Origin of the sequence: Pseudoalteromonas sp. SWXJZ10B, assembly GCF_015864475.1 — a bacterium.
Taxonomy (GTDB): domain Bacteria; phylum Pseudomonadota; class Gammaproteobacteria; order Enterobacterales; family Alteromonadaceae; genus Pseudoalteromonas; species Pseudoalteromonas arctica.
In genome coordinates this window covers 114727-172397 of the sequence record NZ_JADYXD010000003.1, presented here as the reverse complement: position 1 = coordinate 172397, position 57671 = coordinate 114727, and the positions used below count along the sequence as shown (strand labels likewise).

The 57671-nt window shown below is 38.6% G+C and carries 54 protein-coding genes, 1 tRNA gene and 1 pseudogene (2 of these 56 only partly in view); 24 read left to right on the top strand and 32 right to left on the bottom strand.

The window, feature by feature from the left end; translation table 11 throughout:
* Positions 1 to 1038, bottom strand: the 5' portion of a protein-coding gene (locus tag I6F54_RS04355; protein ID WP_197112398.1) for a M17 family metallopeptidase. The gene continues 483 nt to the left of window position 1, outside the view; only the first 1038 of its 1521 coding nucleotides appear in the window; the start codon lies at positions 1036 to 1038; its stop codon lies off the left edge, out of view.
* A 129-nt stretch (positions 1039 to 1167) separates the two neighbouring features.
* Positions 1168 to 2220, bottom strand: a complete 1053-nt coding sequence (gene dinB / locus I6F54_RS04350; protein ID WP_024590076.1) for a DNA polymerase IV — start codon at positions 2218 to 2220, stop codon at positions 1168 to 1170.
* Positions 2221 to 2947: 727 nt separating this feature from the next.
* Here dinB and I6F54_RS04345 point away from each other — a divergent pair.
* The 3 genes from I6F54_RS04345 (at position 2948) to I6F54_RS04335 (ending at position 5484) form a co-directional block, all read left to right on the top strand.
* On the top strand, positions 2948 to 3382 hold the full coding sequence (locus tag I6F54_RS04345) for an acyl-CoA thioesterase (RefSeq protein ID WP_010553137.1): 435 nt from the start codon (positions 2948 to 2950) through the stop codon (positions 3380 to 3382).
* 9 nt (positions 3383 to 3391) lie between these two features.
* Positions 3392 to 4444 (top strand): aldo/keto reductase, encoded by a 1053-nt coding sequence (locus I6F54_RS04340; RefSeq protein ID WP_197101184.1) that lies wholly within the window; start codon positions 3392 to 3394, stop codon positions 4442 to 4444.
* A 116-nt stretch (positions 4445 to 4560) separates the two neighbouring features.
* Positions 4561 to 5484, top strand: coding sequence for an ABC transporter substrate-binding protein (locus tag I6F54_RS04335; protein ID WP_197139917.1), 924 nt, complete (start codon positions 4561 to 4563; stop codon positions 5482 to 5484).
* On the opposite strand, the gene I6F54_RS04330 is transcribed toward I6F54_RS04335, so the two are convergent.
* From I6F54_RS04330 to I6F54_RS04305, 6 genes are all read right to left on the bottom strand, one after another.
* On the bottom strand, positions 5435 to 6055 hold the full coding sequence (locus I6F54_RS04330; protein WP_197139915.1) for a fumarylacetoacetate hydrolase family protein: 621 nt from the start codon (positions 6053 to 6055) through the stop codon (positions 5435 to 5437). The genes I6F54_RS04335 and I6F54_RS04330 overlap by 50 nt on opposite strands.
* A gap of 379 nt (positions 6056 to 6434) precedes the next feature.
* Complete coding sequence (locus tag I6F54_RS04325) at positions 6435 to 8402, bottom strand: ATP-binding response regulator (protein ID WP_197139913.1); 1968 nt, start codon at positions 8400 to 8402, stop codon at positions 6435 to 6437.
* 10 nt (positions 8403 to 8412) lie between these two features.
* A complete protein-coding gene (locus I6F54_RS04320) occupies positions 8413 to 8874 on the bottom strand; it encodes a response regulator (protein ID WP_197139911.1) in 462 nt (153 codons plus the stop codon).
* The gene (locus tag I6F54_RS04315; protein ID WP_165739604.1) at positions 8875 to 10359 is read right to left on the bottom strand and encodes a sensor histidine kinase; all 1485 of its coding nucleotides are present in this window, start codon (positions 10357 to 10359) and stop codon (positions 8875 to 8877) included.
* A gap of 35 nt (positions 10360 to 10394) precedes the next feature.
* A complete protein-coding gene (locus tag I6F54_RS04310; RefSeq protein WP_166420498.1) occupies positions 10395 to 10604 on the bottom strand; it encodes a histidine kinase dimerization/phospho-acceptor domain-containing protein in 210 nt (69 codons plus the stop codon).
* 14 nt (positions 10605 to 10618) lie between these two features.
* Complete coding sequence (locus I6F54_RS04305) at positions 10619 to 11959, bottom strand: sigma-54-dependent transcriptional regulator (protein WP_165727625.1); 1341 nt, start codon at positions 11957 to 11959, stop codon at positions 10619 to 10621.
* A gap of 225 nt (positions 11960 to 12184) precedes the next feature.
* Here I6F54_RS04305 and I6F54_RS04300 point away from each other — a divergent pair, with 225 nt between their 5' ends.
* A complete protein-coding gene (locus I6F54_RS04300; RefSeq protein WP_197139909.1) occupies positions 12185 to 12700 on the top strand; it encodes an NUDIX hydrolase in 516 nt (171 codons plus the stop codon).
* A 117-nt stretch (positions 12701 to 12817) separates the two neighbouring features.
* On the opposite strand, the pseudogene I6F54_RS20245 reads toward I6F54_RS04300, so the two are convergent.
* Both I6F54_RS20245 and I6F54_RS04280 read right to left on the bottom strand, forming a co-directional pair.
* Positions 12818 to 13232, bottom strand: a pseudogene (locus I6F54_RS20245) (YgjV family protein); the annotation flags it as partial.
* 49 nt (positions 13233 to 13281) lie between these two features.
* Complete coding sequence (locus I6F54_RS04280) at positions 13282 to 13848, bottom strand: Crp/Fnr family transcriptional regulator (RefSeq protein ID WP_197139900.1); 567 nt, start codon at positions 13846 to 13848, stop codon at positions 13282 to 13284.
* 358 nt (positions 13849 to 14206) lie between these two features.
* Here I6F54_RS04280 and I6F54_RS04275 point away from each other — a divergent pair, with 358 nt between their 5' ends.
* Positions 14207 to 15583 (top strand): NAD-dependent succinate-semialdehyde dehydrogenase, encoded by a 1377-nt coding sequence (locus I6F54_RS04275; RefSeq protein ID WP_165742193.1) that lies wholly within the window; start codon positions 14207 to 14209, stop codon positions 15581 to 15583.
* 636 nt (positions 15584 to 16219) lie between these two features.
* Here the strand turns inward: I6F54_RS04275 and I6F54_RS04270 are convergent.
* The 4 genes from I6F54_RS04270 to I6F54_RS04255 form a co-directional block, all read right to left on the bottom strand.
* Positions 16220 to 16534, bottom strand: coding sequence for a hypothetical protein (locus I6F54_RS04270; protein WP_197118647.1), 315 nt, complete (start codon positions 16532 to 16534; stop codon positions 16220 to 16222).
* 254 nt (positions 16535 to 16788) lie between these two features.
* Complete coding sequence (locus I6F54_RS04265) at positions 16789 to 17865, bottom strand: endonuclease/exonuclease/phosphatase family protein (RefSeq protein WP_197139898.1); 1077 nt, start codon at positions 17863 to 17865, stop codon at positions 16789 to 16791.
* A 23-nt stretch (positions 17866 to 17888) separates the two neighbouring features.
* The gene (locus I6F54_RS04260; RefSeq protein WP_197139890.1) at positions 17889 to 18251 is read right to left on the bottom strand and encodes a hypothetical protein; all 363 of its coding nucleotides are present in this window, start codon (positions 18249 to 18251) and stop codon (positions 17889 to 17891) included.
* Positions 18252 to 18327: 76 nt separating this feature from the next.
* Entirely contained in the window at positions 18328 to 18576 is a 249-nt protein-coding gene (locus I6F54_RS04255; RefSeq protein WP_166378022.1) for a TIGR03643 family protein, read from the bottom strand.
* Positions 18577 to 18699: 123 nt separating this feature from the next.
* Here I6F54_RS04255 and I6F54_RS04250 point away from each other — a divergent pair, with 123 nt between their 5' ends.
* The 3 genes from I6F54_RS04250 to I6F54_RS04240 all read left to right on the top strand — a co-directional run bounded on the left by I6F54_RS04250 (position 18700) and on the right by I6F54_RS04240 (position 22210).
* Positions 18700 to 19389 (top strand): substrate-binding periplasmic protein, encoded by a 690-nt coding sequence (locus I6F54_RS04250; protein WP_165740948.1) that lies wholly within the window; start codon positions 18700 to 18702, stop codon positions 19387 to 19389.
* A gap of 29 nt (positions 19390 to 19418) precedes the next feature.
* Positions 19419 to 20075: a YoaK family protein gene (locus I6F54_RS04245; protein WP_165727634.1), complete on the top strand. Its 657-nt coding sequence runs from the start codon at positions 19419 to 19421 to the stop codon at positions 20073 to 20075.
* A 74-nt stretch (positions 20076 to 20149) separates the two neighbouring features.
* Complete coding sequence (locus I6F54_RS04240) at positions 20150 to 22210, top strand: TonB-dependent receptor (protein ID WP_197139888.1); 2061 nt, start codon at positions 20150 to 20152, stop codon at positions 22208 to 22210.
* Positions 22211 to 22246: 36 nt separating this feature from the next.
* Here I6F54_RS04240 and I6F54_RS04235 read toward each other — a convergent pair whose 3' ends face one another.
* A complete protein-coding gene (locus I6F54_RS04235) occupies positions 22247 to 23038 on the bottom strand; it encodes an AraC family transcriptional regulator (RefSeq protein ID WP_197139886.1) in 792 nt (263 codons plus the stop codon).
* Positions 23039 to 23144: 106 nt separating this feature from the next.
* Here I6F54_RS04235 and I6F54_RS04230 point away from each other — a divergent pair, with 106 nt between their 5' ends.
* Positions 23145 to 24341 carry an MFS transporter gene (locus tag I6F54_RS04230; protein WP_165740952.1) on the top strand — a complete coding sequence of 399 codons (1197 nt, stop codon included), beginning with the start codon at positions 23145 to 23147 and terminating at the stop codon, positions 24339 to 24341.
* Here the strand turns inward: I6F54_RS04230 and I6F54_RS04225 are convergent.
* The 3 genes from I6F54_RS04225 to I6F54_RS04215 all read right to left on the bottom strand — a co-directional run bounded on the left by I6F54_RS04225 (position 24330) and on the right by I6F54_RS04215 (position 26371).
* A complete protein-coding gene (locus I6F54_RS04225; protein ID WP_165727638.1) occupies positions 24330 to 24551 on the bottom strand; it encodes a hypothetical protein in 222 nt (73 codons plus the stop codon). The genes I6F54_RS04230 and I6F54_RS04225 overlap by 12 nt on opposite strands.
* Positions 24552 to 24662: 111 nt before the next feature.
* Positions 24663 to 25076, bottom strand: coding sequence for a GFA family protein (locus tag I6F54_RS04220; RefSeq protein ID WP_007377055.1), 414 nt, complete (start codon positions 25074 to 25076; stop codon positions 24663 to 24665).
* A 305-nt stretch (positions 25077 to 25381) separates the two neighbouring features.
* A complete protein-coding gene (locus I6F54_RS04215) occupies positions 25382 to 26371 on the bottom strand; it encodes a fatty acid desaturase (RefSeq protein WP_165727639.1) in 990 nt (329 codons plus the stop codon).
* 390 nt (positions 26372 to 26761) lie between these two features.
* On the opposite strand from I6F54_RS04215, the gene I6F54_RS04210 reads away from it, so the two are divergent.
* Positions 26762 to 26846: transfer RNA gene (locus I6F54_RS04210), tRNA-Leu, on the top strand.
* Positions 26847 to 27063: 217 nt separating this feature from the next.
* Here I6F54_RS04210 and I6F54_RS04205 read toward each other — a convergent pair.
* The 4 genes from I6F54_RS04205 to I6F54_RS04190 all read right to left on the bottom strand — a co-directional run bounded on the left by I6F54_RS04205 (position 27064) and on the right by I6F54_RS04190 (position 31362).
* The gene (locus I6F54_RS04205; protein ID WP_197139884.1) at positions 27064 to 27537 is read right to left on the bottom strand and encodes a VOC family protein; all 474 of its coding nucleotides are present in this window, start codon (positions 27535 to 27537) and stop codon (positions 27064 to 27066) included.
* A 100-nt stretch (positions 27538 to 27637) separates the two neighbouring features.
* The gene (locus tag I6F54_RS04200; RefSeq protein WP_058154198.1) at positions 27638 to 28108 is read right to left on the bottom strand and encodes a GFA family protein; all 471 of its coding nucleotides are present in this window, start codon (positions 28106 to 28108) and stop codon (positions 27638 to 27640) included.
* Positions 28109 to 28213: 105 nt separating this feature from the next.
* Positions 28214 to 30286, bottom strand: a complete 2073-nt coding sequence (locus I6F54_RS04195; RefSeq protein ID WP_197139881.1) for a catalase — start codon at positions 30284 to 30286, stop codon at positions 28214 to 28216.
* Between the two features lie 242 nt (positions 30287 to 30528).
* Positions 30529 to 31362 carry a mechanosensitive ion channel family protein gene (locus I6F54_RS04190; protein ID WP_010553100.1) on the bottom strand — a complete coding sequence of 278 codons (834 nt, stop codon included), beginning with the start codon at positions 31360 to 31362 and terminating at the stop codon, positions 30529 to 30531.
* A 370-nt stretch (positions 31363 to 31732) separates the two neighbouring features.
* Here I6F54_RS04190 and I6F54_RS04185 point away from each other — a divergent pair, with 370 nt between their 5' ends.
* The 6 genes from I6F54_RS04185 to I6F54_RS04160 all read left to right on the top strand — a co-directional run bounded on the left by I6F54_RS04185 (position 31733) and on the right by I6F54_RS04160 (position 41132).
* Complete coding sequence (locus I6F54_RS04185; RefSeq protein ID WP_197139879.1) at positions 31733 to 32119, top strand: hypothetical protein; 387 nt, start codon at positions 31733 to 31735, stop codon at positions 32117 to 32119.
* A 330-nt stretch (positions 32120 to 32449) separates the two neighbouring features.
* Positions 32450 to 34318, top strand: a complete 1869-nt coding sequence (gss, locus tag I6F54_RS04180) for a bifunctional glutathionylspermidine amidase/synthase (RefSeq protein ID WP_197139877.1) — start codon at positions 32450 to 32452, stop codon at positions 34316 to 34318.
* A 136-nt stretch (positions 34319 to 34454) separates the two neighbouring features.
* Complete coding sequence (locus I6F54_RS04175; RefSeq protein WP_165727644.1) at positions 34455 to 34823, top strand: DUF2237 family protein; 369 nt, start codon at positions 34455 to 34457, stop codon at positions 34821 to 34823.
* A gap of 236 nt (positions 34824 to 35059) precedes the next feature.
* On the top strand, positions 35060 to 35584 hold the full coding sequence (gene dps, locus I6F54_RS04170; protein ID WP_010553097.1) for a DNA starvation/stationary phase protection protein Dps: 525 nt from the start codon (positions 35060 to 35062) through the stop codon (positions 35582 to 35584).
* A 625-nt stretch (positions 35585 to 36209) separates the two neighbouring features.
* On the top strand, positions 36210 to 39149 hold the full coding sequence (locus tag I6F54_RS04165; protein WP_165727645.1) for a TonB-dependent receptor: 2940 nt from the start codon (positions 36210 to 36212) through the stop codon (positions 39147 to 39149).
* Positions 39150 to 39392: 243 nt separating this feature from the next.
* A complete protein-coding gene (locus I6F54_RS04160) occupies positions 39393 to 41132 on the top strand; it encodes a SulP family inorganic anion transporter (RefSeq protein WP_197140065.1) in 1740 nt (579 codons plus the stop codon).
* Between the two features lie 52 nt (positions 41133 to 41184).
* Here I6F54_RS04160 and I6F54_RS04155 read toward each other — a convergent pair whose 3' ends face one another.
* On the bottom strand, positions 41185 to 41862 hold the full coding sequence (locus I6F54_RS04155; protein ID WP_197139869.1) for a glutathione S-transferase family protein: 678 nt from the start codon (positions 41860 to 41862) through the stop codon (positions 41185 to 41187).
* Positions 41863 to 42039: 177 nt separating this feature from the next.
* On the opposite strand from I6F54_RS04155, the gene I6F54_RS04150 reads away from it, so the two are divergent.
* Positions 42040 to 42810 (top strand): DUF1223 domain-containing protein, encoded by a 771-nt coding sequence (locus I6F54_RS04150; RefSeq protein WP_165740882.1) that lies wholly within the window; start codon positions 42040 to 42042, stop codon positions 42808 to 42810.
* A gap of 25 nt (positions 42811 to 42835) precedes the next feature.
* On the opposite strand, the gene I6F54_RS04145 is transcribed toward I6F54_RS04150, so the two are convergent.
* On the bottom strand, positions 42836 to 43489 hold the full coding sequence (locus I6F54_RS04145) for a hypothetical protein (RefSeq protein ID WP_165740883.1): 654 nt from the start codon (positions 43487 to 43489) through the stop codon (positions 42836 to 42838).
* 184 nt (positions 43490 to 43673) lie between these two features.
* Between I6F54_RS04145 and I6F54_RS04140 the strand changes: the two genes are divergently transcribed.
* On the top strand, positions 43674 to 45032 hold the full coding sequence (locus I6F54_RS04140; protein ID WP_197139866.1) for a serine hydrolase domain-containing protein: 1359 nt from the start codon (positions 43674 to 43676) through the stop codon (positions 45030 to 45032).
* Between the two features lie 165 nt (positions 45033 to 45197).
* Here the strand turns inward: I6F54_RS04140 and I6F54_RS04135 are convergent, their stop codons facing one another.
* Positions 45198 to 46019, bottom strand: coding sequence for an AraC family transcriptional regulator (locus I6F54_RS04135; protein ID WP_197139864.1), 822 nt, complete (start codon positions 46017 to 46019; stop codon positions 45198 to 45200).
* Between the two features lie 126 nt (positions 46020 to 46145).
* Here I6F54_RS04135 and I6F54_RS04130 point away from each other — a divergent pair, with 126 nt between their 5' ends.
* Positions 46146 to 46616 (top strand): YHS domain-containing (seleno)protein, encoded by a 471-nt coding sequence (locus tag I6F54_RS04130; protein WP_197118635.1) that lies wholly within the window; start codon positions 46146 to 46148, stop codon positions 46614 to 46616.
* 111 nt (positions 46617 to 46727) lie between these two features.
* On the opposite strand, the gene I6F54_RS04125 is transcribed toward I6F54_RS04130, so the two are convergent.
* Positions 46728 to 47069, bottom strand: a complete 342-nt coding sequence (locus I6F54_RS04125) for a YajD family HNH nuclease (protein ID WP_007581433.1) — start codon at positions 47067 to 47069, stop codon at positions 46728 to 46730.
* A 144-nt stretch (positions 47070 to 47213) separates the two neighbouring features.
* On the opposite strand from I6F54_RS04125, the gene I6F54_RS04120 reads away from it, so the two are divergent.
* Positions 47214 to 47690 (top strand): YqhA family protein, encoded by a 477-nt coding sequence (locus tag I6F54_RS04120; RefSeq protein ID WP_007581432.1) that lies wholly within the window; start codon positions 47214 to 47216, stop codon positions 47688 to 47690.
* A 95-nt stretch (positions 47691 to 47785) separates the two neighbouring features.
* Here I6F54_RS04120 and I6F54_RS04115 read toward each other — a convergent pair whose 3' ends face one another.
* The 3 genes from I6F54_RS04115 to I6F54_RS04105 all read right to left on the bottom strand — a co-directional run bounded on the left by I6F54_RS04115 (position 47786) and on the right by I6F54_RS04105 (position 50067).
* Positions 47786 to 48718 carry a hypothetical protein gene (locus I6F54_RS04115; RefSeq protein ID WP_197139862.1) on the bottom strand — a complete coding sequence of 311 codons (933 nt, stop codon included), beginning with the start codon at positions 48716 to 48718 and terminating at the stop codon, positions 47786 to 47788.
* Between the two features lie 85 nt (positions 48719 to 48803).
* Positions 48804 to 49418, bottom strand: coding sequence for an acyl carrier protein phosphodiesterase (locus tag I6F54_RS04110; RefSeq protein ID WP_197139860.1), 615 nt, complete (start codon positions 49416 to 49418; stop codon positions 48804 to 48806).
* 154 nt (positions 49419 to 49572) lie between these two features.
* A complete protein-coding gene (locus I6F54_RS04105; RefSeq protein ID WP_169044172.1) occupies positions 49573 to 50067 on the bottom strand; it encodes a hypothetical protein in 495 nt (164 codons plus the stop codon).
* Positions 50068 to 50536: 469 nt separating this feature from the next.
* On the opposite strand from I6F54_RS04105, the gene I6F54_RS04100 reads away from it, so the two are divergent.
* Positions 50537 to 50920 carry a hypothetical protein gene (locus tag I6F54_RS04100; protein ID WP_197139858.1) on the top strand — a complete coding sequence of 128 codons (384 nt, stop codon included), beginning with the start codon at positions 50537 to 50539 and terminating at the stop codon, positions 50918 to 50920.
* Positions 50921 to 51114: 194 nt separating this feature from the next.
* Here I6F54_RS04100 and I6F54_RS04095 read toward each other — a convergent pair whose 3' ends face one another.
* The 3 genes from I6F54_RS04095 to I6F54_RS04085 form a co-directional block, all read right to left on the bottom strand.
* Complete coding sequence (locus I6F54_RS04095; protein ID WP_231615164.1) at positions 51115 to 53403, bottom strand: hypothetical protein; 2289 nt, start codon at positions 53401 to 53403, stop codon at positions 51115 to 51117.
* Positions 53404 to 53809: 406 nt separating this feature from the next.
* Entirely contained in the window at positions 53810 to 54529 is a 720-nt protein-coding gene (locus tag I6F54_RS04090) for a PP2C family serine/threonine-protein phosphatase (protein ID WP_197118631.1), read from the bottom strand.
* Positions 54529 to 55203 (bottom strand): vWA domain-containing protein, encoded by a 675-nt coding sequence (locus I6F54_RS04085; RefSeq protein WP_197139856.1) that lies wholly within the window; start codon positions 55201 to 55203, stop codon positions 54529 to 54531. Before I6F54_RS04085 ends, I6F54_RS04090 begins: the two co-directional genes overlap by 1 nt.
* 481 nt (positions 55204 to 55684) lie before the next feature.
* Between I6F54_RS04085 and I6F54_RS04080 the strand changes: the two genes are divergently transcribed.
* The 3 genes from I6F54_RS04080 to I6F54_RS04070 form a co-directional block, all read left to right on the top strand.
* On the top strand, positions 55685 to 55930 hold the full coding sequence (locus I6F54_RS04080) for a DUF4235 domain-containing protein (protein WP_024593336.1): 246 nt from the start codon (positions 55685 to 55687) through the stop codon (positions 55928 to 55930).
* Positions 55931 to 56320: 390 nt separating this feature from the next.
* Positions 56321 to 56629: a hypothetical protein gene (locus I6F54_RS04075; protein WP_197118629.1), complete on the top strand. Its 309-nt coding sequence runs from the start codon at positions 56321 to 56323 to the stop codon at positions 56627 to 56629.
* 305 nt (positions 56630 to 56934) lie between these two features.
* Positions 56935 to 57671, top strand: the 5' portion of a protein-coding gene (locus I6F54_RS04070; RefSeq protein ID WP_197139854.1) for a hypothetical protein. Its footprint extends 412 nt past the window's final position; only the first 737 of its 1149 coding nucleotides appear in the window; its start codon is at positions 56935 to 56937; its stop codon lies beyond the right edge, outside the window.

The following is a 57671-nucleotide window of genomic DNA, read 5'->3' as shown; positions in this document are numbered from 1 at the left end:
GTCGCCCATTGCTAAGCGCCCTTCTGCATCGGTATTACCAATGCGTACACGGATACCTTCGCGGCTAGTAATAATTTCATCTGGCACAAAACAATCCGAGCCAATAGAGTTACGAACAACAGCCAAGTACGATACTACTTTAACGCCTTTAGGCTGATAATCCGCAACGGCTTTCATAAAGCCCGCAACAGAAGCTGCGCCACCTTTATCGCGACTCATGCCTGCCATATGGCCACCTACTTTTAAATCTGCACCCCCTGTATCGTATACAAGACCCTTACCTACAAACATAAGTGTACGAGTAATTTCGCCCTCTGGTACATATTCAAGCTTAACAACACGTGGGTGATGGCGCTCAACTGCATACGATGCACGAGCAACAGTGCTTAGCATTGGGTAGTTTTTATCAATAGCTGCAATATCATCAATTACGTCAACTGCAATGCTTGAGCCTTTAAATAAATCAACGCAGTAATCAGCAAAACGTGGTGGAGCCATACGCTCAGGTTCGGTGCCACACAAGTCACGCGCGGCATATTGGCCTGCAGCAATTGCATTAACAGCTTTGATTGTTTGCTCGCTTGCGCCAACTAAACCAATTTGAGTAATAGGTTCAATACTTTCACCGTGATATTCACGCGCTTCTAATGGCTGCCATAAGGCTTGGCAAGCGCCTAAATAAGCAACTTCTAAAGCATGCTGATAACGGCTATCGCCATTTAAATTTGGTAAAAATAATGCAGGATTAACACTACCCGACGCTTTTGCTTCGTTAATTGCTAATTTAGCAGCATCAAAATAACGGCGAACATCGTCGTAATCTCTATTTAACGGACCCGTTGGCGCAAGTACAACGCGTTTGTTTTCAATCACTAATAAAGTAACTTGTTTACCAATACGAGAATCAACTTTTGCTTGGTCTAAAATAGCATCACGTAATGAGTTATTTGGTAATAGAGAAAAGTCATCACTAATAATAATAAGCGCATCATGAGATGTGCATTCAAGGCTTGCACTAACCGCTTGAGGGTATGCCATAAATAAAGTCCTGTTAGAAAACATAAGCCCCTATTATCGTCGATTTAAATATTGAAGACCAGCAAGGTGCGATGAGCTAATTATACAACTTGCCAATAAATGGCAACTTGGGGTTACAGGCTTTACAGCTTAATCGAGAATACTCAGTTGGAAGTTTTGTTCTGGCTCGCTTTTAATGCCAACGCCTATGCCAAGTAATCTTACAGGTTGTTGTAGCCCTCGTTGATAGGCCTTAGTAAGGAGTTGAATAAATATTTCTGTGTTTAGCTCGTGGTATGCCTGATCGGCTGAGGTCACTACAAAATTTGCAAACTTCACTTTAACACTCAGCTTATTAATACGGTTTTGTAATTGCTGTTTATTAAGTCTTAAAACTAATTCGTCTAACAATTTTGGCAGCTCATCTAAGCACTCTTGCAAACTTGTTTTATTGTATTCGTAGGTATGCTCAACACTCAGCGACTTTCTGATGCGATCTGTTGATACTTTACCAACATATTCACCTGCACATTTTTGATAAAGCGACACACCAAAATTACCCACATGTTGCTGCATCCAGTTAACGCCTTTTTCACGTACATCCTTGCCGGTATATAAGCCTTTTAAATTTAGCTTTTCGAGCGTTACTTTACCCACCCCCGGAATTTTCCCCAGCGGTAATTGCGCTAAAAAGTCATCGACCTCATGAGGCAAAACGACAAATTGACCATTCGGTTTTTTTTCGTCGCTGGCTATTTTGGCAATAAATTTAATCGGTGCAATACCAGCTGATGCAGTGAGCCCTGTGGCATTGTAAATATCGGCTCTTATTTGCTGTGCAATAAGTGTGGCACTGCCTTTACAAGCGGTGCTGTCTGTTACATCTAGGTAGGCTTCGTCTAAAGAAAGAGGTTCAACTAAATCTGTGTAGCGGCTAAATACTTCACGTATTTGATTTGAAGCTTCTTTGTATACAGCCATGCGCCCAGGAACAATAACTAAATCGGGGCATAATTGTTTAGCATGATAGTTCGACATAGCCGATCGCACGCCATATTCTCTCGCTATATAGTTAGCGGTTGAGAGCACGCCTCGTCGGCTATTGCCTCCAATAGCAAGCGGTACACATGCAAGTTTTGGATTATCTCGCATTTCTACTGCTGCATAAAAGCAATCCATGTCTATGTGAATAAACTTCTTCATCACCACAACAACAACTGGTTATTTATACAGTCATTATTATAGAATCAAATGTGATAAGCAAGCCTAGGGCCTGTTTATCTTTCGAGGTTAAATTTGCAGCAGTATGTTTGGTATTTAGGCAAGGCAGAGCCTATGTAGTGTGGTTATTCCCCATAAATAGGCGATAACGTAGCACAAATGCCAAACATACGCTGCCCGAAGGGTTCTGCCTAGGGGCAATTTACTCTTTGTTGCTCGGTTTTTACTTATTCTTACATGGATGTAAGTCAGTAGAATAACGCAGGAGCAGTTATCGAGCCCACTAGGTCACAAACCTCGCGCCGCGATTAAATAGCCCCTAGATTGAACAAATTTTAATCCTGAAAGGTCAACAGGCCCTAGTTAGCGATTAAAAAAAGCGCTTATTACCTTCTTGCTCTTTATAACCGCGCAACCAAAACATAACCTCGAAAAAAAACCCTGCTAACATCAAAATAATAGCGCCTGATTCGTTACCCATTGCGTAACAGGTAAAAGAGGCTATAAAAACCAAACAAGCTAAGGACCAATTAATTATGTTCTGCATATTTCTACCTCTGTGTGTTTTTGTGTTTGTCTGTGTAATTTAACTGTAGACCTAAAATTAAATAGGTACAATCATCTTATAAAAAAACATGCCATTAATTACCTTGAGCTCGTAACCCCATGTTGATAATCTAAGCACTTTAAAATTAAGGGCCAATAAATAATGCAAACGTTTAAAGATCAGCACCCTATCCATACCGACATCACCGTAGCGTGGGCTGATATGGATGCACTACAACACGTAAATAATGTAGTGTATTTACGTTACTTTGAAATAGCCCGAATCGACTTCTTAAATAAAATAAATCTGTTCGATACAATAAGCCCTAATGGCGTGGGCCCGGTAATAAGCGAAAATAACATTCGTTATAAACGCCCAGTTACATTCCCAGATACGCTTACAGTCGGTGTTACTATTTCTGATATAAAAACAGACCGGTTTGTTATGAATTACACCGTATTTAGTCACGCACAAAACGCTATAACAACCACAGGCACTTCAAAAGTGGTTATGTTTGATTTTGAAACAGGCCAAAAAGCCCTCATTGCAGAGCCTCTTTTATCGGCGTTAGTTAGCTACTCTCAAGACGAGCAATAAGGAATTCTCATGCAATACAGCCCACTTGGCAGCAGTGGTATTAACGTTTCAAGAGTATGTTTAGGCAGTATGACTTGGGGTAAACAAAATACTCAAAGCGATGCTGATGAACAAATAGCCTATGCGCTAGAGCAAGGCGTAAACTTTATTGATACAGCCGAAATGTATGCAGTACCGCCCTCTCCAGAGACCTATGGTAAAACTGAGGAAATTATTGGCGATTGGCTATCGCGTAATCAGCAAAAGCGCAGCGATGTGGTACTTGCTACAAAAATTGCAGGCAATGGATTATCGTGGGTACGTGATGGTGGCAATATTACGCGCCAAACGGTAATAGAAGCCGTAGACGATTCACTTAAGCGCCTTAAAACCGACTACATTGATTTATATCAGCTGCATTGGCCAAACCGCTCTACCCCGCACTTTGGCAGACAATGGCCCGGCACTCTTAAATTTACCGACGTAAATACACAAGAGCAGCAAGCTAGTATGCTTGATATTCTAGAGGGCCTTAATGAATGTGTTAAAGCAGGTAAAATTAAGCACTGCGGTTTATCTGACGATACGCCATGGGGTATAAGCCAGTTTTTAAGTTTGGCCAAAGAGCATAACTTACCGCGTATGGTATCTATTCAAAATGAGTTTAGCTTAGCGCACGCTAAAGACTGGCCGTATTTAATAGAACAATGTGTACACGAAGATATTGCCTACTTACCGTGGTCGCCCTTAGCAGCCGGTTTATTAACGGGTAAATACCTAAACGGTGCTCGTCCTGAAGGATCTCGTTGGACCTTCATGCAGCGCAACGGTATTTTTAGAGATACACCCAATGCAGAGCAAGCCACTAAGCAGTATGTTGAGCTGGCTCATGCAAACAATATTACTCCAGCACAACTAGCACTCGCATGGTGTAACCAAGTAGATGGCGTAACCTCTTCAATTATTGGTGCAACAAGCATAGCCCAATTAAAAGAAGATATTGATGCATTTAACATCACGTTAAACGACGAAATTCTTAGTGAGATTAACACTATATTTAAAAACTATCCTATGCCTTACTAAGCATATACCAGTTAAAAGCAGCCTTGAACAAGGCTGCTTTTAACTAAAATATTTGACCCTACTACAACCAACACTATACTTTAATTAAGTTTTCTTAATTCAACGAACACTTATCAATGCTGAAAAACGGATACTATGCATTTTGTCTATTAATTGTATTTAACGCGCATGCTGTTGAACAAAAATTACAGCCTCTAGAAGAAATTATTTGGCTGCAAAGTTACACGCCCCCTTTTCATATAGCTAAAAGCGAAAGTGCACCACAAGGCGGTATTTGCGACAACCTAACCGAGCAACTCATTAGAACCATAACAGATGTAAAACATACCCGCTTAATTGTCCCTCAGCAGCGTATAAATAAATATTTAAGTGAAGGAAAAAACGTATGCTTCCCGTGTGTTATTTATAAAAAACATAATAACCAACTACTTAACTACTCAAATCCAACAACGGTATATCCCCCATTTTCAATTATCACGACTAAAGAGCTAAAGCCCAAATTAGAAGAAAAGCACGGCTCGCCTATTCACCTTATTAATTTATTAACCGACCCGCAATACGTATACGGGCAAGCTGCTGCACGTAAATTTACAACTAAAATTAATACAATTATTGAAAATACAAAACGAGATAAAGAGTCGTCGTTAAGTTGGAGTAGCGAAAATGAAAGTCAGGCTGTTATAGCACGCTTGAGTCACGGCTTTTTAGACTACTCAATTGATTACCCGTTTATGGCCGATTACTTTAATAAACAAGGAGAATATACGAATATAGAGAGTGTACCAATTGCAGAAAATGACATTCAATTTATACGAGGAGCAATAGGTTGTGCGGCTAACGCACCTAATAATTTTGCACAGCAAGCGCTTAAAAAAATTAACCGCGCACTAAAAAACAATGTACTACAATCGCCTGAGTATCAACAAAGTCAGCATAATTGGCTTAAAACTACCTTTGCCGACTTTGATCAACACTACCAACAGCAAGTTATTAATTTTTACTTACTTGCCACTGATGCTCAAGCAAGCACTGATCATTAGCATAAAGTGCCACAGCAAAAATACTTTTAGCTGTTACCTCGCCTACGCCCGACGGTGTGCCTGTCATTACTACATCACCATCTTCTAAGCTCATAAATTCACTAATTTCTTGTAAAATTGAGTCCGGATTATGCAGCATAAAATGAGTATCGCCTTGCTGAACTACTTTATTATTAATTTTAAGTTCAAAGGTAAAGTGCTTCATTGCATCAGTTAGCGCTACAAAATCAGTTAAAATTACAGAGCCGTCGAACGCTTTAGCGCGCTCCCATGGAAGCCCTTTATTTTTTAATTTACTTTGCACAGTACGCTTAGTTAAATCAAGGCCGAGTCCAACACCTACAAATTTTTTATTTTTAACGACAAAACATAACTCGGTTTCATAATGTAGCGTATCACCGTTATGAGTTGCATATAATGTATTTGTAATTGCACTGTTTGGCTTATTAAATAGCACCATTTGATCTGGTGTTTCATTATTTAGCTCTGCAATGTGTGCGGTATAGTTACGACCAACACACACTACTTTTGATGGTGTTAATTCTTCAGATACTAACTTTATTGAATGCATATAAATAATGTCTCAGTTATTGGACCTGTTGACCTTTCAGGATTAAAGTTTGTTCAATCTAGGGGCTATTTAATCGCGGCGCGAGGTTTGTAACCTAGTTGGCTCGATAACTGCTCCTGCGTTATTCTACTGACTTACATCCATGTAAGAATAAGTAAAAACCGAGCAAAGCTTCCGCGTCCTGCTCACGCCCCTTACCTAAATCCATGTAGGCAACAAAGAGTAAATAGCCCCTAGGAAGAACCCTTTGGCAGCGCCTGTTTGGCATTAATGCTACGTTATCGCCTATTTATGGGGAATAGACCACACTGTATAGGCTCTGCCTTGCCTAAATACCAAACAGACTGCTGCAAATTTAACCTCGAAAGATAAACAGGCCCTAACTAATAAGCGTTTCAAGCAAGCTCAAATTAATAGGTTTAAGTAAAACTCGATCAATATTTAAATCTTTTATTTCTTTAGGATCTGGCTCTGCCCCACTTACAATTACTAAACGTAGCTCTGGATATCGCTCATTAACTTGCTGGCCTAAATCAATGCCACGCCCATCGGGTAAATGCATGTCTAACAATACCTTATTAAATTGCTGGTCGTGATTAAGTATTTGCAAACATTGTGCGCAGCTAGACGCAATGACGGTTTCAACGCCTAGACTTTCTAAAAGTAGCTGCGTAATTTGCGCTGCATCGTGATCGTCTTCAACAAGTAAAAAGCGCTGCTTTTTCTCGGTTAAGCCCTTACTACAATTTATATCTTTAGCTTGTGGTGCATGCTCTGGCGCTACCAAATAATCTTGCAAACATTGATATAATGCCGCGCTATCAACAGGTTTTGGTATTACATCGTTAAAGCCTAGTGCAGCAAGCTCCTCATGTATGCCTTTCATAGTAGCGGCAGTGAGCGCGATTATTGGGCCTTTGTAACCCATTTTTCTAAGCTCTATGGTAGCTTCCTTGCCGCCCATTACAGGCATATGAATATCAATAAAAATAATGTCGTAAGGCGCTTTATACGCATCTGCAATACGCACTTTTTCAAGCGCTTGTTGGCCATGTTCGGCATAATCGACGCGCGCACCACAGGTACTGATCATATGACCAACTAGCATGCGTAAATCACGTAAATCATCAACTACTAATACTCGCCCATGCACTTTGCATGGAGCCGATTTACTTTGTAGTTGCGGCGCACTGCTAAAGTTAAGTACTTGGCGCTCTACTTCACTAATATCACCTGGGTAAACCGAAATAGTAAACGTAGAGCCTTTACCAACTTCAGAGTGCAAACTAATATCACCGTGCATACGCGCTAACAGCTCAGCACATATTGCTAAGCCAAGACCTGCACCACCTACAGAACGTGACTCTACATCAGCTATTTGCTCAAACGGTTTAAATATCAGTTCTTGTTTTTCAGGGGCTATACCCATTCCTGAATCTTTAATACTAAAAAACAGCATTTCGCTGTCATCAACCCACTGCGTCCACGCATTAACAACAATTTCGCCTTTATCGGTAAACTTAACCGCATTATTTATTAAATTTATTAAAATTTGGCGAACTCTTGTTGCATCAAGTCGTGCAACTAAAGGCAATGGCTGATGTGATTCAAATCGCAGCGTAAGCCCCTTATCAAGCACCGATACGCGCATTAACGTGTATACATCGGCAAGCATGCTATCAAGGTTAACTTCGCTTAGAGTCAGCTCTAGTTTATCGGCGGCTATTTTAGATAAGTCGAGCACATCGTTTAATAGGCTCAATAAGTGTTTACCGTTTCGATAAATTACACCTAACTCATTTTCTGCTTGCTGACTAAAGTCGCTCTGCATTAATAGCTCGGTATAACCTAAAATAGACGATAGAGGAGTTCGTAATTCGTGGCTTAAATGCGCTAAAAATCGGTCTTTAGAACGGTTTTCTGCTTCGGCTTTTAAACGCTCTACTCGCTCACCTTCAACATCTTTACGCGCCAAAGCATAGCGAATAGCACGCGCAAAGCGGCTAGAGCTCATTTCTGTTTTTATTAAATAATCTACCGCGCCAGCATCAAGTGCCGCCGAATCTAGTTCGTCGTTTGACTGCCCGGTAAGCATAATAATAGGGCCGCTAAAACCATTAGCAATGGCTTCTTTTAATACATCTAAACCATTAGATGCACCCAAGCGGTAATCAAGCAGGCAAATGTCATGCTCGTTTTTACTAAGCGTTTCAATTGCCTGCTCTGGGGAGCTTATCCATTGAATGTTAAACGTGTGTGAATCCAATTGGTCCAGATAGTCGCAGGTGAGTATGTAATCATCTTCATCATCTTCTACAAGCAGCAACTGAGTCACTTTATCTAACATACAATCTCCATTAATCGTTAAATGTTGTTGGTAGCTCTACAAATTCTACCCAGTATTTTCCAAGTGTTTTCATTAAATCAACTAGGCCATCAAACGTTACTGGTTTTGTAATGTAAGATGCAGCGCCTAGGTTATAGCCTTTAACCATGTCTTCTTCTTGCTTAGACGTAGTTAAAATTACAACCGGAATACCCTTTAAATTAGGGTTTGCTTTAATTGCTTCAAGCGCTTCGCGACCATCCATTCTAGGCATGTTTAAATCAAGTAATATAAGCCCAGGGCGAGGCGATGTTGTCTTGTCTTCAAACTTACCTCTACGCTCTAAGTATTCAAGTAACTCAACGCCATCTTCAACAAAGTGAAGTTCGTTAAGAACACGGCTTTCGGCAAGGGCATCTTGTGTTAACAAACGATCATCTTCATCATCATCTGCCATTAAAATAGTAATCGGTTTTACTTTTGTATAGGGCATTTAAGCCTCTCCTTGCAATGTGAAAAGCGCAGCTTCCACAGGTAGTTTTATGGTGAAAGTTGCACCTTCACCGTCTTTACTTTGGGCTGTAATTGTTCCGCCATGACGCTCCACAATACGCCTACATACAGAAAGGCCAATACCCGTGCCTTTATACTCTGAGCGGCCATGTAAACGCTGAAACGGTACAAATATTTTATCGGCGTAGTCTTGTGAAAAACCAATGCCATTGTCTTCTATTGTAATAACTTGAAAACTTAATTCGGTATTATGATCAGCACTAAATATATTTTCATGCTGGTAACTAATTTTAATATGTGGACTTACATCTGGGCGTCTAAATTTCACCGCATTCGACAACAAATTTAAAAACAATTGCTGCATTTGGCTTTTATCAGCCTGAATAACCGGTAAGTCTTCTACATCTACTTGTGTATTAGACTCATCTATCGCAATTTCTAAATCACTTAATATATCAGTTAGCACTTCGTTTAAATTTGTATCGTCAAAGTCTTTACCACGCGTTGCTATACGCGAAAACTCTAATAAATCGTTTATTAAGTTAGACATACGTTGAGCTGCATTTTTCATACGGCCAATGTAATCAATCCCTTTTTCACCAAGTTCATCTTTAAACATTGTTTCAAGGCGATCGCTAAAGGCTTGAATTTTTCTAAGTGGTTCTTGTAAATCATGGCTCGCCACAAAAGCAAACTCTTCAAGCTCTCGGTTACTTCGGCTCAACTCGTCAGAATACAACGTTAACTCTTGCGTACGTTCAGACACTTTCGTTGCTAGTGTTTCGTTTTGTTTTTCAAGCTCAAAACGATACTGTGCTGAATTTCTTAAATTAAGGCGCGTCATAATAAACATACCAATAATAAGTAGTGCACTTGTTATTGCCGTTATAGCAAACGTAATTTTAGCCTCATTTTTTATCTTTGCTAACTTAGAAAAATGACTCACTTTGAAAAGTAATTCGCGGTCTTGTATTTCATTTACGTGTTCACGGATTTGCCTATAAAGATCTCGTCCTTTATGTGTATTTAGCACATACAATGCACGTCTTTCTCTATCATCAAGTGCAAGGTTAACGGTTTTTTTAAGCTCGTTAATTTTACTATCTACAAGCACTAGTAACTGAGCAATACGATCTGCTTGGCCATCAATTTCAGAGTGGAGCGATTTAACATGATCCGTTTGTGCCTGTATTTGCCCAATCGCATCATAGTAAGGCGTTAAATAATCAGCCTCTTCAGTTAATAAATAACCACGTTGACCCGACTCAGCCTGCACTATAGATAAATGCAATTGCTCAATTGCCGTTGTCAGCATACTTGTGTTGTCTAAACTCTTTTGGGTTTGTGTTAAACCTTGAATAGTGTTCAATGCTAAAAATGCGTTACCTACAATAATACTCAACACAACAACTATAAAAGCTGCCCAAGTAATATTCGCTTTGCTTTGATGTTTTTGCTTGTTCATTAGCTTCCCGAGTTAGTGTTTAAAAAACACTGTATTTATTGAGAGTCTGATATTTTTTGTAAACTTTCGCTGCACTGTTGGCAATTATTGATAATTTTATCAAGTGCATCTAACGCTTTTTCTTTTGGCATATCGTTTTCAAGTACCAATTTAATAAGCTCGGCATTCATCGAAATACGATTTAGCGGCCCTCTTGCATCGTGTACTAATTTATTAAGCTGCTCTGTTTTATTGTCTGATGTCATACCCTTCCTCAGATCTATTTATATTCGCCAATACCGCCATACGCATTAAGACGGTTATAAAGTGTTTTTGTACTAATACCTAACATTTGCGCAGCAAGTGTTTTATTACCTTGCACTTTATCAAGCGTTGCATGAATAAGTTCTTTTTCAACTTCTTCAATTGTTTGCCCTGCCGATACTGGCTTTTCTGCAGTTTGATTATTAACACGCGAAAAAGGTGATTCTAAATTGTCAGGCAAAATAATATCGCTGGTTTGCGGATCGCTCATAATAAATGCACGGTGTATCGCATGGCGAATTTCACGCACGTTACCCGGCCATTCATAGCTTTGCAACTCTTTAAGCTGCGCTGGCGTCCAACTAAAGGCAGTGCCATTTTCGTCATTAAGTTGATCTAAAAACGCTTTAGCTAATAAAGGAATATCTTCTTTTCTATCGCGAAGTGGCGGTATATCAATAGGAAAAACCGCTAGCCTAAAGTAAATATCTTCACGAATAATATTATTTTGTGCTAAATCGGTAAGCGAGCGGTTAGTGGCTGAAATAACACGGCAATTTGTTGGTATTTCTCTGTTACCACCGACGCGCGTTACTTTTTTAGTTTCAAGCACTCGCAGTAAATTTGGCTGCATATCAATTGGCATTTCGGTTACTTCATCTAAAAACAAAGTACCGTTATTTGATTGTTCAAACACCCCTTCTTTACGGGCTATAGCGCCTGTAAAGGCGCCTTTTTCATGGCCAAATAATTCACTACCAATTAACTCTTTTGAAAGCGCACCACAGTTACTCGCCACTAACGGGCCTTCACACTGGCTAGCGTTATGGATAGCTTGAGCAACTACTTCTTTACCTGCACCACTTTCACCCATCAACATCACGTTAGCATTTGTTTTAGCAACGCGTTCAATCATATTGTAAAGCTTGTGCATGACCTCTGATTCGCCAATTAAGCCACCAAAGTGACGCGTTATACCGCTCGACTTTGCTTTTTTAACTGCTTTTTTAGGGCCATTTAAAACCAGTTCTAAATCTTCGCGTTGTAATGGCTTTAATAAATGCCCTACATTTGGCTCACACATTTCAGCTAAAATACCCTTCACTGAAGGATGGCCCGAAATAAGTGTAATTTTTGGAGATTGCCCAATCATTTTTAAATGATCGAGTAAATGCAGACCGCTGCCATCTGGCAACATAAAATCTAACAGCACATGATCAAAGGTATTATTTTCAAACCATTGATGCGCTTCTTTTAAACTGGTTGCGGTGCTTATATTGTGGCCGAGGAATTCGACTATGTGACATACAACGTCACTAAATTCGACGTCATCGTCTACTAAAAGTATGTTTAACATGATAAATCCCTATGCTTTTTTCTTATTCTACGCATCATAAATACTAATTTAAAGGCGCGCTTAAAATCTAATGACTTAAATAATTAAGTGATTCAATACTATTTATGTTACCAACTTAATATTTACGTATGCTTAAAAAAATCGATCACAAAAAAATAATTTAAATCGTTCCTATTCACACAATGATAGCAACTGATAATATAAACATCCCACAAAGGAGATGAAATGCAGCAATTAAAAACCCTGATTCATGCAGGTATTAATATCGACCAAGGCACTCAATTTACTCGCATAACAGGGCGTGCCATTGTAATTAAAAATAGTAAAATACTTTTAATGTACACAAACCGCTATGAAGATTACAGCTTGCCTGGTGGTGGCGTGGATGAAGGCGAAAGCATTGAGCAAGGCTTAATACGCGAACTAAATGAGGAAACAGGTGCACAGCAAATAAGTGTAGTAAAAGCCTTTGGACTCTACGAAGAGTATCGCCCTTGGTATAAAGACGATTTTGACATTATCCATATAAAATCGTATTGCTACGTATGTAATATTGCCGACGAACTTGGCAAAGCACAGTTAGAGCATTATGAGCAGCAAAATGGCATGACTGCTAAATGGGTTGATATCAACGATGCAATTGCTCATAACGAGCGCACACTTGCTAACAGTGAAAAACAAGGACTCTCCATTTTACGAGAAACCTACCTATTAAAGCGCATTGCTAAACAGCTTTTTTAACGTCTACTTACCTGTTTAAAAAACGAAATATACCGACCCCTAAGCTAATTTTTTAGGAGTATAAAACCGATATAGTCCTACTAAATTACTGGCCATAAATAGGCTTTCCATTAATACAGCTATCGGCGAGCCTACTAACATATTATGACTTATCCAAAGCGATGTACCCACCACCATAATTAAGCGTAAATACAGATCATTTTTTGAAACGAGGCAAAAGTCTGAATAAGTGTTGCAGCAAGTGCCAAACCACTTAGCCAGCTATACCAAGTAAAATGAACTGCTAAGCAACTAAGTAACATAAACGCCAACATTACCCATGTTTTTCGAGCAAATACACAATATAAATAACGTATTGCAGCAATTAACATTAGGCTACCCGCACTGGCATGGCCAAGCATAAAAAATGAACTGACGTAAGTAAAACAGAACTAAATAAACACATTAAAATAAGCGAACGAGACTTAAACTGAAAAGAAGCTAAATCTAATACAGTAGCGATGGCTACCAAGCACTGAGCAAATAAAAACATAGTGACTCCTGAAAAAACAGCAGTCTAACCAGCTTTACTATTTTTCCCCTTAACTTAAGTTAAGTCGTTTACGAATTCGTGATAACGAAATAGCCGATATACCAATATACATAGCCACTTCGGTTAAGCTTAGCTGTGCAAGCCAGTGCGGCTTTTTTAGTAACAAATAACGATAACGCTGCTCAGGGCTATTAAGTAGTAAAAAAGCCTCCTTTGCCTCTTTAAATATAAGCTGCTGAGCAACAAGCTGGTTTTTAATGTCGACCCATTCACTGCTATCAAATATATGTAATGGGACAACGATAACTGTGGCAGCCTTTATAACCTTTAACTGATAAAAAGCCTCTGTGTTTGTAAGCCAATTAGCAAACAATAGTGCAAATTCATCTTTAAAATAAAACTCCTTACACCTTTGCCCTCCATCAATTGTAGAGTGCAAAGCGCCAAGTACACCGTCAATAATTAAATAACCATAACGCTGCGTTTCGCCTTGTTGTAATAGCACTGTATCTCGGGAGAATTGCTTAACTGAGTATTGCCCCGCCAGCTTTTGTTTTAAAACGTGTGTAAGCTCGGCATAACTATCGCCCAGTTCAAATACATATGTTTGACTCATTTATTTGCCATTTTAATCATTTGCGAATTTTAGCTGCACTCGTATTAGCATATTGAGTAAACAACCTTATATTATCAGCGCTGCACTAAGCTTTATACGTGCGCAGTAACCATCAGTAATCAATAAGTAGCAAGTGAAGATTAGAAGAAACGTATCATTTTTATCTCTATGTAACTTTTTCTGCTAATTGCATTATTTACAGAACATATCAGAAAGCATTTTAAATAAAAATTATACTTTTATAAAAGTTAAAATAAAAACTCAAATATTACATATAGTTATAAATAATTTATTGATAACTACTAATCTGGCTTTTGTTTTGCACCCTTATAGATAATTAATTTGTAAGGAGATAGAAATGAGTAACACAGTTAAAACGATTAATCCGGCAACTGAGCAAACCATTAATACCTACACACTACTTTCTCAAAAGGAAGCTGAGCAGGTAATCGAAAAATCTCACGAAACATATTTAAAATGGCGCTTAACGTCGTTCACTGAACGTGCGAGATATCTTAATAAGTTAGCCTCACTTTTCGAAGAGCAAAAAGAAGCTATTGCAAAACTTATGACTGAAGAAATGGGCAAAGTTTACGAGCAAGGCTTTCAAGAGGTTGAGCTGTGTGCAGCTATTTGTCGTTACACCGCCGAAAACGGCCCACAAGTACTTGCCGACGAAGAACGTGATATGGAAGGTGGCCGCGCAATTATTAGCTACCAACCAACGGGCGTATTATTGGGTATTCAACCGTGGAACTTCCCGCTTTATCAGGTAATTCGCTACAGTGCTGCCAACATCATGGCGGGTAACACAACAGTATTAAAACATGCTGGTAACGTATTTGGCATGGCTGAAAAAATCGACACCTTATTTAAACAAGCAGGCTTCCCTGAACATTGCTTTAGCAACTTACTTATCGATGGTAAAACAGCAAGTTCATTAATCGCACACAAAGCAATTAGCGGCGTAACCTTTACAGGTAGTGATGCTACAGGTAAAAAAGTAGCTGAAGAAGCTGGCAAGCATGCTAAAAAGACGGTACTTGAGCTTGGTAGTAACGATGCCTACTTAGTACTTGATGACGCAGACTTAGAGTTAGCAGTTAAAACCTGTGTAACAGGCCGTATGATTAACAACGGCGAAACCTGTGTTTCAGCTAAACGTTATGTAGTGGTTGAGTCTCTTTATGATGACTTTAAAGCGCAAATAAAAGAGCAATTTGAAGCCATGAAAATGGGCGACCCAATGGCAGATGATACCGACTTAGGTCCAATGGCACGTGAAGACTTGCGTGACGGCATTCATGACCAAGTTATGCAATCGGTTAAAGCCGGTGCAAACATAGTAACGGGTGGCGAAATTCCATCGCAAACAGGTTACTACTACCCTCCAACGCTATTAGATAACTTATCGCCTGGCATGCCAGCTTACGATGATGAGTTATTTGGCCCAGTAGCTTCGCTAATAAAAGCGAAAGACAACGACGATGCAATGCGCATCGCCAACGACTCTCGCTACGGTTTAGGCGGTGGTATTTTCTCTAAAGATGAGAAAAAAGCTATTGAGCTTGCTAAAAAGCACTTTGACACCGGCATGATCAACATTAACGGTTACGGTTTAGCACAGCCTAACTTACCGTTTGGTGGTGTTAAAGGCAGTGGCTATGGCCGAGAGCACGGCGGCTTTGGTATGCGTGAATTTGTGAATGTTAAAAGCATCATGATCGCCAGCTAATTTAGCTAAAGCAGTTAAGTTGCGTATTGAATAAATATTTTTAATACACCTTTTAAAATCAAAAAATTATTAAGCCTAAAAGTGGGTAACCGCTTTTAGGCTTTTTTATGACTTTTAGAAAGTAATTTTCAGGAGAGAGTACTTAGTTTTTAGTAAGAGATAGTACCGAGTTTTGGATATATTCGTAGGTGCGATTTTATATCGTGCTTTTAATATAAATATGAGGAGTTAAAAACTAAAAAACAGCCTTTAATGTGAAATAAATACCGTGGTCTAATTTTATATTTAATCGTAAACTCTCATACCCAACAAGTGCTCAGTCGTTTTCTAATATCCTTGCTAAATAATTTACTACGGCCTGAACAACAAGCTAATCAATTAGCATCCTTCGCTTATCGCTTTAATCATAGCGAGTCCTAGCATTAACTCTTGCTCATGGTTATTTAATTTCTAATGATTGCTACTTTGAGTTTTCACCAGATAATTTAATGACGAATGGAAAATGATCAGTGCTATATTTAGCTAGGCACTCAAAGCGTTTTTTTCAAAGCCCTACTATTAGAAATAGTTATCGAACGCTCGGTGTATAAATATCTGAAATTATATTTTTAGTTTTAATAAATTTGATGTCTTTTTTCACGTTTCGTACTTTGCTGGAGCATCCATAAAGTGAAAACTGCCCCAGAGTAATAGTAAAAAAAACATGGGCAGAGAAGCCAATATAAGGTCATATTCTTTAAAATTATCGCTAAACCAATCGCATCCAAAAAATACAAAGGGATATATTAAAACGCCCCATAAAAAGAATTTATTCATGATTCTATTAAACAAAGGAATATCAATATGAGGCTTACTTCCTAAACCCATAAGGCTAGGGATAATCGCAAATGGGTATACAACCAAAGGTATAGCGCCTAAAACCAGCAAAGTAAGCCTGAAATACTCAAACATATAATTAAAAACCTAAAGTTTTAAAAAGTTAACGCTTATTGTAAATAACTTAAAATACAAACAAGGAGAGTTAACTGCCAGTCTTTATTTCGAGAGTTTTAGCATTGTCTACTTCTAATAAAGCAAATATGTATTTTAAAAATAAAGTCTAAACCAAAGAGCACAGTAATAATTCAGCACTCCGCAATTCAACACAAGTCGGCCTCAACTATTAGTAATTTAGTACTTTATATAAATACCGCTACATCTGATGTTTACTCGTCAAATTTTGGCACTTTTCGCTTATCTGCCTTGCTCATAGCCAGCTCTTGGATTTCTTCATGCTTTAGATCTTCGGGTTTATCTTCTAGTGACTCCTGATTGGCATTCTCATAAGAAAGCTCAGTAAGTAGTGCAAAGTGATCAGATCCATATTTAGCAAGACGCTTAATACGCTTTACTTTAAAGCCTTCGCTGTGAAATAAGTGATCAAGCGGCCAGCGCATAAAGAAGTAACTTGCATGAAATGTGTTATAAAAACCACGGCCTTTTCGAGGGTCTAAAAAGCCACTTATTTGCATAAACAAACGCGTGCTGCGCGACCATGCTACGTCGTTTAAATCACCGGCAACTATGGTAGGCCGTGTAGGGCTTTTAAGTGCTTTAGCCACCATTATTAGCTCTGAGTCGCGCGGGCGCGATGAGTCTTCCTCTGTCGGGCTTGGTGGTGCTGGGTGAATAAAGTGCCCTTGCATTTGCAGGCCTTCATCGTTTTCAAACAAAATATGAATAGAAGGAATATCGTCCTCTATAAGCTCACATATTTGCGCGTCGAGTATTTTAAATTTGCTGTACAGGTGCATGCCGTAGCGGTTGTCTTTAGGGCATTCAATAAAGTATGGGTAGTCTTTTTTAAGTACTGATAATTTATTTTCCCACCAGCTATCGCTTTCAAGCGTGATAAGTAGGTCGGGTTGATGCTCATCAACAAGACTAATTAACTGCTCACTTTTATGATTCGACATAAGTACATTTGCCGACATAATTCGGACGCTATGGTCTATGTGCTTTGGTGCGCTTTGCACTTCTTTTTTAGCAAGCCACGTGTACGGGTAAATCCACTTACCTTGTAAAATCATTATAAGTAATGAGGTTAAGGCTATAAACACGTAACCTATTGCGCTACTTTGCCATAATAAAAACAGCGAAGTAACAGCTACAAAACTGGCAATATAAAATACCTGTAAGCGCACAAAGTCGCAGCTACGCACTAAGTAATGCTGGCTGTACGACATAGGTAATAGGGTAACCAGTAAAAAAAAGCCAATAATTATAGCCAGCGCAATGAGCATTTTAATATCCTTATAAAGTTAATTTAGCGACTTAAAATTGAAAGTATTTCTCGGGTGTCGTGCACCATGTGAATAACTGTACGGTCTATCTCAATGCTTACTGTACCATTATCTCTAGAGCGTTCAATAACTCTACCTCGTTTATATAAATCGCGCTCTAAAAAGTCGCCTCGGTGGTAGCTTTTACTTAGCCCTGGTGGCGTCCAACCTGCGCGAATTAACTGCTTTGCCTCTTTTTTAGAAAGGTAGTCATTGTCGTTATGTTTATGCGAATTATGCTTTTTATGGCCGTGTTTATGACCATGTTTATCTTTATGCGGTTTTGCGTCTGCGCTTATTGAACATAAACCCAATGCTATTAGTGCTGTGTATATTACTGCTCTCATAAATAATCTCTAGCGTAGTTAATAGCTAAAGATTAACAAACATGGATGAACATCGTATGAAACACCCACCCCTCGTTTAACGTTGTTTATATTGAGTTTTACAATGGCTGCGCATAATAGCGGGATCGCGTAATTTTAAGTGTTTTGTTTTACGCCCTGCATGGCGTTTACGCCACACTTTAAAACTGCCTTTTGAAATATGTTCGCGCATAAATACCACCAGCTGCGGGTATTTTAATCCGTATAGCTGCTCTATTGCCTCATAAGGGGTTCTATCTTCCCACGCCATTTCAATAATGCGTGACTGTTGCTCTGGGTTAAACATGATGTTTCTCACAAAATTTAACTTATACGCTAGGTAAAAATACTTAGATCAATGCAATTAAGCTCAGTAACTGTATAATTGGCGTTCAATTTATGTACTTTAAAAGATATCGAATTTATATTTATGCGCGCAATATTCCTGTTTTTAGCTTTAACTTTACCTTCGTTATTACTTGCAGCGCCAAGTAAAACCCTGCGCTGCGTAACAACCCACTACCCGCCTTTTACTATTTACGATGAAAAAGCCGATACATTTACAGGTTTAGATATTGATTACATTAAGTTTATTGAAAAAAACTTAAACCTCAAAATTGACGTTGTTCATTTACCTTGGGCGCGTGTTAAAAAAGAGATGGAGCTGGGCTATTACGACTGCTATTTCTCATTGGCCAACTATAAAGAGCGTACAGAATATTTAGACTTTACTAGCGAGCCTTTGCATACCACTAAGTTTGGTTTATTCACGTTAAATGAAGATAATCTGCTTATTGATGATTTATCAAAAGCCGCTATAGCTATGTTACGCGGTGTTATTCTTCCCAAAATTATCGCTAAAAAGTACAGCCTTGATGAGAATAATCTGCTTCGTTCACTTTCAACTAAAGACACTTTTGAGCTACTTGAAAAAAAACGTGTTGAATACGCAATAACTAACTATCAAGCGGGTTTATGGTACTCAAAAGAATATAAAAACATTTATGCTCGGCAATTAAATGAGTTTACATTTCCTACTTATATTGCTTTTAAGCGTGGCGTAATTGATACAAAATTAGTTGATGAACAAATAAAGCGTTTTAAAGCACAAGCTCAATAATTAACTCTGCACATATTAAGAGATAACCAATGTTTACAAAACTACCAAAGTGGGTTGAATATGGCGCGTTTACACTGGCATTTATAGCGGGCATAGTTAACGCTGTTGGCTTATTAGGATTTGAACATCAGGCTATTTCGCACTTATCAGGCTCTGTCACTTTGTTGGGTATTAAACTAATGAGCAGTACTTCAGCCGCTTTACTGTTATTGAGCATACTAATAAGCTTTATGCTGGGCTCTGCGCTTTCTGGTTTTTTACTTGCAGGGCGTTCATTAAAACTTGGCCGGCATTACGACACGCTCTTATTTATTGAAGGCGCTTTACTGTTAGCAAGTGCCTACCTACTTGATCAATCTTATGTTTATGCAATTACGCTCGCATCAGCAGCATGTGGTTTACAAAACGCGTTAGCGACTAATTACAGTGGCGCAGTTGTTCGTACTACACACCTAACGGGTATTTTTACTGACCTTGGTTTAATGATGGGAAAAGCACTTAAAGGTGAGCAATTTGATACGCGTAAAGGCGTTATGTTTTTACTTATTATTGCGGGCTTTTTATTAGGTGGTATAACCGGTTTTGTTTTATTTGAGCATTACTTAGTGCTGGCTTTGGTGTTTCCTGCTGTGGCTTGTTTTGTTTTATCAATTACGTATCGGGTTTATAGGTTACGTACGCTTTAACGCAACAACTTTAAAAACATATAAAAACCACATACCATAAAAGCAATGCACTGCTATTTACTATAAAGGAATGTATGAAACCTTATTTTTTACCGCTGCTATTACCACTTAGCTACACTGCGCTTGCCAATAATCAAAATAACGATTCAATAGAAACCATAACAACCACTGCATCGCGCGTTGAAGCGCTATCTATCCCACTGCCTCTTTCAATAAGTACACTAAGTGAAGCGCAGCTAAAAAGCATAGCGCCTACCCATATTGAAGAAGCACTACAACGAGTAGCAGGCGCTAATATTCAACGCGGAAACGGCCAAGAATATTTACCCGCCCTTCGCTCACAAGTGCTTTCGGGCGCAGGCGCTTGTGGTGGCATATTGACTTTGGAGGATGGCATACCACTGAGAGCTGCTGGGTTTTGTAACATAAACGAGCTATTTGAAGCGCACAGCGAAATGGCGCAGCGCATTGAAGTGCTAAAAGGCCCTGGCTCTGCACTTTATGGCTCAAACGCTGTGCACGGTGTTATTAATGTAATAACGCCCGACACCACACAAGGCGGCGGCTTAGTTGGCATTGATTACGGTTCATACGGTTATGCTCGTTATAAATTACGCGCAGGGCAAGATTACGGCAACAGTGGTATAGGCATTAACGCAAGCATTACCGACGACAGCGGTTACCGTGATGATGAAAGCGTAGAGCAACAAAAAGTAAATATTCGCCACCGCTATTCAAATGATAATTTACTACTAACTTCAGGGCTTACTTACACAAACCTCGATCAGCAAACAGCTGGATTTATTACAGGCTTTGAAAGTTATAAAAACGAAGATCTCGCGCAAAAAAACTTTGACCCAGATGCATTTAGAAAAGCACGCGCGTTTAGAGCGTGGAGCAACGCAACATGGCAATTAAATAACAATGATGTGCTCTCTACTACGGTTTATTTTCGTGACCAAAGTATGGACTTTTTTAAGCACTTTTTACCCGGCACACCGCTTGAAAAAAACAGTCAAACCGGCTTTGGTGTGCAATCGCTTTATCAACATAATTTACAAAGTAATGTAAAAGTAAACCTAGGGCTTGATGGAGAATACACGCAAGCCGACTTTACTCAAAGCCAAAATGAGCCCACTCAAGGTTCTGCATTTTTAGTTGCTACAGTGCCACAAGGTAAGCATTACGATTACGATGTAAACGCCACGCTTTATGCCCCTTTTGCATCTATTGATTGGCAATTAAATAAGTGGTTACTTACCGCAGGTGTGCGCTACGAGCATATGCAGTACGACTACACCAATAATATGCTAGCAGGCAGAACAAAAGACGATGGAACAGAATGCGGCTTTGGTGGCTGCCGATACAGCCGCCCTGAAAGTGGAAAAAATAGTTTTAGTAATCTATCGCCAAAGCTTGGGGTTAGTTATCAGTACAATACAAATAACACGCTTTATGCTAACTTTTCTCGCGGTTACAGAGCGCCACAAGCGGCTGAGCTCTACCAATTACAACGCGAGCAAACCACTGCAAATTTAAGCGCCGAAATAGCCAATAACGCAGAGCTGGGTATTAAAGGGATTTACGAAAAACTACGTTATGGCGTGTCACTTTACGCTATGAGTAAACACAATACGATTTACCGCGATAGTGACTTTTTTACGGTAAATAATGGCAGCTCTCGCCATCGTGGTATTGAGCTTGAACTTGACTACCAGCTAACGCAGTCGCTTGCGCTTAACTTTGCAGGCACTCACGCAAAGCATACTTATACTAACAACCAAATACTTAACGGTTTAAATATAAACGGCAACGACATAGATACCGCGCCGCGTAATATTGCTAATCTCGATTTAACATGGCAGGCATTAAACAACGCGCAATTTGCTTTGCAGTGGCATCGCGTTGGTAACTACTACACCGACCCAGAAAACTTAAATAAATACCAAGGGCATGATGTTTTAAGCCTGCGCGCTCAGTGGCAAGTTACTAATAACCTTGAAGTGCTTGCCCGCATTATTAATTTAACTAATGAGGCTTATGCAGAGCGCGCCGATTACACCAGTTTTACCGGCGACAGATACTTCCCGGGTAGACCTCGTAACGCGATGCTTTCGGCAACTTATACGTGGTAATGCTTATTTAAGAGCTAAACTGATTTAAAGGCTAAGCTAATTTAATTGATTTAAGTCGCTCATGTATTTCATGGGCGACTTTTTCATCACTTTTTTAAACATAGTAATAAATGCACTCACCGACTCATACCCTAGTAACTCCGACACCTGCTGCACACTTTGCTTATCAGAAAGCGCTTTTAGGGCTGTAATTATATGTAATTGCGTACGCCACTTTCCAAATGTCATACCGGTTTCTTTTTTAATTAACCGCGCTAATGTGCGCTCAGTTAATGCAAACTGCTTAGCCCATTGTGGTAGTGTTTTTCGATTGTTTGGCTTGTTTATAAGCTGATCGCTCATAGTTTGAATTACCTCGTTTTTAGATAATACAAAATCGAGTGGCTGTACGGGCATTTCAATAAGTTGATCAAACAACACCTGCGCTAAACGCGATGTTTTACTATTTAAAGTATAGTGCTGATTATGCCCAGCCAACTCACACATTAGCTCTTTAACCAGTGGCGTAATGGCTAACGTACAGGTATTTAGCGGCATACCGTTTTTACTACTATCTATAAATAAATGACAAAGCTTTGCGTTATCAGACGCCCTATTACTATGCACCTTTTGTCCTGGGATCCAAATTGCACTGTGCGTAGGCACCATCCACATTTTGGCTGACACTTCACACGTTACATAACCATGTAGCGCTAAAATTAACTGCCCTTTAGGATGGGTATGTAGTGGTATTTCGTGACTTGCATGGGCGTGCTCTATTTTGGCTATTATGGGCTGCGCCATAGTTTCAAAATTTTTAATGTCGTCCCAGCCAATTGCATCAAACATAGTTTTGTCTGTTTTTAGTTATTTAATGTCATTATCTCTAAATTATAGTTTTTGCTAAGCCTTTATACTAGCGCCCATTAAGTATTAGCTTTAATGGTCTTCCCTTTTGTTAAATAACACACCTAAATCACGCTTTGCTGGCATATTACTTGTGCTTGGCATATTACTTATTGCCGCAAATTTACGCGCCACATTTACAGGTATTGCACCTGTGCTTGAACAAATTATTAATCACTTTGGGCTTAGCGCATCGCAAGCTGGGTTTTTAACAACATTGCCACTCATTGCCTTTGCGGTTGTATCGCCAATGGCCGCAACTCTTGCTAAAAAGCAGGGGCTAGAGCGCACCTTGTTTGTGGCTTTGTTATTTATACTTGCAGGGGTTGCAGCGCGGGTAATAAATACCTCAGCCATGCTTTTTGTAGGCACCGCTATTATTGGTGTAGGTATTGCCATCGCAAACGTATTATTACCAAGTTTAATTAAGCGCGACTTTCCTGCAAAGGTTGCGTTAATGACCTCAGCCTACGTGCTTACTATGGGCGTGGTATCGGGTGGGTTTTCCACTTTGGTATTTCCGCTTAGTCAGTTAAACGGATTAGGATGGCAACTTGCGCTGGGCTCATCAGCTCTTATTACTCTGGCGAGTATTATTGTATGGATCTCGCAATTAAGTAAGCACACAAAACCCGCGAGTATTGCTCAACACACTGACACGTCAAAAAGTGTATGGCGCTATTTACTAGCATGGCAAATTACCTTGTTACTGGGTTTAAACTCTTTTTTAAATTATATAATTATTACGTGGTTGCCCAGCATATTAACCGAAGCAGGCCAAAGTGCTACGCAAGCGGGTGCTTATCATGGGGCTTTTCAAATTGCGACTGCATTGCCTGGTTTAATATTAATTCCGTTACTTGCCAAATTAAAAGATCAAAGCGCGCTTAGCTTTATTTTAGCTATGCTCAGTGCATTTAGTGCATTGGGGCTGCTTTACATGCCTAACTATGCCTTTGTGTGGACCTTAATGCTGGGTTTTTGCTCTGGAGCATGTTTTATATTGGGGTTGTCGTTTATTAGTTTACGAACCGATGATTCGCAACAAGCAGCGTCGCTTTCAGGTATGTCGCAAAGCGTAGGTTATTTACTCGCGGCTATTGGTCCTATGCTAGCTGGTGCATTACACACGACTACAGGAAGTTGGGCTGCGCCATTATGGCTGTGCGCTATTGCAGGCGTATTATGCGCGCTATGTGGCTTAGGTAGTGGTAAAAACACCACGTTAGCTAAATCAGTTAACTAGCTGTTGTAACCACGAAAAAAAACCAGATGCAGGCTTACCGCTAGTATGCTTTTGCTCGTAGCGTTTATTAGTTGCTTCACGCTGTTCACGGCGCTCTTGCGCTAAATTAGCCTTTGCAGCAAAACGCAAGCGCTGCTCTTGAGTAAGCTCATCATTAAAACTAATGGCTGTTTTTTTAACTGCTCGGCTGCTTTTAGGTGAACTACACATGTTATTCTCCAAATGACTGACTTATAAGTAGACAGTCATTTGGTAAAATAAATTTCAAACCGCTTACTAAAAAAGTGATTTTTGATCAGTATTACTAATAACTCCAACTAACTAGTTTTGTGGGGTTGTATCAAACGCAGGTACTTCGTGTAAGCCGCTCAACCAGCTCAATGTTGATTTAGCCCAAATTTGTGCTGTTGGCGTAAACTGATCACGCTGATCAACCGCACCAATACGCAAACCATATACACGGTCAGCTTTAGCTTCGTTAGTTGCATAAAGTGTTGTACCACATGTGCCGCAAAAACCTTGCGCACGCTTGTTACCACTTTGCGCTGTTTTAACAAACTCTTTTGGCTCACCTTGGGTAAATACTACCGAATTTGGCTCTGCAATTATAACGGCTCTAAATGGGCCGCTCGACATACGTTGGCAATCGCTACAATGGCAAACAAGTGCATTATTATTTTGAGACTTTGCTTGGTATTTAATTTCACCACAGTAACAGCTTCCAGTAATTTCCATTATTTAAATCCTTAATGCTTATGAAGATTGAATCGAGATATAAGACCGGCAGTATCGATTCATTATTTTTAAAATATAAAAAATTGCTCACCGGTTCATTTGTATGCTCGGCTAGATGTTTAATTCTTTAGAGTGATTTTTTCAAAGTTGAGCAAGTGCTACAAACATGATCCGATGTTTTAAATAAAACAGCAATACCACGTTAAGTTAATAGCGTAACGTGGTGCGTCTAAATTATTTTTTATATGTGTTTAGATCATAAAATAAGAATAGCAATGTAGAACCTCCCCTTATGTTGGGAGTAATTATTTAAATGCATTAGCATTTTTAATGCTGTCAAAATCGTTAAAGCGCACGTTGTGTTGCGCCATTACTTTAAGTATTTTTTCACTTAGCATTTGGCGTAAATAAAACGGCTGATTTGGCACAAAATGATGGATGGTATGCGTTTTACCAAAGTTAAAACAAAACAAGTGAAACGGCATAAATAAACGACTCGTTAGTACGTGTGTTTGTTCAAGCATATTATTAACGCCGCCATAGTAATGCATGCTTGAGGTAACAAAATTAAGCGAGCTTGAGCGAATAATATTAGGAACAATGAGCACAACCATTAAAAATTCGAACACATTCATTGTACTTAACAACCAGCTAGGCGAATTTAGCGAAAGTGGTATAAATAAATCAACAATATGAAATACAATAACGCTGTATAAAACAGCAAAATACGCAGTCGCTATCGGAAATCCCGCATTAAAAACACTCGAAAAACTAAAGCCATTAATTTCTTTTCTAAAACGTTTAGTAGAAATAACTAACCCTAATAACCCATCCATAATAACTAACGCACGTAAGAATGGGTTTTTAATACCGTTGCCCACCAAGCGCTCTTCTAAGTCTTGTTGTGTGCCTGAGGTTTTGTGATGGTGTAAATGCATTTTACGTCGGTACCACGGGCTAATAGTATTTGGCCGCATTAACCATACTGTTAGCATCATAAAATTATGCATAAATGGCTGGTTACTAAAGTATTGTTTATGTATAAGGTCGTGTTCTAACTCATGGGAAATAGATGCAGCAATAGCCGCAAGTACTATGCATACCCAAGCAGGTATGATGGCTAAATAATATAAAACACCAACACCAATTAGTGCGCTAAGCGATAGCAATAAAATAATTAACCCTAAGGTATTTTGATGTGCAAGTAACGGGTGCTTTTGACGAAGTGATGCTTCCTCTGCCTTAATTGCTTTAACAATCGATTGAATGTTCTGTTTGGCACTTAATTGAGTCATATATAATGTCTTAAAAACCTTGTTGTACAAATAATACCTGAATTAAGCGCAAAATCGGCATAAAGCAGGAATAATTATTGTAATACGGCTAACTATTATCAATAGTTCAATTGCTTATTTATTCAATCGCATAACAGTTTTATAGCACTCATAACCCAAAATATTCGCTTTATATATTAGCCAAAAAGACTTAAAAAAATTACCTATGGAGTATCCTTGCTATAAACGATTAATTATCAACCAGTTGTTTATGCAAATAAAAGAAAAGGCTTGCCGCCCCCTCTTTTATTTGTATAATGCGGATACAGAATAAGAGGTATATAAGTATCCTTTTTATTTTAAGTGGTTTTTCTTTATCTTTTTATGCTTAAAAGATTAAAGAAAAATTATGCCAGCGTGATGAAATTGGTAGACATGGGGGATTCAAAATCCCCTTCCGAAAGGAGTGCCGGTTCGAGTCCGGCCGCTGGTACCACTTTTTGAACCTCAGCTAATTATTAGCTGAGGTTTTTTTATACCTAAAACTTAACTAGTAATTTATACTAATTCGCTTAATTAAGTGAGCTACGTTTAGGCAGAAAACGGTTTCGATAACAAGATAAAACCTAGATGAGTTGAAGCAAAAGCTACAAACCTTTCATTAAAGCCGTCAACGTAATTAGGAAGGTACATAAATCTAATAAGCACGCTAGTTATGCGTCTTGCTCTTGATTTGTTATATCCCCAATTCGACTACTTAACTCTTCGTCACTAACATCTTCTTTGTGTGTACCAATGATCCATATATGACCAAATGGGTCTCGTAGTGTGCCGGTCCTATCACCATAAAACTGGTCATGTAAGGGTCTTATTAGTGTTGCACCTAGATCAATTGCTTTTTTAAATACGGTATCAACATCTTCAACATAAAGCATAAGGCTTAGCGCAGTACCACCGAGTTCTTTTGGGCTTTTTAAATGCTCTTCAGAACCATTATCTGAAAGCATAATATGCGAATCACCAATTATTATTTCTGCATGGGCTATTCCACCATCAGGTAAAGGCATTTGCATTACGTGTTCAGCACTAAATGCATCACAATAAAAATCTATCGCTTTTTGTGCGTCATTCATAATTAAATATGGTGTAACTGAATGAAACCCTTTTGGTATTGCTGAGACTGCCATAATATTCTCCTTTACTTACGCGGTGATTTTTAATATTTAATAAACTAAATATGCGTTTAATTGCCCCTAAATTTAAGCTTAGCTCATACAAAAAATTGCGTTACTTTTCGAGGTTTAAACGCTTATGCCAAGCAGCAATACTTTCATCAGGGTATTCTTCAAATTGCTTGTCACCTTCATTAATGGGCGCATTTACCCAATTTGCTTTACTACCAAGCATTAAATGAGTGCGCTCTGGCGGTATGGGTAACTCACTATCTATTGCACCAGCAAAGGGGTGAACTTGCTCAGGCCAACGTGCATCGTATAACCACAAGTTAGCACTACAATGCTTACAAAAATGACGCTCTGCAGGGCTGATTTTATCGCCTATTTTTGCATGATAAATAGTTATGTGTTCACGCCCTGTAACCTCAAGCGTGCTGTATTGCGCGTTTAAATTAATAACAAACCCGCCGCTCCCTGCGGTTTTACGGCATATAGAGCAGTAACATAAATTGTAAGGATAAGGGTGTTTTGAGTTGACCGTAAATACCACTTTGCCACAGTGACAAGCCCCATTAAGCTTCATAATATATCCAATTTTTTTATTGTTGGCTTGAACTAATACCTTAACTAGGTGAGCTTAAAAAAACCACAACAATTACATGCTGTGGTTTTTTAATTATTGAGCTTACTAACGTTTCCAATATCTTAAATTACGTAATGTATTTATAAATTTATCGGCAGAGTGTGCCTCTAAATCAATCCAGCCATCATCTGCTTTATCATCGAGCCCTGCGGCTTTAAATAATGGCTTAGCCTCACTTGTAAAACCTATGTATTTCATATGTGCATACGCATCACTTACAAAGTCTTTAGCTTCTGCAATAGCAGCTAGTTTTTCGGCTCCCTCTTCAGTGGTGAGTACAAGTACCGCATCGTATAAAACCGATGGACCACCATTAATAACCTGATCAGCTTTAAAGTGCTTACCTTTACTGCATTTAGCACCGCCAACTTGTGGGGCAATAATTTCAGAGTTTGCGCCTTCACTTTTAAGTGCATTGGTAACCGATTCAAAGATGTCTGCATTAAAGCCATCACTTACTAAAATACCTAATTTACGGCCTTTGAAGGTGTTGGGCGCATTTTTCAAAATACTTAACGCATCAGATACAGGTAAGTCTTTACGTGTTGGCATAGCAGCTTCAGCTGGGTCTGGCATTTCTTGCAAGCCAAGTCCTTCGGCAACTTTATCTGAGAGGGTTTCGTCAATATTTAACAAGTGCGATACCAAACGTTCTCGTATTGGTAAATGCTCAACTTTAGACAGCTCAAACACGTACGCAGATTGAATATGCGCCTGCTCTACCTCTGTTTGACTTAAATAAAATTGACGGGCTTGACTGTAATGATCGCTGAATGTTTCTGAGCGATAACGCAGTTTATCACCGCCGCTTACTTCAGGTTCCTTTGAGCTTTTAAAGCCATGTACTGGGCATTCGCGCGGGTTGTTTTCGTCGCCGCTCCATGAGTTTGGCTCATAATTAACACGCCCTTTTGGATTGTGCATTGCCATGTGGCCATCTTGCTGAAAATGACGCATTGGACATTTAGGCGCATTGACCGGAATATGCGTAAAGTTAGGACCACCTAAACGCTTAGTTTGAGTATCTAAGTATGAAAAGTTACGACCTTGCAGTAGCGGGTCGGGTGTAAAGTCGAGCCCCGGTACAATGTTTTGAGTACAAAATGCTACTTGCTCTGTTTCTGCAAAAAAGTTGTCTACAACACGGTCAAGCACCATACGGCCAACAATTTGCACTGGTACTTGCTCTTCAGGTATAAGCTTAGTGGCATCGAATACATCAAATTCAAATTCATCAGCAAATTGCTGATCAAACACCTGTACACCTAGCTCCCACTCAGGGAAGTCGCCATTACCAATAGATTCCCACATATCTCTGCGATGAAAATCAGGGTCTGCGCCATTTAGCTTAAGTGCTTCGTTCCATACTACAGATTGCATGCCGCCTTTTGGTTTCCAATGAAATTTAACAAATTTCTCTTCACCTTTGGCATTAATAAATTTAAAGGTATGAACACCAAAACCTTCCATAAAGCGTAAAGAGCGCGGAATAGCTCTATCAGACATTGCCCACATAACCATGTGCATTGACTCAGGCGATAAGCTCACAAAATCCCAAAAGTTATCATGTGCTGTTTGCGCTTGCGGAAAACCTCGGTCGGGCTCGGCTTTAGCTGAATGAACTAAGTCTGGAAACTTCATCGCATCTTGAATAAAGAAAACCGGTATATTGTTTCCCACTAAATCCCAGTTTCCTTCTTGGGTATAAAATTTTACCGCAAAACCACGTACATCACGTGCTAAATCTGGAGACCCTTTATTACCTGCAACTGTAGAGAAACGAGTAAATACTGGGGTTTTTTCACCTTTTCGCTGAAAAATATCTGCACAGGTTAAATCTTCAAGCGTGTCGTAATTTTCAAAGTACCCATGTGCCCCGTAACCTCGTGCATGCACTACTCGCTCAGGAATGCGTTCGTGATCAAAGTGAAAGATCTTCTCGCGCATTATGTGATCTTCTAATAATCCTGGGCCACGCTTTCCTGCACGTAATGAGTTTTGATCGTCACTTACAGGGCAGCCCTGCGCGGTGGTCATGGTAGGGTGTTCATCCGACGCTTTTTGATGCAATTCACCGCCATGCCCTTTATTACCTGAGTATTTAAATGATTCAGCCATGTTTAGTCCTTCATACAGTTTGATTTAATGGGTCAATAGTTTTTATGAGCTTTAAAGCTAAAAGCGACTATGCAAATGCAAAATAAAGACCAGCCATCCAACCTAGTAAAAAAGGGCTGTACAGATAACAATGTAGTATTTGAAGTGGTTTATAAAAGAAAAGGTTACACAGGTATGTAACTTTTTCACACAAAAAAAGAGCACTTAAAAGTGCCCTTAGGTTTAAATCGTTTTAAATTTAGTTAATCTTTGCTTTCGTTAACTAAAATAACTTTACGATGTGGGAAAGGTATTTCGATGTTGTTTTCATCCAGTGCTTTTTTAATTAACTCTGGCACCGTGTAAAGAATATCGAAGTAATGCTCGCCCTTACAAAAAGGTCTTACTAAAAAGTCTACTGAGCTGTTGTTAAGAGTTTCTACTTCAACAAAAGGAGCTGGATCTTTTAGTATGTGTGGGTGCGCTGCAAGTACGGCATCTATAACTTTACGTACAGCCGTTGTATCTTCACCGTAAGCAACACCAAAATGCATATCCACACCACGAATTGGATGATGTGAATGGTTTATAATTTGCGCGCCCCAAATTTGACTATTTGGAATAATAACCTGTTGGTTATCGAACGTTTGTAAAATAGTAGTAAACATATCTACTTCTGTTACTTTACCAAAACGCCCTGCGGCCTCAATAAAGTCATTCACTTTATAAGGTCTGAAAACAAGTAGCATAACGCCTGCGGCAAGGTTCGACATTGCACCTTGTAACGCCAAGCCTATAGCAAGTCCCGCAGCACCTAGCAAAGCAATAATAGAGGCCGTTTGTACACCAAAGCGATTTAACACAGCAATAATAACGAACGCTAATATGATGTAGCGAGCCATACTGCCTAAAAAGCGAAAAAGCGTATCATCAAGATGAGTGTATTTATGGCATAAGCCAATAATTAAATTGCGTACTTTGCCTGCCAGCCATAAGCCCGCAAGTAAGATTGCAATCGCTAGTAATATGTTGGTTGCCCACGTAATTGCAGCGGGTAAATATTGATTTATATCAATGTTGTTTATTATGTCTTCCATTGTTTTTCCTGTTTTAAAAACTTTTAACTGACTTCAATCCATACCAAGCGCAATAGTTTAACAAAAAATTAACTAAAGTACGACTATAGGAGTAATTTAAAACATAAAGAAAGAGCGTTCCCTCAAAACATGTCATCGCTCACGTAAATCTTTCAACACATAATTTTGCTTTAACCCTTGGTCTATAGCTTAAATAATTAAACTTTAACTAGTTCATAAATAAAGCTAATACCCGAGATAAATCTCGGTTAACTCTCTTAATTTTCTAATTACTGCTGGCACTCATCTATAAATTTACCGATAATCTCACCTAAGCGCGCATATATTGGCGAGACAACACAATTGGATGAAATTAAAACAAAGGATTATTATGAAAAAGTACTCAATTTTACTTACAGCGGCAGCACTTACTGTACTTGCTGGTTGTTCAACATCTGTTGCAGTAAGAGACTTTGAACAAAACCCTATTCCACAAACATCAACAATTACCAACAGTGAAGCTGACGTAGAAAAAGGTATTCTAAAGGCATGTATTCAGCTTGGTTGGAAGTGTACGCCTATGAGTGAAGGTAAAATAAAAGGTGTACTGGATATTCGAACACACCAATTAACTGTCGATATTGCGTATAACAAAACGGAATACTCAATCAACTATAAAGACTCTATTAACTTAAACTACAACGGCAAAAAAATTCACCGCCAATATGTTAATTGGGTATCAAACCTAATACGCCATATAGATGCTGAAATGATTTAGCAGCGCGTTAACCTGCTTTACATATTATAAAAATCACTAAATATGAATAATAAAAGTGGAGAAGTTACCTATAGCTTCTCCATTTTTTAATTGAGATTTAAACAGTAATAATTACGCCAAAAATATTAATAAATTTCAAGCAGTTACAAGTAAAAAAACACCAAACCTAACACTATTAATAAAAGTACTCTCCCGTATTTTCACTCTTTAATGAATGAGTGATTTTTTACTTATCCCCCTTCGTAAAAACATATTTTATATCTTGCTATAACGCAGTTTCGCTCATATAGTCAGCAAATTATCACACCTTTATTTTGAACATCTTTGTTTATGAAATCTTCTGCTCCTGCTAGTGATTTTGGTACCTTATTAGGTTATGCACCTGGTAATGTTGCTGTGTATTCATCTGATTATGATACGGCTGACGAAAGCATTTATCCTAATCGTAGCGCCTATCGTAGTTACCTTGATGGCATTTACATGGGCTATAAATGGCAATGCGTTGAGTTTGCACGTCGATGGATGTATCTCAACCATAGCTATATTTTTGATGATATTGCTATGGCTTACGATATTTTTGAGCTGCGTTCAGTGCGCGATGTAAATAGCCAAAACAGATTGCCACTAAACGCGTTTAAAAATGGTGCAAAACATCATCCTCAAGTAGGTAGCTTACTTATATGGGAAGAAGGCGGCGAGTTTGAAGAAACAGGCCATGTTGCTGTCGTTGTTGAAGTGCACGAAGATAAAATACGCCTTGCTGAGCAAAATGTAGGACATCAAATATGGCCAAAAGATCAAAGCTGGTGCCGTGAACTAAAAGCAAAAGTAACTAAAGATGGCGACTATTGGATTGAGTGCTCTTACAGCGACGCCACTATTTTAGGCTGGATGACACAAACTGATGAAACAGAATATGCTGAGCCAACGTCTGAGCTAAACACTGATTTATTTATTATAGAAGCCCATAAAGCAGTAGATACAGGCCAAGCAAACAAGTCATGGTTAAATATTGCGAATGACGATGAAGCTGCCTACGTAGAAATGATGCAAGGCCATAAACTTACATCAGTAGCTGCGGATCAACATAATTACTTTGCGATATCTCAAACGGCGCAGCAAAGCATTGAGCATGCAACAAATGAGCTGCATGGCTTATTTATGCATGCAACCGACTATGTACTACAGCACCCTGAGTTATTAAAAAAGTTTAATTTACCCGATGTTGTGCTTAATAAAATTCGCCAATCGTGGGATAACCGCTTAAACCAATTAATTACCAGTCGGCTTGACTTTGCTTTAACAGCAGCCGGTTTAAAAGTTTACGAATACAATTGCGATTCGGCATCGTGTTATATGGAAAGCGGCAAAGTTCAGGGTAAATGGGCAAAACACTTTGGTGTTAAAACAGGTGTAGATGCAGGCCAAAATTTATTTAAAGATCTCGTAAAAGCATGGCGTAAAAGTGAGGTGAAAGGTCTTGTTCATATTCTGCAAGATGATGAACCAGAAGAGCATTACCACGCATTATTTATGAAAGAAGCCATTGAAGCCGCGGGCTTTGAGTGTAAGTTAGTAATTGGCTTAAGCACACTTCGCTGGAATGAATCAGGCAACATAGTAGATGAAGACGGCGCACAACTGAGTTACGTGTGGAAAACGTGGTCGTGGGAAACCGCACTTGATCAAATTCGTGAAGAATGTGAAGCCGACCAATCATTAGGTGATAACTTTGAACCACAATTCAAAATTGGTGAAACGCCACGCTTAGTCGATGTACTGCTGCGTAAAAACGTCATGGTATTTGAACCGCTGTGGACATTGATCCCAAGTAACAAGGCTATTTTACCAATACTGTGGAGTTTATTCCCTAATCATAAATATTTACTTAATACCGCGTTTGAACTTAACGACGAGTTATTACAAACCGGTTATGTAGTTAAACCAATAGTAGGACGTTGTGGTGCTAATATTCAACTTGTTGATGAACAGCAGCAAGTTATAGAAAAAACAATGGGGCACTTTGCCGAGCAAGACCAAATATACCAACAACTATTTGCACTGCCTAAAGTAGATGACTACTTTGTACAAATATGTAGTTTTACAGCCGCCGGAAAATACTCTGGTGGTGGCGTACGTGTTGATAAAAGCATGATCATAAACGGCCATAGCGATTGTATGGCACTGCGTATTAAATAAATAATACTAAGCCCGCAATTTTGCTGCGGGCTTAAGTTTGTGTAGACCCCCTTTCCTCTTTTAAGTTTTATAGCTATCTCAAGCGAGTTACTCCTGATAGAGTAAATTTATTAAACACCACAAATTAAGGTATTTCATGGCGAATCAATTTAATGTACTTGGCACACGTTTAAAACTATGTTGCGGTAATGGTGGCTACACACGTGAAGGATTTTGTTATGTACCAGAATCAGATCTTGGCAATCACAGTGTGTGTGCAATTATGACTGATGAGTTTTTACAGTTTTCAAAATCACAAGGTAACGATTTAATAAGCCCGAACCCTCTTTACGATTTCGAAGGTTTAAAAGCCGGTGATAAATGGTGCTTGTGTGCAGTAAGATGGCTTCATGCTATTGCAGCGAGCGTAGCGCCACCAGTGGTACTTGAAGCCACAAATAAAAAATCATTAGAAATAGTGCCGCTCGATGTTTTAAAAGCGCACGAATATATAGCCAAAGTTTAAATACACTTAAGCGTTATTAAATTAAAGTCTGCAGATTTTACAAATGTATGCAGGCTTTTCAAAAATTCAATCATCCCTCCAGCCTCTAAAATCTTAAATAAAAACATAACCCCATGTTTTTAAATCACTTTTGAAAGTAATCAACTTACGGCATAACAGTTGCTTCATTAAGTTTAAGTCATGCTCATAACGCAACATATTATATGAGCAACACATTACTTAATGTAGGAGAAATTATGAGTAACAATAACGAATCAAACAAAACAACTAAATTTACCGCGCCAGGTATGAGTGACGAATCAGCTCAAAAAACAATAGCTACGCTAGATAACCGCATGGTTGCATTGATAGATTTACAGCTTACTTTAAAGCATATTCACTGGAACGTAGTGGGACCTAACTTTATTGGCGTACACGAAATGATAGACCCACAAGTAGACATTGTGCGCGAAATGACAGATACAATTGCAGAGCGAATTGCGACTCTTGGTGGAGTGCCCGTTGGTACGCCTAAATCAATTGTAGATCGTCGTACATGGAACGAATACTCAGTAGGTAAAGGTTTAGTAACCGAGCATTTAGCCGCACTTGATAAAGTATACAACGGCGTTAATGGCGATCACCGCAAAGCAATTGAGACTCTTTCTGAATTAGATCCGGTGTCTGAAGATATGATCACCAGCCAACTAGCTGACCTAGAGCAATTTCAGTGGTTTATTAGAGCCCATTTAGAATCATCTACAGGCGAGTTAAAAAGCTAATATATTTAATCTAAGAAAGCCCAGCATTAATATGCTGGGCTTTTTTTTTGCGTAAAAATCACTCTATTTATAATCATATATAGATATGTATCAGTAAGCTCTAATACAAAATTCATATAAAAACAATAGAAAATTGGTATTACCAAAACAAATAACCAAAATAAAATTTAATGATTTTATACTCCTTACTATTTCGCAAATTTATAAGCCATACCCAACCTTTAATGAACATCTCATTATTTTAACATCACTTAAAAAACAAACTAAATACGTATAAAAGTACGGCATAAAATTTAAAAAAAGCACTAAAAAGTGTATTTAATAGTACAAATAATATAAAAAAACGTCTTTGGTAAACATACTTCAATAAAATTCATTCAAAATATAAAAAATAAAAACACATCATAAGCCATTAAATTTATTAAATATAAGCAAAATAAAAGAACGTTTTGTAATACACCTTGTGAATTTTTGGTAAACAAAGGTTGTAATAAAAGCTGAATTGGACTAATTTCAACCATACCACCTGTATGACACACTACAGGGAAACAGCAGTTAAATTGGTTAACCAAACCAAGTAACAACACACACAATGACGTAAGTCGTACCCAAACGGGAGAGATACATGAAACTCAATCAAATTACTTCAACATTAATTAATAAACATAAAAGAAGTAGCTCTACAACAATCAGTGCAGCAGCCCTTTTATTAATGGCTTCTTCTACTATTGCAGCGCAAGAGGCTCCGGCAGCTTCAGAAACGGCAGCTGCAGATATTGAAGTTATTGAAGTAAAAGGCATGCTAGGTAGTATGAAAGCCGCCGCTATGCTTAAGCGTACTGACGGACGTATTGTAGATGCGATTGTTGCTGAAGACATTGGTAAGTTACCTGATAATAATATTGCAGAAGCACTGCAACGTATTACTGGTGTATCTATTAATACCGATTTTGGTGTGGGTGACAGTGTTTCGATTCGTGGCTTACCTCAAAACCGTGTTGAATTAAACGGTCGCTCTACTATTGGCGACTCTCGTGACGGTATTAGCTTACAAGATTACCCATCAAGTTTCTTAAAAACAGTAGAAGTAGTTAAATCTCCTACTGCCGATATGATTGAAGGTGCATTAGGCGGAACAGTTAGCTTAAAAACAGTTCGCCCATTAGAGTTAGATAAACTAACTGGCGCAGTTTCATTAGATGGTGAATATGCAGATAAAACAGAAAAAGTAGCACCTATTTTTAGTGGTTCACTTGGTAACAACTGGGACTTTGACGAAATGGGTACCTTTGGTGCCATTGCTATGTTTTCGTATCAAGATCGTGAAATTCGTCAAGATGAAACGTCTAGCCGTGTTAAACCTCAAGACATTGATATTAATGGCCAAGAAGGTAATACACCAAGTGGCAACGCTATCGTACGAGACGAGCACAGTGTTGAGCAATATGTAGAACAACGTAAACGTACTGCTGTAAATTTATCACTTCAGTGGGCACCGCAATCTGGTAATGGCATGGTGTATCTTGATTTAAGTGGCACTAAACGCTCTGGTGAGCAAAGTGGTAACTCTATATTAGGTGTTGCAGGTTCACTATCAACAGATGCAAATACAACTCAAGATGCTAACGGCGTAAATAATTACACGCTAACAAACGAATTTGGTATCCCTAAAACATACAGTGACTTTCGTGAAACTGACTCGTTTTCAAATGCACTTGGTGCAGAGTGGAACCTTACTGACAGTATAAAAATCTCTGGCGAAATTGCAGTAGCATCATCAGAAAGCGTAAGACCTGATTCTGAATTTACACTTCGCCCAATCGAAAAATCAACATTTGAAGCAAGTGGCGGAACTCAGCTAACAAATCATTTATATGATGGTGCATTTTCTCAAGACGGTAATAAATTACCAAGCATCATTCATTCAGATCCTAATGCATTTACTGACCCACAAAACTTAGCACTTCGTACGTTTAAAAGTGAAGATAGAAGAACAGACAATGACGAAACAGCTATTCGTTTTGATGTTGAAATGTTTGAACCTCTCAGCAGCTTAAGCTGGGTGTCTAAAGTAAAAGCAGGTGTACGTGTTACTAACCGCGATTACGAATATGAGCAATACAAAGTAGAAATTAAAGACATTTACAAAAATGCATTTAACGACTCAGATGGTTCATTAGCTACTTTATGGGTTGATGACTACAACGCTGCTTTTTCAAATAGCTTCACAACAGTTAGCCACGACAACTCTTTTGACCAATTAGGTAATTCTGGTCAAAACGACCTACTAACGTTTTTAAGCTACAACGGTTTATCTAACCCTGCAAATACTTACGCTCAACTTCAGCAGTTACTTGCAGGTACTAACCTAGCGTCAACGGGGAGTCTTTCAGATAACCAAGAGTTCCAAGAAAGCGCATACCGTAACGTAGTTGAAGATACAGCAGCTGTGTATATATCAGCGTACTTAGACTTTGATAACATCACTGCGATTGTGGGTGGTCGTTATGTGACTACAGATTTAGAATCAAGCGTATTTCTTAATGGCGAAAAAGTAACTGGCGACAATGACTACAGCGACTTTTTACCAAGCTTAAACGTTACGTATAACTACTCAGACGAAACATTATTCCGCTTTGCTGCTGCAAAAGTTATGCGCCGCGCTGACTTTAGCGAGCTAAGCCCTGCATTTGACGTTAATAACGATATTACGGGTGCAACGCAAGGATCTATTGATTTAGAACCATACCGTGCAACGCAGTACGACTTATCAGTAGAGCATTACTTTGATGAAGGTAACGTACTATCTTTCGCTGTATTTTATAAAGATGTTGAGTCTTTCTTAAGTAACGAAAGCAGCTGTCAGGCTTCTTCAAGCACTTCAACTGGTCAAAACGTAACGCAGTGGAACCAAGTATGTCAGCTTGACGTTGCAGGTGTTTCACAAGACAACCTAGTATACTCTGACGCAACTGATTTCCCTGTAGATGCAGATGGCTTTAACCATGTTGCAGGTCTGCGTGACGCAGGACTAACGGGTATCGATACAGTTAAAAATGTAAATGGTGAAAACGGCTCAGTACAAGGTTTTGAAGTGGGTTACCAACAGTTCTTTACAAGCTTACCTGGTGCATTTTCTGGCTTAGGTGTTAATGCAAACTACACGTATGCAGACAGCGAACAACCAAACGGCAACCCACTATTAGATATTTCTAAAAATACATATAACTTACAAGTATTTTGGGAATACGAAGGGTTCTCTACTCGTATCGCTTATAACTACCGTGACAGTTTCTTAGATACTGAAAACGAAAAACGCGTAGAAAATATTAACTCAGATGGCAGTATTTCAGCAGAAGGCACTGTTTACGGTAATAACTACCGTGACGACAGAGGCCAGTTAGATTTCTCTGCAAGCTGGGATATTAACGAAAATATTACGCTAGTAGGTAATGCGACTAACTTAACGGGTGAGCCTTCAATCTACCTATCTGAACTAGGTGGTGCTTGGAAGTACACTGAAGCGGATCGTCGTTACAGCTTTGGTATTCGCGCTAAATTTTAATTTTCCCTGGAAACTAAAGCCTGCTTTATGCAGGCTTTTTTACGTCTATAAAAAAGTGGCTTTATATTATACAACCTTATTAAAAACATGATTATTCTACCGAGTTAAATAACCCTCCATCGCTATAGTAAATAACTAATTCAATACAGTGGGTATTACGTAAAAATACTCTCCTCTAGCTATACTTATTTGAATATTAAATTTACTATCAAAGCGTTATTACTATTAACAGGAAAAGTTGAAGTGCTGTCGCGTTTATATAATTTTATGCCGGGTTTAGATACATTGCTGCACTATGAGCGACAATGGTTTGCTGATGATTTAAGAGCAGCGCTATCGGTAGCTGCCGTAGCTTTACCTGTTGCCATTGCTTACGCACAGCTAACCGGTGTTAATGCTGCCGTAGGGTTATATTCTTGCATATTGCCAATGATGTTATATGCACTTTTTGGCACTTCAAAACAGTTAATAGTAGGCCCTGATGCTGCTACCTGCGCCGTTATTGCAGCAGTAGTAACACCTCTTGCTGCAGGTGACAGTTTTAAACATTGGCAACTTGTTGTCACCATGACCGCTATGACCGGCTTTTGGTGCTTTATAGCCAGTAAATTTAAGCTAGGTGTATTAGCCGACTTTTTATCTAAACCTATTTTAATGGGATTACTAAACGGCGTAGCCATTACTATTATTGTTGGTCAATTTTCCAAAGTATTTGGCTTTACCTTTGACGAACGCTACCTACTTGAACGCTTAGGTGGTGTGCCCACATACCTAGCGCAAACACATGTCCCCACCTTATTAATGGCTTTGTTTACACTGGCGGTTTATTTTGTGATGAAACGCGTAAAACCCACGTGGCCTGCATCTATGTTCGCCATTGCCTTTGGTGCGCTTTTGGTGTGGATTTTTGATTTAAAACAGCTTGATATAAAAACCATTGGCACCGTAACAGGTGGACTTCCCGTTTTTAATACCCCTGTTTTTGATTTAGGGATTATTCGTGAGTTAGTGGTCCCCGCACTTAACTTAGCCATCGTGAGCTTTGTTAGTATGATGCTAACTGCCCGCAGCTTTGCTGCTAAAAATGGCTACGACATAGACGCCGATAAAGAATTTAGAGCGTTAGGTATTGCCAATATAGCGTCAGCTCTTTCGCAAGGTTTTGCAGTCAGTGGCGCCGACTCACGCACCGCTGTTAACGATGCAACAGGTGGTAAAACACAGTTAGTATCAATAATAGCAGCGGCCATTATTGCGGCCATAGCCGTATTTTTAACAGCCCCACTTGAATTTATTCCAAGCGCAGCGCTAGGTGTTGTACTCATTATTGCCTCTGTTCATTTACTCGATTTAAAAGCTGTTTGGCAATTAAAACGAAAAGATAAACAGGCATTTTATCTCGCATCAGCCACCTTACTTGCCGTGTTATTTATTGGCGTTATACCAGGGATCACACTTGCTGTATTACTGGGGTTATTTCAGTTTATTCGCACCGTAATGCGCCCAACCGATAATATACTCGGCGTAGATATCAACGGCGTAGTAAGAAGTTTAGACGCCACAGATAAAGCAAAAGCGGTGCAAGGCGTGTTTATTTACCGCTTTAATTCACCTTTAACTTACTTTAATGCCAGCTACTTTAAACGCAGATTACTTGAGCAATACGCAAGACAAAAAGACGATACACAATGTGTAATAATTGACGCTGTGCCCTGCTTTACTCACTTAGATTTAAGTGTAATGGCCATGCTTGCCGATCTCGACGTTATATTTAAAAAGCGCGATATAAGGCTTGAACTTGCAGGCAGAAAACGCCAGCTGCTCTCATGGTTTGATATTGCAGGAATGAAGTCAGGAACAGAGGGTATATACATTCACTCAGACCTATACATCGCCCTAAAAAGAAATAGCGTAAGCCAGCACACCGAGGAAGTTAATTTATTCGTGGCAGATGAAAATAAAGAGGCGTTAACACAGCCATAAAATACTAAACAGCAGATCAGCTAACTGCTCTGCTGTTTATATTAAGTACTTTTTATACTTTTGGGTAGTTTGAAGGGAAAAATGCTTTTTTAGCGTCTTCATCAAACTCTTTTTTAAAGGCTACATCAGTACCAATTACGCGTGCACGTGCAACCGCTGGGCGCCTATCAATGCTTTCAAACCAACGCTTAAGATTTGGATACGGTGCTAAGCCCTCTTCACCTAATACAACCGGTGCTTTATCAATCCAGCCCCATGCAGATACATCAGCAATGGTATACGTATCACCCACAATAAAGTCGCGGCCCTCAAGATGCGTATCAAGCACTTCGTAATGGCGCTGCGCTTCACGTAAATAACGATTAACCGCATAATCAAGCCCTTCTGGCGCCATGTGTCTAAAGTGTACACTTTGCCCTGAATACGGACCCAAACCAGATGCAATAAACATTAACCACGACAGCATTTCAGCACGGTTATCGCCCTTGCCTTCTAGCTTTCCATATTTTTCAGAAAGGTACATTAAAATAGCATTCGAATCGAACACACGAGTTTCACCATCAACAATTGCTGGCGCTTTAGCATTTGGATTAATTGCTTTAAATTCAGGTGTATGTTGCTCACCTTTTAAAGTATCAAGAGGAACAAGTTCAAACGGTAAGCCTGTTTCTTCTAAAAAGAGTGCAACCTTCATTGGGTTAGGAGTATGGTGAAAATAAAATTTAATCATGTAAAGTTCCTCAATAATTGAGCAACGATTAAAACACAACTTGAGCGGGTGTTCAAATTAAGTTTTAACCAAGTAAAATATACAGTTAAAACGTGATTTAATTGTGAGTATTTCGTGATACTTCATTCGTAAATATCATTTAGGCTGAATGCAATATCAACCTTTGCGAGAAGTAACATGCCTTTTAAAGCACTATCCCGTCCATTTTTTATCTCACTTGTTGGGTTAATAATTTTTTGCTTTCAAAGCCAAGCTGCTGAGCAAGTAACTATTTCCAGTACAGCTAATCCGACTACCTTTTTAGAGCTTTACACATCGCAAGGTTGCAGTAGTTGCCCACCAGCAGAGCGCTGGATTTCAACGTTTACAGATGATGAAAAGCTATGGACTGATTTAATCCCTATTAATTTTCATGTTACTTATTGGGATTATTTAGGATGGAAAGACCCGTTTGCCTCTGCTGTTTTTAGTAAAAGACAACGTACTTATAAAGCACTCGGTAAAAGTAGGATTGTAGCAACCCCAGGATTTATGGTTAACGGCAGCGGGTGGCAAGGTTGGTTTTATAAGCAAGCTATTCCTGTAGCTAAAGCCCCTCATTTAGGTAATTTAAAAGCGACTATAAACAATAGTAAAATTAATCTCGAATACGATACTGTTAATACCAAAGATGATACTAACCAAAACTTAATAGCCCATGTAGCTCTGTTAGGCTTTGGCATAGAAACACAAATACACAGCGGCGAAAACGCAGGCCATAAGTTAAAACACGACTTTGTTGTTATTGGCTACGAGCAAAGTGACATGCAAACTAAGCAACAATTATCATTAACTGACTTAAACCTGCCTCGCGCTAAAAAAATATCGCCAACAAAGCAAGCCTTAGTATTTTGGGTATCTGAAAAAAGCGACCCTACCCCACTACAAGTTGCAGCAGATTGGTTTTAATATGGATAAAATAAACAGCTGAAGTTTAAAAATAGGCCACCATTACACCTTTAACTATACAGCTTGTTAGTAGTCCACTCATACCCATATACGTAAACATAAAGCGTTGTTCAGAATCTGTTTTAAACACGAAAGCGACTAAATAAAGAGAAGCAATAATAGCTACGCTTAGCATAAGCCCATAAATAAATGAGCCGCAATAGTGTGGTAATACAGCTAAAGCGAGTGCGGTTAAATTAGTGCCAAAGAATGCTACGGGCTTTTTAATACCGCGTAAAATGGCAAATAGCGGTATAACAAAAGTAAGACAATACAACCAAATAATATGAGTAGACCATCCGTAACTTAAGGGAGCTTTAACTTCAAAAGTAGAAAGCTTAAAATTACTCGTAAATGTCCATGCAGCATTAATAATTATACTTACAATAAAAGCCCCAATAAATAGAGCGACTAACACCGCAATTGCACCGCCTGCGGTAGCCCCTGCTTTCTCTTTTTCTATAATTAAAATAATGACACTTAACAGCCCACTTAATTGTAACCACTGCCAATAATCGCTCGTAAATAGAGGAATAGCAGCTAAAACGATCGTAGTTATAATTAACTTACTTCCATCATTTGAGCGCAATAAATAAAAGGCCATTATGGCAATATAAAATAGAGCCGTTACATCAGGCATATCAACAACTTCCTTGTAAAAATTTAATAAAAACTAATAAACGCACCGATTATACCTATTACTGAGCCCCTATAAAATCCGATAATTGTGTTTACTTTTTAGCTGTGCAATATTAACTCACTATAAAACACAAGGATCGCTAAGCCTATCTACAGGTTTGGTATAAAAACTAAAAAGGATGAATATGATTAAGCCATTTTACGCTAGCTGTTTGTTAGCCCTCTCGCTATTAACACCCAGCCTTGTAAAAGCCAACCCGACAGCCTCGCAGTATCAGCAAATTCTTAACGAGAACCTTGCTGAAAACGAGCCTGGGGTATCGGTAATTATAAGTAAAAATGACAAAGTACTTTTTAAAGGAGCGCGCGGGCTTGCCAACCTTGAGCATAACATTGCACTTAATGAGCAAAGCGTTTTGCGTTTAGGTTCTATTTCAAAACAATTTACTGCAGCTGCAATTATGATGCTGCAAGAGCAAGGTAAGCTAGCGGTTACCGATGATATTCATAAGTATGTTGCAAACTTCCCAACAGAGGGCAACCTCGTCACAATCGAAAACTTATTAACCCACACCTCAGGCATCGCCAACTACACAGATGACGACGACTTATTCGATAAAGAAATACAAGTACCCACCAGCGTTGACGATGCGTTAGCGCGATTTGCCAAACACCCAATGGTGTTTAAACCCGGCGAAGCCATGGCTTATTCAAATACCGGTTATTCACTGCTTGGTAAAATAATTGAAGTAGCAAGTGGCCAGTCTTACAAAGACTTTATTGAACAACACATATTTAAAAAGCTAAAAATGAACCAGAGTAGTTATGAAGGGCAAGAAATTGTTGCCCATCGCGCATCTGGCTATGAGCAAACAGAGGAAGGATTTATCAATACCAGCTACATTAATATGGATTGGCCATATGCCGCAGGTGCGCTTATATCTACTCCAACTGACTTAAACATTTGGTTTAGTGCGTTATCGTCTGGCAAGCTTATTAGTAAAGCAAGTTATGAGAAGATGGTCAGCCCTTTTGAACTCAACGACGGCAGCTTTTCATCCTATGGTTACGGATTAATTATTAAGCCTTTGAATGAATACACCGTAATTAAACACACTGGCGGAATAAATGGCTTTTTAGCGCACGCACGCTATATTCCAGAGCAAAAGCTATATGTAGCCGTACTCGCTAATTCAAACCACATAAACCCTATTTTTATGAACGAAAAACTCACAGCCAAAGCACTGGGTATTGCACTCCCCGAGTTTAAAAAAGCAGAGGTAACAGAGCTGCAATTAGCGCCCGTATTGGGTGATTATCGTATTGATGAAAATACCTTACGCAGCCTAATTTTTGAAAATGACGTTTTGTACTCACAGCGCACTGGCGGCGATAAAATAAAACTTATTACGATGTCTAAAAATAGCTTTTACTATCCTAATTCAAACAATTACTTAGTAATAGAAAAAAACAGCCAAGGCCAATTGGTAATGAAGTATTTTAGTGGATTATCAATAACTCCTACTAAGGCGATTAAAATTTAATTTCGACGTTATCTTAAATAAAAATGCCCGAAGTTCACTCAAGTCGTAACCTCGGGCATGACTGGTTTTATCGTGATTCTGAGGTAAATTAAGACCCTATTAATTTGATATTACGAAAACCTTCACCAGATTCAAAAATGCAGCTTACTCAAAGAAACTAAAAATTTACTGCTGACTCAATAACCACTCCTTTGGCGCTTGCCCTGTTTTTTTTCTAAATACACGAGCAAGTGCAGAGCCATTTTCGTACCCAACCTGATTAGCCACTAAATCCATATTTTGATTTTTTAAAATAAGCTTTTTAGCAACTGACAAACGCCAATCAGCCAAATAGTCAGCTGGTGTTTGCTCTATAATTCGCTTAAACGTGTCAGCAAATTTAGAGCGCGACATGCCACACGCCTCAGCCATAACACTAAGCGACCAGCTTTGCTCTGGGGTTTGGTGTATTTTTATTAATACCTTAGCCAACTGAGGATGGGCAAGCCCTGCCATCATCCCGGTTTTAATGGTGCCCTCTTCTAATACCTTGCGCAAAACACTAATTAAAAATACATCGCATAAGCGATCTATAATTAAATGCTTACCGCTGGCGTCTTTAAATGCCTCATCAAAAATCCAAAAAGCGCTCTGCGCTAATAATCCATCACCCGTTAATTCGTAATTTAAGCAAAAAGGCAGCGCCTGCAATAAAGGGCTATGCCCGCCGCTTTGATAGTTAATTTGTGCACACACTAAATCAGCACCGTCACCCTTATCCGAAAATAAACAGTGCCCTGTAGAGTGAGGAAAAAAAATAACAGAAGGCTTAGACAAAACCACTTCAAAGCCACTATTACTACGCACTTTTAACGTACCAGAACGTAATAAATGTAAATGCCCAACACCTTGATCGTCACTAAAGTCACTCGTACCGCACATGTTCCCACTAAAAAACACATTGGCATTAAGCGAAAAGTGACTCAGTACACTCGAAAGTACGTCCATAAGCGCCTCTTTGGATTATTGGTATGAAAATATAGACTAATAGACGCATATTAACCAAGCAATAACGATAAAGTACAGTTGAGTTTTAAACAAACACACTAATTAAATTACCCTTTGGAGATACACATGAAATTTTCGACACTCACTAAATCAGCTTTTTTTGCAGCATCAGTCCTTGCAAGTTCACTAAGCTTTGCAGCAGACATAGACGCAAATGCAGACGTTAACGACATTGCAATTAGTGGCTACGATACCGTTGCTTACTTTACCCAAAACAAAGCGGTAACAGGCAGTTCTGAATATACCGCAACGCATAAAAATGCCATTTATAAGTTCAGCTCAGCTAAACACCGCGATTTATTTAGAGCTAACCCAGAAAAGTACGCACCGCAATTTGGTGGCTTTTGTGCGTTTGGTGTATCAATGGAGAAAAAGTTTGACGTAGATCCTGAAGCGTTCAAAATTGTTGAAAACAAACTTTATTTAAATCTTGATAAATCGGTTCAAAAACAATGGCTAAAAGACGTACCAGGCTTGATTACTTCAGCCAATTCAAACTGGTTTGACATAAAAGACAAAACAGCAAAAGAGCTTTAATAAAACCAGTTTAAAGTTAATTTTGAGGTTGCTTCGGTTTATAACCGTTCACCCTCAAAATGCCATTTAAATTAATAAAATTTTAGGTTTAAGCTCTTAATTTAACTAATATTACTTTGATTTATTAAGCATCGCTTTTAAATCGGCAAATGGAGAATGCGTCGCAGCCTCAACTTTGCGATCTGTAGTCGACCCGCCATACATAATATGCTCGTGGTATTTATTGTGCTCATTGTCGTGGCAATAAATACACAATAACTCCCAGTTACTTCCGTCTTCAGGATTATTACTGTGGTTATGATCAACATGATGCACCGTTAACTCACGTAAATTTGAGTATTCAAACTCACGAGCACAACGCCCGCATACCCAAGGATATAATCTTAAGGCTTTTATTCTATAACCTTCCTCTTGCTTAACATAAGCCTGAGGTACATCGTTATTCTTACTCATAATATTCCAGTTAAATTTGTTATTTCTATGCTTAACAAGTAAATAGCCAATATGTTAAAGCAAATATAAAAGTAAAAAGTTCGTAAGGGATCTAACTTAAGCTACGTTTCGTATAAGTCAGGTCTAATTATAAAGTTGAGCAACATGGAAAATATATTCCAAACAAGTCGGTTTTTGGTCGTAATCGCCGTTATTACCGCTGCAATATCATCATTACTCGTTTATGTTTCATGCATTAATATTGTAGCTAATATAGTAATAACAACGCTATTTGACCTGCCTGATTCAGCTAAAGCCGGTAAAGCCCTAATAGTTGAACTACTGAAAATTCTTGATTTGCTACTAATCGGAATTACCTTACAAGTTATTGCTATTAGCTTGTACCGACTATTTATAACACCATCTAAGCCTGAGGAAAGTAAATTTCTTGCTGCTTTTAATATTAAAGACTTTCATGATTTAAAAATAACTCTGGTACAAGTAACTTCAGTTGTACTGGTAATACTATTTTTAGAGCACGCAGTTGAGTTCGGCGGCACAATAGAAACACTCTACTTAGGTATTGCCATTGCGATCGTTATTGCAGCATCTACATTTGCATGGCGCTCAATGAAAGACTAACTAAGCACTCATTACTATTAAGTAATTACATGCAGGTGTAATCACTTATCCCTAAAATTCTGAAAAAACTTAAGTGAGAGTCCCAGCACTCAATATTAAAAAAACTTAATTACTGACAGGTCACCAAAAGAAGTGTCTATATGCCTACCTGTTTGCTCCCACGCACGTAGTACTACCATGAGTTTTTTGTTACTTGAAGTCCAAGAAATACCACCGCCGTATGCCGCTACTTTTTCACCGCCCGAATCTTTTAACCCCAGCCCAGGGTCTGTATTTCGAATATTTCCCTTACCTACTTTGTATTCAGCAAATACGTGAACATTATGCGGCAACGAAAATGATAAAAGCGAGCCAATACTCGCCCCATACGAATTAGAAATTAACTTAGTGACCTGTGGTGCAGACGAATTTAAAAAATCAGCCTGAAACACAATATTATCTTTATTCTCAAGAGATACATGTTTGAAAGACCACGCGCCAACAACACTTAACGACAAGTCAAATTTGCTGCTTAGCTTTGGCCTATTAAGAAAAAAGTGCTCAAACAAAGACTCTTTATTATTGAAGGTATAAAAGTTGTGCTGGCCAGATAGCTCAAACTTAGTTGAACGTGTATTTTGCGAGAAAATTTTATCCGTTTGATTGCCGCTTAGGTTGCTAGCCGTGCTTTGCAGCCCTTCTAGCGTTTGATAGTTAAAAGTGATTTTAGAGTTTTTAAATTTTCTGTATGAAAGCAGTATATCTTGTGTTTTTGTTTCAACATTATCTTCAAAAATATCGGCTGAATAGCCAATTTCAATGTCGTTAATATCAAAAAACACACCCACACGTTGGTTGTTTATGGGCTCTAACGAAAACAGTGTTTTTTGATTACCAGCCAAGTCATCGTATATTAACGCATGGCTAGTATTTGGGTTTGAAATAGTGGTTCGTACTGATTTTAGGTCAAAGTCGAAAGCCAATACAACACCGGATTGAAATGCCGCTAAAACAGCAAAGCTCACAATAACCAAGTAATTGCGATTCATTAAAAACACTCAAAAATTAATTTGTATTAGAGTAGCGCTTTTTTTACATTAAATAATCACAAAAGGTTAACAATTAATGAAGATATTAAATAAAGCGCTTTATGTCATTTTTTGGGGTGCTTTCAAGGTCGAACTCACTTACATGCTTAATCAGTTCAGGGAAGAATTCTAAAAAAGTAGCCTCTAGTTCGTCGTAATTCCTTGCTATATCATCAGCAGCGCCCGCAAAAGTGTTAGCAAAGCGAATGCGCTTGGCAATATTGTCAAGTGCTAGCCCTATTCCATCTATGGTTTCGTATTCTTTAAACCAATCGTTTTTAGTCATACTTGTTACAACATGCTGCATACGCGTTGGCATAACAGGTATGCGATTATTTAAAAGCTGATAGCTGGTGTACTTAAAATCACTTAAAGGTTGTTCGCTAAAGCGCTGCCAATGCACAATTAAAAAATGATCAAACACCACATCAATAGCTACACCAGCAAAGCGCTTACGCTCGGGTGAAAAGTACTGTTTAGCGTGTTTTACTGCGCGGTGAGAGTCGGTAAATTTATCGACTAAATAGTGGTTATCGAGCCCGTTTTTAACCGTATTTGGTAAGTGTTCTACATGCCTTTTACCACCAAAGTCGCCCAACAAGTTCCCAAAGTGAGAATCGGCTGTAGGCTGTGCTAAATAAAGGTGAGCTAAATAATTCAAAGTGTTCTCGGGCTTAGTATTAATACAGTTAAAATAATAACTTAATTGTAAGCGCTACTTAAAGTTAAATTTTATGCCTAATCAAAAAAATAGCATAAAAAAGGTGAAACTAAGTTTCACCTTTCATATTAATTTTGAAACTAATTAGCTAGCATTACGCTGTAGAAACGTTACTTGCGCCTGCATTGTTAAGTATTTCTTCAATAGCGTTTTTATTATCACTATCGTACTTAACACCAATTAATATAGAGCCTTTTTCAATGGCATCTTCATAATACTTAATTTCGTGCTCAGGGATAAACGCACCAATTGCAGCACCTAAAGTACCACCTACTGCAGCGCCTGCGCCACCAGCAGCAAATGCAGCGACTAATGGACCGGCAACTAATAAGCCCGTACCACCTGTTGCTACAGTCCCTACGGCAGTGAAACCGCCAATAATTGCAGCAAGAATACCACCTGAAGCTGCGCCAATAAGGCCGCCTTCAGAAGCTTTAGTACCTTCGTCTACAGCAAAATCTTCCTTTGCGTATGAGTCGTTGGCTACAATGCTTATATCAGCTTCATTAATACCTAAAGCTTCTAATCTATAAATTGCGAGTGTTGCTTGTGATGCACTTTCGAATAACCCAGTAATAACGGTACTCATAATAACTCCTTTATTTATTTAAGAAAATACACTTACTACCAAGCAAAACTCAAACCAATTATATTATCATTTAAAATCAGTAACATAAAATAAAAACCAGTACTAACACTCTTATTATTAGAGTAAAAATTGCTAAATTTTGTAAAAAACTCCTACCTACAAAAAACAAAATGCCTTGCGAAATAAAGGGAGATTTTTATCACCCTCTTGTTAATTGTTATTACCGTGTTTACCAATAAAATTAGAAACACCAACAGAGCATTATTTTTCATGCGATTTGAAGGTTAAAACAAAGACGCTTGCCCTCTTCAATTCCCCTACCCTGTTACAGTTGTGTTTTATTAATTCAGTAAAGAGTCAGTCTAATTTTGTTATCACTGTGGTTCATTTTTCGGTGCGCATGAATCGTAAAATACTGTGCTAAATCTTCTTTTTATATTGCCCTGCTATCAGCAGATATAGGCCATCCATGGATTACGTAAACAACTTCTTAAGTCAATCACAACAAGCTGCACTGCAACAAGCGATGGTCAATACCAAGCTTTTAAACAGCACTTCAATAAATACTAACAACATGCCAACACCTGAACAGCAGGCTTATGGTGTTATTGCTGTCGCGCTTTACCGCTTTAATTTACAAAAAATAAAATGGTCATTATTTTTAAAAACAGCAATAAAATTAACTACTAATGTTTGCCAATGGCTGGCCACCGAACTCACAAGATGCCAGCAAGAATACAAAGCCCAACCTAATGACGCTGTAATAATTGAGCAAAACGCTCTTTTGAATGGTATTTTTAGCGAAGAACTCGCCTATGTCGGTGCCTTACTAGGAACTGAAGCACAAGCTTAATATAGCAAGTAACAAAGCCCACCAACCAATAACGCCCAAGTATACTTTTAAAGAAAAAGGTTATGGCTAAAAATAAATATATAAGAGAGGTTCAAATATAAAGTCAGCAATCTTGCTCGTATTATAAAAAAATCAATTTCAGTATTACAATCATTACAGCCCTTGTGGTATGCATTTTAAAGTTGAAGCATGAATTATTCCTTCATTGCTTCAACATTCAAAAGTTCGAGTTGATATCGTTGCTTTTCAAATCTTGTTTTACTGCTTTTTGATAAAACGTCAAAAAATACAAACCAGCCTAAAGCAACCTGACTACCATCGTGCGATAAGCTAGCGCTCAAATAACTAAGATAGGCTGTATTAGATGGAGAATTTGATTGGTTGATTGGATCATAAGTTTTGTCTAGTTCGGCTGCTAACAAAAACTCATTTTCTAAAAAGTTTAGTTTAAAAATAGAAGCCTTCGCTTTTATGTAATCTCGCCTTTTGCTTGCTGTGATCCCTGAAAGTAAAACATCGCCTGATTTGCTCAACATAAATTGTCGGTTAAACCTCAGGTCGCCCATTACCTTAGAGTCAGAACTGAAATTCGCCACAAGTACAGACCTACTAATATTTGCTGGTACTTTAGTTACCACTTTATCTGGACTTAGTTCATTTTGTTTTAACGTGACTATTTGGTCATTTGGCAAGCGGACAGCCTGCCAGCCTTGCGCTGTTTTTTTCCATAATTTAATAACCGGATGAGCAATGGTTACCTCTACAGGCGTATTAAGTATATGGAACCTTGTGTTATTTTGCTCAGGTTGAATGTATTCACCTATCGCTAATACATCGCCTTTAAGATTAGTTGCAATATCAACCCCTGACATTTTATTAGAGTCAGGCAACGTAGCAAAATTAGTAGTGACTTGATAAGTGTTGTTAACTAACAAAAGCTCTGTCACAAAACCCTGATAATTTTTTCCATATTGCTCACTTTTAGCCAAAGCGACAAATAGCCTTTGTCCATTATTAACACTCAGCAAGCGGGTTACATTCCACTCATCCCACTCCTTAGGAAGCCTTTGTTTTATTATCGGTTTACTTGGGTTGGCAATATCGTAAACAACTAATTCAAAATTGCTGAGCATGACAATTTTTTTACCATTTTCAGTAATATTAAAACGCCAAGGTCGATAACTATCTGCCGAAACACCTGTATTCTCATCGGGGAAACTTTTTTCTGCTTTAAAATCATTAAATTTAAAACTAACTTTTTTTTGCATACCTATTTGCGTTACGTGCGTGCAAATATTGGGATCGTATTTACAGTTATAAACATAACCTTGCTCACTATTACTGTCATACTGCCAATCATCTAAGTGGTAAACTCTATCGCTTCGATATTCAAGTTGCCCAACTTTTTTACCTGCCATTTCAAAATCAATTTTACTTAAACTAACTTGAGGTGAATCACTAGGGAATATTCTACCAAAGGGAGAGTGTTTAATGAGCGGAAAAGCGTCAGACGATTTAAAACCAGTTAACTGATAAAAAGGGATTTCAACTAATTCTCTCGACTTATTTAGCAAAACCATATCATGTTTATAATAAGTCACATTACCTAATAATGAGTTGGCCGTTTTTGCTTTGTGAACGGTTTTATGTTCAAACTTAACCCCTTTGTTTTCTACTGGTTTAGTTTGTATATGAGAAGGCGTTGCTTGCGGCTGGCTATAAGTTGATACAGAGCTAAAACAGCCACGTAAATTAGCCGCAATAATCACAATCAATACAATCGTAATAAGTACGATATATTTCCCTACACCACTATTAGTTTGATTACTAGATGACTGACTTGAATTATTTATAGGGGCACTGCGCTTTACTGCAGACTTAATATTCGGTTTTATATTTTTTTTAACTTGCGCTTTTTTTTGATTAAGCTGGCAATGTGGACAAGCTTTTTGCCAATAGGCATGATCTGAATTTTGTTTACATACTTTGAGCTTTAAACTTTGTTCTAGTAGTAACTTTTGCCATATATTAGCTTTAGTTCGAACTCTACTCGTTAAACTTTGAGTAAATGCTTTTGACAAAACGTCAGGAAAATCAGTGTGTATACTCCACGGAGAAGGCTTTATTTTTGCATGAACTTTTATTGCATATGGATAAAGGCCCTCAGTAATTTTAGTTTGGTTGTCGCTTGGTAAAGAATATCCATTTTTAGATACGCCTTGGAATGGGTGTAAACCGTTATTTAACAGCTGAAAGAGTATTGTAGTCAACGCGAATAAATCTTGACCGACTCCTAACTTTTCAGGTGGTATTCTACCGCCAAAAGCTTCGGGGGCAATATAACCAGACGTATATTGATGCCCCTTAAATCTCTTTTTATCACCTTTAATCGAAAAGCCGTCGCAATCTAAAACCATTACATCACCAGTGTGCTTATCAAAAGATAAGTTTGCTGGTTTTAAATCAATAATATAATGACCCAAACGGTGAAGCTCTGCGACCTTACTCGCTAAACTAATCGCAACGGTAACCCTAAACTTATAACTGTCGGTTATTTTTAATGACTCACGCAAGCGTTTAGAAAGTAACATTTCAATAGTGTAGCAACGACTTAAATCAAGTAGAGGCATTGCATAACCAATAAAGTTATTTTTTTTATCACTTATAACGGCAACAGGCCAACAAATTCCCTCTGCTGTCGGCGCATTCGACAACATCTGCCACAATTTATCTTGCCGTTGCATATCTTTGTTTGGATCATGATAAATTTTTAAAGCTAACTTGTTGTCAATAGTAGCGTAAATAGTGCCATCAGCACCGCTATTAATCGGCTTTTTTTTGTACTGTACTTGCGCTGTTTTTCCATCAAGATAAATTAGGTTTACGCTATTACTCATTCAATAACCAAACTAAGGTTTTATCATCGTTTGTAATACTATTGGTACGAGGATCATTTAAAGTGTTTTTTAGTGCGTGGCGTCCTGTTGCGTCATCTACACTAGCTAAGTAATTGTGTATCGGTAACAAAAAGTTAGTTGTGGGTCTATAAGGATTTGTTAATGCAGCAAAACTAGCCGCGCCATCAGACATTAAAAACCAGAGTTTATAACGTTCTGGAGCACACATAATACGTAAGTGAGATTGCCAATCAGGTAAAGTAAAAAAATAAGTGGTTTCGGCAAATTCGCCATTTTCAGGTTCGCTGACAATAAAATCAGACCAATCTTCAGGGTTAATACCAATAACAATCCCATCACCAATATGAAACACTAAACTTCCCTCATGAGAAGTTGCCACGCCACATAAGGTGGAATGATAATCCGATATTTCGCCTTGCAGGGCAACGCACTTTCGAGCTTCACTAATTGCAGTTTTTAAGCTTACTATTGCGCTTTCGCCAATCGTTTTTTCTTGAGCTAATGCTTCACATACTTTATCAATTAATTGCTTTGAGCCTAGATGTGAATATTGCGCAGAGCCTGCTCCATCAGATACACAAGCGACAAGTCCCATTGCCGTTTTTTTTACTTGCCAAGCGTCTTGGCAAGGTATCTTGCCATCAATATGCGAGGTACCAGTAACTGAGCAGCCAAGAAATCGCCCAGCCATTAAATCTCAACCTCGGCCCACTCATCGGCTGAAGGAAGGCGTACTTTTTGACCAGGAATACTTGCTGATACTGTTGCCATAGAACGACTAAGCCAAACAAAAAGTTCTGTAAAATTTAATCCTTTCAATTTTTTTGCTGATTTATTAGAAAACTGCCCCAGCGCTGCAAAATCTGCGCCTTCAGTACCTATTGGAAAAATAACAACTTTTTTATCTTCTTCAGCTTTACGGCACGCATCAGCTGATTGTTCCCAATCCAAATCTGTCGGACAGCCATCAGATAATACGATGATCCAAGGTCGAGTACTTGAAATACCATTCTCGTCGTATACTAACTTTTGTTGTTGTACCTCATTAAGTGCCGTCGTCATTCCTGCACCTAATGGGGTTAAGCCTCCGGCCTCAATTGTTGGTGCTTTAAAATCTACAGCATCTACCCATGGCTGTATTACCTCTACATCATCATGACCTCCAACAGCTAATACAAGAACCTGCACTTTTAATGCGGCAGACAAATCACTTTTTAATTGTTCTTCAAAAACTTTAAGACCAAGGTTGAGCTGCTTTAGAGGCTCACCAGCCATTGAGCCAGAAGCATCTAGCACCAACACACATGGAGTTCTTTGATTGGCGTTATCGATAAATTCAACGCCTGGAATTGCATCATTATGCATAAGTAATTAAGTCCTTTTAAATGGGAGGTTTTTAATCAATAATTTAGAGTTTACTAAATTTTTATCCACTCAAATATATTATAAAAATTAATTATATTAAAGGTTTAAAGAAAACTAAAAGCAACAGATTATTTATTCTTTAATATTAAAACTAAAATAAAGATTATGTAGATACTGGCAAATACAGCTGCAAACAGACTTTCCATCAATACCCACTTAGTGAGAGCCCCCTCCCCTTGCTTAATGCATTATTTTAAATACGTAACCAATACCATCCCTAAATTAAGTAGTTATTTAATAAATACAAATACTCGCGGGGTTTAATAAAGCTTTAGCGGAAGAATATTAAAGTGTAGATTTTAAAATAGCCCGATTTAAAGGCTTTACGGTTCTATCGGTATATAAATTGCTGGTACTACTGTTCTTACTTAAAGAGTTATACATAAATAACGCTGCCGTTATTTATAAAAAGGAGAACATTATGAGTAATAAACAGTTAATTACGACGATAGGTATAGGTCTCGCCGCTGCATCTGCAGGTATGTTAACAAGGAAAACTTTACAAAAATCGTGGGAAAAGGTTACCAACGAACCAGCCCCAAAAGATAGACCAAGCGAAGAAACAGATCTTAAAGAGGCCGTTACATGGGCGGTAGTTTCGGGCATTGGTGCGGGCGCTGCAAGAATGGCCGTTCGTTATGTACTAGACAAGCGCCGATCTAAATAAACCGTCCCTATTAATACCTCTTATAAGTATTAAACGTAATACGGTGAGGCTCAAAAGGCGGCTTGCGACAGCTACTCCTTAGTTGTCGTAAGCAACCCGGCAAAACCTTAAACAAGGTTATTTAATCATAGAGTTAAAACACGTTAGTATTAATATCTAAAATGGGGCCCTGCGATGAAATTTGAAATGTCGGATGGCACGGCTGCGCCGCTTATCCGACCTACGCAAGTTGTAAAAGCCAAAGGCGCCTTCCAACATGCACTCCTAAATTTTAAGCAGATACACTCTATTAAGCATTAACACCCTTTCAAAGTTGTTGCCTGCCTACAAGCTTGCGTATAATGCCCGTATTCCGGCTGCATTTTTTAGCCGCTAACTTGGATTTTAATAATGAAAAAACTATCTGCAGTGCAAATAAAGCAGCAAGCACTTGTACTCAATACTGCTGAAAAATTAGAAGAACAAGGCCGCGCTGAGCTCCCAGGCATGCTGCAATGCTGGTTTGATGTTCAATATCACTTATTTCCAAGTACACTACTGCTGTGCTTTCAGTTTGAAAACGAGCAAGCCTTAGCAGCCGCAGAGCCAGATTTATTAAAGTGGCAAAAGCGTTTAAGCGGCGCAATGCTCAAAAAAGGCGTTATTTTAAAAGATATGCGTAAACATTTAAAATTTACGCTCAAAGGGCCTGACGATTAATTAGGAAGGTTTAAAACTATATTTTGGCTTACGCTCGTGTCACCGCAAGCGCATAAAACCATAATGAAAAGCCGTTGCATTGCTGCAACGGCTTTTTACTTTTTATTAAAACTTAAAGTAGAACCCATAAAGATCACTTTAGACTCAGGGATTTTTATTAGCCGATAATGCTAATTGGCCGTTAAACAAAACGAATGTACTGCAAAAGCAAATACCAGTCGATTCAACGTTAATTAGTTGCTCTAAGTTAGCAATAGTAGGATAGTAAATTACATATAAAACAATAGCCTTATATTAGGAATATTATGATCAAAGTATTATTCGCGACCAGCTTAATTGCCTCTTCATTCGCTGCTTTAAGTAATCCTTTAACTGTTGAAGAGCAACGTATCAACAAAGCTCAATCAACAATGCCAAATGTTTTAAATGCATTTACCCCACAAGTATCAAGCTTTGAGCAACAATTTAAAGAATTAAACGACTTTAAAAGTGCAAAAATATTAGTACAAAGCTTTAGCTTTGAACTGTGGGAAAACGCAAAGCAACGCATAGTAAAAACCAATAATTACGACGACCGAGAGCTTTACTGGGCACGCCTGCTTTCAAGCAAAGTAATACGCACAACATCGCCTAAATTTTCAATTACGCAGGCTCAACTAAATACTTTACTAACCATACTTGAGGAAGGCAGCAGAGGACGTACCGATCTTGCTTTTTCATCAGGCAGCACTAAAAAAATATTACTTACAGGCTTTGACCCATTTTTACTCGATAAAAACATAAACCAAAGTAACCCCTCAGGTGTTGCGGCGTTATTACTCGACGGCCAAATTATTAATTACAACGGCATCAGCGCAGAAATTAATACCGTTATGGTGCCTGTACGCTACGAAGACTTTGATCAAGGTATAATAGAATCACTACTTGCCCCCTACTACGCACTTAATAATGTAGACATGGTAGTAACCGTAAGTATGGGCAGAACAGAATTTGATTTAGAGCACTTCCCGGGTAAACGTCGCAGTGTAACCGCCCCCGATAA

What these genes read in the sequence shown, in the direction of transcription:
- I6F54_RS04335 (WP_197139917.1), top strand. Translation starts at nt 4,561, where the DNA reads ATGCTGAAAAACGGATACTATGCATTTTGTCTATTAATTGTATTTAAC.
- I6F54_RS04250 (WP_165740948.1), top strand. Translation starts at nt 18,700, where the DNA reads ATGCGCGCAATATTCCTGTTTTTAGCTTTAACTTTACCTTCGTTATTA.
- I6F54_RS04300 (WP_197139909.1), top strand. Translation starts at nt 12,185, where the DNA reads ATGCAGCAATTAAAAACCCTGATTCATGCAGGTATTAATATCGACCAA.
- I6F54_RS04130 (WP_197118635.1), top strand. Translation starts at nt 46,146, where the DNA reads ATGAAATTTTCGACACTCACTAAATCAGCTTTTTTTGCAGCATCAGTC.
- I6F54_RS04155 (WP_197139869.1), bottom strand. Translation starts at nt 41,862, where the DNA reads ATGATTAAATTTTATTTTCACCATACTCCTAACCCAATGAAGGTTGCA.
- I6F54_RS04280 (WP_197139900.1), bottom strand. Translation starts at nt 13,848, where the DNA reads ATGAGTCAAACATATGTATTTGAACTGGGCGATAGTTATGCCGAGCTT.
- I6F54_RS04315 (WP_165739604.1), bottom strand. Translation starts at nt 10,359, where the DNA reads ATGAACAAGCAAAAACATCAAAGCAAAGCGAATATTACTTGGGCAGCT.
- I6F54_RS04185 (WP_197139879.1), top strand. Translation starts at nt 31,733, where the DNA reads ATGAAAAAGTACTCAATTTTACTTACAGCGGCAGCACTTACTGTACTT.
- I6F54_RS04090 (WP_197118631.1), bottom strand. Translation starts at nt 54,529, where the DNA reads ATGGCTGGGCGATTTCTTGGCTGCTCAGTTACTGGTACCTCGCATATT.
- I6F54_RS04105 (WP_169044172.1), bottom strand. Translation starts at nt 50,067, where the DNA reads ATGAGTACCGTTATTACTGGGTTATTCGAAAGTGCATCACAAGCAACA.
- I6F54_RS04215 (WP_165727639.1), bottom strand. Translation starts at nt 26,371, where the DNA reads ATGACTCAATTAAGTGCCAAACAGAACATTCAATCGATTGTTAAAGCA.
- dps (WP_010553097.1), top strand. Translation starts at nt 35,060, where the DNA reads ATGAGTAACAATAACGAATCAAACAAAACAACTAAATTTACCGCGCCA.
- I6F54_RS04075 (WP_197118629.1), top strand. Translation starts at nt 56,321, where the DNA reads ATGAAAAAACTATCTGCAGTGCAAATAAAGCAGCAAGCACTTGTACTC.
- I6F54_RS04225 (WP_165727638.1), bottom strand. Translation starts at nt 24,551, where the DNA reads ATGTGTAGTTCACCTAAAAGCAGCCGAGCAGTTAAAAAAACAGCCATT.
- I6F54_RS04085 (WP_197139856.1), bottom strand. Translation starts at nt 55,203, where the DNA reads ATGCATAATGATGCAATTCCAGGCGTTGAATTTATCGATAACGCCAAT.
- I6F54_RS04235 (WP_197139886.1), bottom strand. Translation starts at nt 23,038, where the DNA reads ATGTTTGATGCAATTGGCTGGGACGACATTAAAAATTTTGAAACTATG.
- I6F54_RS04200 (WP_058154198.1), bottom strand. Translation starts at nt 28,108, where the DNA reads ATGAAGCTTAATGGGGCTTGTCACTGTGGCAAAGTGGTATTTACGGTC.
- I6F54_RS04150 (WP_165740882.1), top strand. Translation starts at nt 42,040, where the DNA reads ATGCCTTTTAAAGCACTATCCCGTCCATTTTTTATCTCACTTGTTGGG.
- dinB (WP_024590076.1), bottom strand. Translation starts at nt 2,220, where the DNA reads ATGAAGAAGTTTATTCACATAGACATGGATTGCTTTTATGCAGCAGTA.
- I6F54_RS04115 (WP_197139862.1), bottom strand. Translation starts at nt 48,718, where the DNA reads ATGAATCGCAATTACTTGGTTATTGTGAGCTTTGCTGTTTTAGCGGCA.
- I6F54_RS04325 (WP_197139913.1), bottom strand. Translation starts at nt 8,402, where the DNA reads ATGTTAGATAAAGTGACTCAGTTGCTGCTTGTAGAAGATGATGAAGAT.
- I6F54_RS04260 (WP_197139890.1), bottom strand. Translation starts at nt 18,251, where the DNA reads ATGAGAGCAGTAATATACACAGCACTAATAGCATTGGGTTTATGTTCA.
- I6F54_RS04330 (WP_197139915.1), bottom strand. Translation starts at nt 6,055, where the DNA reads ATGCATTCAATAAAGTTAGTATCTGAAGAATTAACACCATCAAAAGTA.
- I6F54_RS04135 (WP_197139864.1), bottom strand. Translation starts at nt 46,019, where the DNA reads ATGGACGTACTTTCGAGTGTACTGAGTCACTTTTCGCTTAATGCCAAT.
- I6F54_RS04165 (WP_165727645.1), top strand. Translation starts at nt 36,210, where the DNA reads ATGAAACTCAATCAAATTACTTCAACATTAATTAATAAACATAAAAGA.
- I6F54_RS04245 (WP_165727634.1), top strand. Translation starts at nt 19,419, where the DNA reads ATGTTTACAAAACTACCAAAGTGGGTTGAATATGGCGCGTTTACACTG.
- I6F54_RS04175 (WP_165727644.1), top strand. Translation starts at nt 34,455, where the DNA reads ATGGCGAATCAATTTAATGTACTTGGCACACGTTTAAAACTATGTTGC.
- I6F54_RS04120 (WP_007581432.1), top strand. Translation starts at nt 47,214, where the DNA reads ATGGAAAATATATTCCAAACAAGTCGGTTTTTGGTCGTAATCGCCGTT.
- I6F54_RS04220 (WP_007377055.1), bottom strand. Translation starts at nt 25,076, where the DNA reads ATGGAAATTACTGGAAGCTGTTACTGTGGTGAAATTAAATACCAAGCA.
- I6F54_RS04145 (WP_165740883.1), bottom strand. Translation starts at nt 43,489, where the DNA reads ATGCCTGATGTAACGGCTCTATTTTATATTGCCATAATGGCCTTTTAT.
- I6F54_RS04205 (WP_197139884.1), bottom strand. Translation starts at nt 27,537, where the DNA reads ATGGCAGTCTCAGCAATACCAAAAGGGTTTCATTCAGTTACACCATAT.
- I6F54_RS04255 (WP_166378022.1), bottom strand. Translation starts at nt 18,576, where the DNA reads ATGTTTAACCCAGAGCAACAGTCACGCATTATTGAAATGGCGTGGGAA.
- I6F54_RS04275 (WP_165742193.1), top strand. Translation starts at nt 14,207, where the DNA reads ATGAGTAACACAGTTAAAACGATTAATCCGGCAACTGAGCAAACCATT.
- I6F54_RS04080 (WP_024593336.1), top strand. Translation starts at nt 55,685, where the DNA reads ATGAGTAATAAACAGTTAATTACGACGATAGGTATAGGTCTCGCCGCT.
- I6F54_RS04270 (WP_197118647.1), bottom strand. Translation starts at nt 16,534, where the DNA reads ATGTTTGAGTATTTCAGGCTTACTTTGCTGGTTTTAGGCGCTATACCT.
- I6F54_RS04340 (WP_197101184.1), top strand. Translation starts at nt 3,392, where the DNA reads ATGCAATACAGCCCACTTGGCAGCAGTGGTATTAACGTTTCAAGAGTA.
- gss (WP_197139877.1), top strand. Translation starts at nt 32,450, where the DNA reads ATGAAATCTTCTGCTCCTGCTAGTGATTTTGGTACCTTATTAGGTTAT.
- I6F54_RS04125 (WP_007581433.1), bottom strand. Translation starts at nt 47,069, where the DNA reads ATGAGTAAGAATAACGATGTACCTCAGGCTTATGTTAAGCAAGAGGAA.
- I6F54_RS04240 (WP_197139888.1), top strand. Translation starts at nt 20,150, where the DNA reads ATGAAACCTTATTTTTTACCGCTGCTATTACCACTTAGCTACACTGCG.
- I6F54_RS04320 (WP_197139911.1), bottom strand. Translation starts at nt 8,874, where the DNA reads ATGCCCTATACAAAAGTAAAACCGATTACTATTTTAATGGCAGATGAT.
- I6F54_RS04345 (WP_010553137.1), top strand. Translation starts at nt 2,948, where the DNA reads ATGCAAACGTTTAAAGATCAGCACCCTATCCATACCGACATCACCGTA.
- I6F54_RS04265 (WP_197139898.1), bottom strand. Translation starts at nt 17,865, where the DNA reads ATGCTCATTGCGCTGGCTATAATTATTGGCTTTTTTTTACTGGTTACC.
- I6F54_RS04190 (WP_010553100.1), bottom strand. Translation starts at nt 31,362, where the DNA reads ATGGAAGACATAATAAACAACATTGATATAAATCAATATTTACCCGCT.
- I6F54_RS04100 (WP_197139858.1), top strand. Translation starts at nt 50,537, where the DNA reads ATGGATTACGTAAACAACTTCTTAAGTCAATCACAACAAGCTGCACTG.
- I6F54_RS04305 (WP_165727625.1), bottom strand. Translation starts at nt 11,959, where the DNA reads ATGTTAAACATACTTTTAGTAGACGATGACGTCGAATTTAGTGACGTT.
- I6F54_RS04195 (WP_197139881.1), bottom strand. Translation starts at nt 30,286, where the DNA reads ATGGCTGAATCATTTAAATACTCAGGTAATAAAGGGCATGGCGGTGAA.
- I6F54_RS04310 (WP_166420498.1), bottom strand. Translation starts at nt 10,604, where the DNA reads ATGACATCAGACAATAAAACAGAGCAGCTTAATAAATTAGTACACGAT.
- I6F54_RS04140 (WP_197139866.1), top strand. Translation starts at nt 43,674, where the DNA reads ATGATTAAGCCATTTTACGCTAGCTGTTTGTTAGCCCTCTCGCTATTA.